45 protein-coding genes (1 of these 45 running past the window's edge) are annotated in these 49,187 nt (G+C 45.0%); all 45 read left to right on the top strand.

Features of this window, described 5'->3' with window-relative positions:
* Positions 1 to 1,067, top strand: partial view of a transcription termination factor NusA gene (nusA, locus tag CU633_RS09695; protein ID WP_101659843.1) — the 3' portion only. Its footprint begins 43 nt before the window's first position; the window shows 1,067 of its 1,110 coding nt (coding positions 44–1,110); its start codon lies beyond the left edge, outside the window; its stop codon occupies positions 1,065 to 1,067.
* A 33-nt stretch (positions 1,068 to 1,100) separates the two neighbouring features.
* Positions 1,101 to 1,358 (top strand): RNase P modulator RnpM, encoded by a 258-nt coding sequence (rnpM, locus tag CU633_RS09700; RefSeq protein WP_101659944.1) that lies wholly within the window; start codon positions 1,101 to 1,103, stop codon positions 1,356 to 1,358.
* Positions 1,358 to 1,660, top strand: a complete 303-nt coding sequence (locus CU633_RS09705) for a YlxQ family RNA-binding protein (protein ID WP_101659845.1) — start codon at positions 1,358 to 1,360, stop codon at positions 1,658 to 1,660. Before rnpM ends, CU633_RS09705 begins: the two co-directional genes overlap by 1 nt.
* 19 nt (positions 1,661 to 1,679) lie before the next feature.
* Positions 1,680 to 3,944, top strand: coding sequence for a translation initiation factor IF-2 (gene infB / locus CU633_RS09710; RefSeq protein WP_101659847.1), 2,265 nt, complete (start codon positions 1,680 to 1,682; stop codon positions 3,942 to 3,944).
* A complete protein-coding gene (locus CU633_RS09715) occupies positions 3,944 to 4,225 on the top strand; it encodes a DUF503 domain-containing protein (RefSeq protein WP_101659849.1) in 282 nt (93 codons plus the stop codon). The genes infB and CU633_RS09715 overlap by 1 nt, the downstream gene beginning before the upstream one ends.
* Positions 4,226 to 4,344: 119 nt before the next feature.
* Positions 4,345 to 4,695, top strand: coding sequence for a 30S ribosome-binding factor RbfA (gene rbfA, locus CU633_RS09720; protein WP_101659851.1), 351 nt, complete (start codon positions 4,345 to 4,347; stop codon positions 4,693 to 4,695).
* A 139-nt stretch (positions 4,696 to 4,834) separates the two neighbouring features.
* Complete coding sequence (truB, locus tag CU633_RS09725; RefSeq protein WP_101659853.1) at positions 4,835 to 5,749, top strand: tRNA pseudouridine(55) synthase TruB; 915 nt, start codon at positions 4,835 to 4,837, stop codon at positions 5,747 to 5,749.
* 15 nt (positions 5,750 to 5,764) lie between these two features.
* On the top strand, positions 5,765 to 6,715 hold the full coding sequence (ribF, locus tag CU633_RS09730) for a bifunctional riboflavin kinase/FAD synthetase (RefSeq protein ID WP_101659856.1): 951 nt from the start codon (positions 5,765 to 5,767) through the stop codon (positions 6,713 to 6,715).
* A 123-nt stretch (positions 6,716 to 6,838) separates the two neighbouring features.
* A complete protein-coding gene (gene rpsO / locus CU633_RS09735; protein WP_101576683.1) occupies positions 6,839 to 7,108 on the top strand; it encodes a 30S ribosomal protein S15 in 270 nt (89 codons plus the stop codon).
* Positions 7,109 to 7,400: 292 nt separating this feature from the next.
* Positions 7,401 to 9,512: a polyribonucleotide nucleotidyltransferase gene (pnp, locus tag CU633_RS09740; RefSeq protein WP_101659858.1), complete on the top strand. Its 2,112-nt coding sequence runs from the start codon at positions 7,401 to 7,403 to the stop codon at positions 9,510 to 9,512.
* Between the two features lie 116 nt (positions 9,513 to 9,628).
* Positions 9,629 to 10,588, top strand: coding sequence for a polysaccharide deacetylase family protein (locus tag CU633_RS09745; protein WP_101659870.1), 960 nt, complete (start codon positions 9,629 to 9,631; stop codon positions 10,586 to 10,588).
* Between the two features lie 93 nt (positions 10,589 to 10,681).
* Complete coding sequence (locus CU633_RS09750) at positions 10,682 to 11,920, top strand: M16 family metallopeptidase (protein ID WP_101659871.1); 1,239 nt, start codon at positions 10,682 to 10,684, stop codon at positions 11,918 to 11,920.
* A 129-nt stretch (positions 11,921 to 12,049) separates the two neighbouring features.
* Positions 12,050 to 12,301, top strand: coding sequence for a YlmC/YmxH family sporulation protein (locus CU633_RS09755; protein WP_101659873.1), 252 nt, complete (start codon positions 12,050 to 12,052; stop codon positions 12,299 to 12,301).
* Positions 12,302 to 12,575: 274 nt separating this feature from the next.
* Complete coding sequence (gene dpaA, locus CU633_RS09760; protein WP_101659875.1) at positions 12,576 to 13,478, top strand: dipicolinic acid synthetase subunit A; 903 nt, start codon at positions 12,576 to 12,578, stop codon at positions 13,476 to 13,478.
* On the top strand, positions 13,475 to 14,074 hold the full coding sequence (gene dpaB, locus CU633_RS09765; protein WP_101659877.1) for a dipicolinate synthase subunit B: 600 nt from the start codon (positions 13,475 to 13,477) through the stop codon (positions 14,072 to 14,074). Before dpaA ends, dpaB begins: the two co-directional genes overlap by 4 nt.
* 185 nt (positions 14,075 to 14,259) lie before the next feature.
* The gene (gene asd / locus CU633_RS09770) at positions 14,260 to 15,318 is read left to right on the top strand and encodes an aspartate-semialdehyde dehydrogenase (protein WP_101659879.1); all 1,059 of its coding nucleotides are present in this window, start codon (positions 14,260 to 14,262) and stop codon (positions 15,316 to 15,318) included.
* A gap of 54 nt (positions 15,319 to 15,372) precedes the next feature.
* On the top strand, positions 15,373 to 16,617 hold the full coding sequence (dapG, locus tag CU633_RS09775; protein ID WP_101659881.1) for an aspartate kinase: 1,245 nt from the start codon (positions 15,373 to 15,375) through the stop codon (positions 16,615 to 16,617).
* 21 nt (positions 16,618 to 16,638) lie between these two features.
* On the top strand, positions 16,639 to 17,511 hold the full coding sequence (gene dapA / locus CU633_RS09780; RefSeq protein ID WP_101659883.1) for a 4-hydroxy-tetrahydrodipicolinate synthase: 873 nt from the start codon (positions 16,639 to 16,641) through the stop codon (positions 17,509 to 17,511).
* 313 nt (positions 17,512 to 17,824) lie between these two features.
* On the top strand, positions 17,825 to 19,486 hold the full coding sequence (locus tag CU633_RS09785) for a ribonuclease J (protein ID WP_219620953.1): 1,662 nt from the start codon (positions 17,825 to 17,827) through the stop codon (positions 19,484 to 19,486).
* Positions 19,487 to 19,622: 136 nt separating this feature from the next.
* Positions 19,623 to 20,375: a ClpP family protease gene (locus CU633_RS09790; protein WP_101659887.1), complete on the top strand. Its 753-nt coding sequence runs from the start codon at positions 19,623 to 19,625 to the stop codon at positions 20,373 to 20,375.
* A complete protein-coding gene (locus CU633_RS09795) occupies positions 20,372 to 20,584 on the top strand; it encodes a YlzJ-like family protein (protein WP_101659888.1) in 213 nt (70 codons plus the stop codon). The genes CU633_RS09790 and CU633_RS09795 overlap by 4 nt, the downstream gene beginning before the upstream one ends.
* 140 nt (positions 20,585 to 20,724) lie before the next feature.
* Positions 20,725 to 23,061 carry a DNA translocase FtsK gene (locus CU633_RS09800; protein ID WP_101659889.1) on the top strand — a complete coding sequence of 779 codons (2,337 nt, stop codon included), beginning with the start codon at positions 20,725 to 20,727 and terminating at the stop codon, positions 23,059 to 23,061.
* Positions 23,062 to 23,502: 441 nt separating this feature from the next.
* Positions 23,503 to 24,228: a GntR family transcriptional regulator gene (locus CU633_RS09805; protein WP_101659890.1), complete on the top strand. Its 726-nt coding sequence runs from the start codon at positions 23,503 to 23,505 to the stop codon at positions 24,226 to 24,228.
* A gap of 77 nt (positions 24,229 to 24,305) precedes the next feature.
* The gene (locus tag CU633_RS09810; protein WP_101659891.1) at positions 24,306 to 25,412 is read left to right on the top strand and encodes a BMP family lipoprotein; all 1,107 of its coding nucleotides are present in this window, start codon (positions 24,306 to 24,308) and stop codon (positions 25,410 to 25,412) included.
* A gap of 201 nt (positions 25,413 to 25,613) precedes the next feature.
* A complete protein-coding gene (locus tag CU633_RS09815; protein ID WP_101659892.1) occupies positions 25,614 to 27,149 on the top strand; it encodes an ABC transporter ATP-binding protein in 1,536 nt (511 codons plus the stop codon).
* Positions 27,142 to 28,188 (top strand): ABC transporter permease, encoded by a 1,047-nt coding sequence (locus tag CU633_RS09820; RefSeq protein WP_101659893.1) that lies wholly within the window; start codon positions 27,142 to 27,144, stop codon positions 28,186 to 28,188. Before CU633_RS09815 ends, CU633_RS09820 begins: the two co-directional genes overlap by 8 nt.
* Complete coding sequence (locus CU633_RS09825) at positions 28,189 to 29,148, top strand: ABC transporter permease (protein WP_101659894.1); 960 nt, start codon at positions 28,189 to 28,191, stop codon at positions 29,146 to 29,148.
* A gap of 166 nt (positions 29,149 to 29,314) precedes the next feature.
* A complete protein-coding gene (locus CU633_RS09830; RefSeq protein WP_101659895.1) occupies positions 29,315 to 30,400 on the top strand; it encodes a GGDEF domain-containing protein in 1,086 nt (361 codons plus the stop codon).
* 215 nt (positions 30,401 to 30,615) lie between these two features.
* Positions 30,616 to 31,908 carry an EF-P 5-aminopentanol modification-associated protein YfmF gene (gene yfmF, locus CU633_RS09835; RefSeq protein WP_101659896.1) on the top strand — a complete coding sequence of 431 codons (1,293 nt, stop codon included), beginning with the start codon at positions 30,616 to 30,618 and terminating at the stop codon, positions 31,906 to 31,908.
* Positions 31,895 to 33,187 carry an EF-P 5-aminopentanol modification-associated protein YfmH gene (gene yfmH / locus CU633_RS09840; RefSeq protein ID WP_101659898.1) on the top strand — a complete coding sequence of 431 codons (1,293 nt, stop codon included), beginning with the start codon at positions 31,895 to 31,897 and terminating at the stop codon, positions 33,185 to 33,187. Before yfmF ends, yfmH begins: the two co-directional genes overlap by 14 nt.
* A gap of 96 nt (positions 33,188 to 33,283) precedes the next feature.
* A complete protein-coding gene (gene ymfI / locus CU633_RS09845; RefSeq protein ID WP_101659900.1) occupies positions 33,284 to 34,006 on the top strand; it encodes an elongation factor P 5-aminopentanone reductase in 723 nt (240 codons plus the stop codon).
* A gap of 70 nt (positions 34,007 to 34,076) precedes the next feature.
* Positions 34,077 to 34,340, top strand: coding sequence for a DUF3243 domain-containing protein (locus CU633_RS09850; protein ID WP_101659902.1), 264 nt, complete (start codon positions 34,077 to 34,079; stop codon positions 34,338 to 34,340).
* Between the two features lie 204 nt (positions 34,341 to 34,544).
* Positions 34,545 to 35,336 (top strand): DUF3388 domain-containing protein, encoded by a 792-nt coding sequence (locus CU633_RS09855; protein WP_101659904.1) that lies wholly within the window; start codon positions 34,545 to 34,547, stop codon positions 35,334 to 35,336.
* Positions 35,337 to 35,355: 19 nt separating this feature from the next.
* Entirely contained in the window at positions 35,356 to 36,291 is a 936-nt protein-coding gene (locus tag CU633_RS09860; protein WP_101659946.1) for a helix-turn-helix domain-containing protein, read from the top strand.
* A 98-nt stretch (positions 36,292 to 36,389) separates the two neighbouring features.
* Positions 36,390 to 36,968, top strand: coding sequence for a CDP-diacylglycerol--glycerol-3-phosphate 3-phosphatidyltransferase (gene pgsA / locus CU633_RS09865; RefSeq protein WP_101659906.1), 579 nt, complete (start codon positions 36,390 to 36,392; stop codon positions 36,966 to 36,968).
* Positions 36,969 to 36,995: 27 nt separating this feature from the next.
* The gene (locus CU633_RS09870; RefSeq protein ID WP_101659908.1) at positions 36,996 to 38,246 is read left to right on the top strand and encodes a competence/damage-inducible protein A; all 1,251 of its coding nucleotides are present in this window, start codon (positions 36,996 to 36,998) and stop codon (positions 38,244 to 38,246) included.
* Between the two features lie 251 nt (positions 38,247 to 38,497).
* Positions 38,498 to 39,541: a recombinase RecA gene (gene recA / locus CU633_RS09875; protein ID WP_101659910.1), complete on the top strand. Its 1,044-nt coding sequence runs from the start codon at positions 38,498 to 38,500 to the stop codon at positions 39,539 to 39,541.
* Between the two features lie 318 nt (positions 39,542 to 39,859).
* Positions 39,860 to 41,422 carry a ribonuclease Y gene (rny, locus tag CU633_RS09880; RefSeq protein ID WP_374703360.1) on the top strand — a complete coding sequence of 521 codons (1,563 nt, stop codon included), beginning with the start codon at positions 39,860 to 39,862 and terminating at the stop codon, positions 41,420 to 41,422.
* A 101-nt stretch (positions 41,423 to 41,523) separates the two neighbouring features.
* Positions 41,524 to 42,321: a TIGR00282 family metallophosphoesterase gene (locus CU633_RS09885; protein WP_101659914.1), complete on the top strand. Its 798-nt coding sequence runs from the start codon at positions 41,524 to 41,526 to the stop codon at positions 42,319 to 42,321.
* 308 nt (positions 42,322 to 42,629) lie between these two features.
* Positions 42,630 to 42,890 carry a stage V sporulation protein SpoVS gene (gene spoVS / locus CU633_RS09890; RefSeq protein WP_029281188.1) on the top strand — a complete coding sequence of 87 codons (261 nt, stop codon included), beginning with the start codon at positions 42,630 to 42,632 and terminating at the stop codon, positions 42,888 to 42,890.
* A gap of 122 nt (positions 42,891 to 43,012) precedes the next feature.
* Positions 43,013 to 43,936, top strand: a complete 924-nt coding sequence (locus tag CU633_RS09895) for a dipeptidase (protein WP_101659924.1) — start codon at positions 43,013 to 43,015, stop codon at positions 43,934 to 43,936.
* Between the two features lie 308 nt (positions 43,937 to 44,244).
* The gene (locus CU633_RS09900; RefSeq protein WP_101659926.1) at positions 44,245 to 45,981 is read left to right on the top strand and encodes a 2-oxoacid:acceptor oxidoreductase subunit alpha; all 1,737 of its coding nucleotides are present in this window, start codon (positions 44,245 to 44,247) and stop codon (positions 45,979 to 45,981) included.
* Entirely contained in the window at positions 45,982 to 46,848 is an 867-nt protein-coding gene (locus tag CU633_RS09905) for a 2-oxoacid:ferredoxin oxidoreductase subunit beta (protein WP_101659928.1), read from the top strand.
* Between the two features lie 229 nt (positions 46,849 to 47,077).
* Positions 47,078 to 48,622 carry a tRNA (N6-isopentenyl adenosine(37)-C2)-methylthiotransferase MiaB gene (gene miaB / locus CU633_RS09910; RefSeq protein ID WP_101659929.1) on the top strand — a complete coding sequence of 515 codons (1,545 nt, stop codon included), beginning with the start codon at positions 47,078 to 47,080 and terminating at the stop codon, positions 48,620 to 48,622.
* Between the two features lies 1 nt (position 48,623).
* A complete protein-coding gene (locus CU633_RS09915; protein ID WP_101659931.1) occupies positions 48,624 to 49,055 on the top strand; it encodes a RicAFT regulatory complex protein RicA family protein in 432 nt (143 codons plus the stop codon).
* The last annotated feature ends 132 nt before the right edge of the window (positions 49,056 to 49,187 follow it).

Below are 49,187 nucleotides of genomic sequence, written 5' to 3' on the forward strand. Positions count from 1 at the left end.
AAAAAGGCATTTCCCGGGATGTGTTAATTGAAGCGATTGAGGCTGCGCTCGTTTCAGCATACCGCCGCAATTTTAACCAGGCGCAAAATGTGCGGACGGATTTGAATTTGGAGAACGGTTCAATGCGTGTATTTGCACGAAAGGAAGTGGTCGAGGAGGTTTTTGATCCACGGCTTGAGATTTCACTCGAGGAAGCGAAGCAGCTGAACCCTAATTACCAGGTTGAAGATATTGTTGAAATGGAAGTTACGCCGAAGGATTTTGGCAGAATTGCGGCGCAAACAGCAAAGCAGGTTGTAACCCAGCGCGTCCGTGAAGCGGAACGAGGCATCATTTATTCGGAATTTATTGACCGTGAAGAAGATATTATGACCGGGATCGTCCAACGGCAGGATCCTAAATTCATTTATGTCAGCCTTGGTAAAATTGAAGCGATTTTGCCGGCAAACGAACAAATGCCGACGGAGCATTATAAACCGCACGACCGGATTAAAGTTTACATTACAAAAGTGGAAAAAACGACAAAAGGACCGCAGATTTTTGTATCGAGAACACATCCCGGCTTATTGAAGCGCCTTTTTGAAATTGAAGTGCCTGAAATCTTTGATGGAACGGTTGAGATTAAATCAGTAGCCCGCGAAGCAGGCGATCGTTCGAAAATTTCCGTTCACTCAGATAACCCTGAGGTTGACCCGGTCGGCTCTTGTGTTGGTCCGAAAGGAAGCCGCGTCCAGGCTGTCGTAAATGAATTAAAAGGCGAAAAAATTGACATTGTGAAATGGTCGGATGACCCGGTTGTTTTTGTCGCCAATGCGTTAAGCCCTTCCAAAGTGCTTGATGTCATTGTCAATGAAGATGAAAAAGCGACGACGGTTGTAGTCCCGGATTACCAGCTGTCGCTGGCGATTGGCAAGCGCGGACAAAATGCCCGGCTTGCGGCAAAGCTTACTGGATGGAAAATCGACATTAAACCGGAATCGGAAGCAAGGGAAGCGGGAATTTACCCGAGAGACGAAAAACTGTTAACTTTCGATGATGACATTGAAGACGACGCTGATATCGATTAAGGAGCGAGGTGAGGGATCGTGAAAAAAGTTCCTATGCGAAAATGTGTGGCAACCGGCGAAATGAAGCCGAAAAAAGAACTCATTCGCATCGTTCGCTCAAAAGAAGGAGAAGTATCGATTGACTTAACAGGCAAAAAGTCTGGAAGAGGTGCTTATCTTTCCAAGGATAAGGATGCAGTAATGCTGGCGAGGAAAAAAAACACCCTCTCCAACCATTTGCAGGTTAACATCGATGATCATTTATACGAAGAGCTAATCGAACTCATTGAGAAGGAGAAACGACTATCCTGATGAATTCAACTCAATGGATGTCATTGCTTGGCTTAGCCAATCGAGCACGAAAAATCATTTCGGGTGAAGAGCTTTCCGTAAGGGAAATCAGAAGCGGAAAAGCGAAACTGATCTTGTTGGCGGCAGATGCGTCGGCCAACACGACAAAGAAAATAACAGATAAATGTAAATCCTATCATGTCCCGCTTAAAATCGTTGAGAACCGATATTTGCTTGGTCAGTCAATAGGGAAGGAAGCCCGTGTCGTTGTGGCTTTATTAGATGAAGGATTTGCAAAGAAGCTGTTGACGTTGCTCGATTAATTTTAGCGGGGGTGAAAATATGAGTAAGACACGAGTCTACGAATATGCAAAAAAATATAATATTTCCAGCAAAGATGTCATTGCGAAATTAAACGGAATGAATATTGAGGTCAAAAACCATATGGCAACATTAGAGGACGAAACCATTAAAAAGCTCGACAGCTTTTATCAGAAAAAAGAAGAGAAAAAGCCGCAGAATCAAGGGAGCAAAGAGCCTCAGAAAAGACCGCAAAACCAAACACAGTCAAGACCAAAACCAGCTGCAGCCATGAATAGCGGGAAAAATACAGAGCCAAAAGTAGGACAGGCGAGAACGGCTCAAAAGAGCAACGAAGGCAAAAAACAGGATACTCAATTTAGATCCAATAATAAACCGTTCAACAATAGCAATAAAAATAATACGAATAGAAACAACAATAACAATCGAAATCATAACAACAAAAATCACAACAGCAACAACAACAAAAAAAATAATCGCGGCAAGCAGCAACAGCATCAGCAAGTGCCGCCACAGCCGAAAAAGGTGAAAGAGCTTCCGGAAAAAATCACTTTCACTGAGTCATTAACAGTAGCAGAGCTTGCCAAAAAGCTGCACAGAGAGCCTTCGGAGATCATTAAAAAGCTCTTTATGCTTGGCGTAATGGCGACGATTAATCAGGAACTCGACCGCGATGCCATTGAACTTGTCGCAACTGATTACGGAGTAGAAGTAGAAGAAGAAATCAAGATTGATACAACAGATCTTGAGGTTTATTTTACAGAGGATGATGAAGAGAACCTCGTTGAAAGACCATCTGTTGTAACAATCATGGGCCATGTTGACCACGGAAAAACGACTTTGCTTGATTCGATCCGCAATACAAAGGTTACTGCCGGTGAAGCTGGCGGCATCACCCAGCATATTGGAGCATACCAGGTTGAAGAGAACGGCAAAAAGATTACGTTCCTTGATACTCCGGGCCATGCTGCATTCACGACGATGCGGGCCCGCGGTGCCAAAATCACCGATATTACGATTCTTGTTGTTGCTGCCGACGATGGCGTAATGCCGCAGACAGTCGAGGCGATCAACCATGCCAAGGCTGCAGAGGTACCGATCATCGTCGCCGTCAATAAGATGGACAAAGAGGCTGCCAATGCGGACCGGGTTATGCAGGAATTGACCGAGTATAATCTGGTGCCGGAGGCATGGGGCGGCGATACCATTTTTGTTCCGCTTTCAGCGTTAACAGGGGAAGGCATCGATAACCTTCTTGAAATGATTCTCCTTGTCAGCGAAGTGGAAGAATATAAAGCAAATCCAAATCGCAATGCAATTGGAACGGTTATTGAAGCCCGCCTGGACAAAGGCCGCGGTTCTGTTGCCACATTGCTTGTGCAAAATGGAACGCTTAAAATCGGTGACCCGATTGTGGTTGGCTCTACCTATGGCCGGGTCCGCGCCATGGTCAATGACGTAGGACGCCGCGTAAAAGAAGCAGGTCCATCAACACCTGTTGAAATTACAGGCCTTAATGATGTGCCCCAGGCCGGCGACCGTTTTGTCGTTTTTAATGACGAGAAAACAGCACGCCACATCGGTGAAGCACGAGCCCAGCAGGCAGTGCAGGCACAGCGCGGCGAAAAATCGCGCGTAAGTCTTGAATCCTTGTTTGAACAGATGAAACAAGGGGAAATGAAAGATTTAAACGTAATTATTAAAGCAGATGTTCAAGGTTCTGCGGAAGCTCTGGCAGCCTCCCTGGAAAAAATTGATGTCGAAGGTGTTAACATCCGCATCATCCATACAGCCGTCGGAGCCATCAACGAGTCGGATATCACGCTTGCGGCTGCATCCAATGCGATTGTGATCGGATTTAACGTCCGCCCTGATGTCAATGCAAAACGCGCTGCTGAAGCAGAAAAGGTTGAGATTCGCCTGCACCGGATTATTTACAAAGTAATCGAAGAAATCGAAGCGGCGATGAAAGGGATGCTCGATCCTGAGTTTGAAGAGAAAATTATCGGCCAGGCGGAAGTGCGCCAAACGTTCAAAGTTTCTAAAATTGGTACGATTGCCGGTTCCTATGTCACGGATGGTAAAATTACCCGTGACAGCGGCGTCCGCTTAATCCGTGATGGCGTCGTTATTTTCGAAGGCACGATTGATGCCCTTAAGCGTTTTAAAGATGATGCAAAAGAAGTCAGCCAGGGATATGAATGCGGAATTACGATTAAAAACTTCAATGACGTCAAAGAGGGCGATGTGATTGAAGCATATATCATGGAAGAAGTGGAACGTTAATGATAATCGGCATGGCTGCATGTGAATGCATCATTTATGATGCCCATTCGTTAAAAGAAAAGCGTGCCGTTTTGCAGCGAATCCTCGCCCGCATGAAACAGAAATATAATATTTCTGTTTCGGAGGTCGGGTATCAGGATGTTTGGCAGCGGACGAAGATTGCGATAGTCGCAGTCTCATCCGCTAAAGTTCCGGTCGAAAAAGAATTACAGAATGCGTTAAAATTAATCGACTCTTTTCCGGAAATAGAACGGACGATTACCGAAATCGAATGGCTTTAGTGTTGGCTCAGGGTTGCTTTTTATCTCACAAAACATGCTGCACGAGCCGCCTTCCGGATCGATTTCCGCGATTTAAGAGTTTGCATTGCCCGCTATTTCGGGTGAAGAGGTGAATCAAAATGAGTCATAGAGCGAACCGTGTTGGGGAGCAAATGAAAAAAGAATTGGGCGATATCATCGGCCGTAAAATTAAAGACCCGAGAATCGGCTTTGTAACGGTAACCGACGTTGAAGTTACCGGCGATCTCCAGCAGGCAAAAGTGTTTATATCCGTGCTGGGTGATGAAGAACAAAGGGAAAATACGTTAAAGGGCCTTGCAAAGGCAAAAGGTTTTATCCGCTCCGAAATCGGCCAGCGCATCCGCTTGCGGAAAACACCGGAAATTCTCTTTGAATTTGATGAATCAATTGATTACGGGAACCGGATTGAATCGCTTCTTCATCAAATCAAGGATGAAGATAAAAGCTAAAATGGCAACGGCTTATTTAACAAACAGATAACACTTAATTAGAGCATAGAACTGAACTTGACTGTAAAAAGGGGTAGACTGCTGTCTATCCTTTTTTTATAAATAGGCTTCTATAAAGATGTGGCAGGAGGGCGAAACATTGGAAGGGATATTGCCGCTTTTAAAGCCAAAAGGGATGACTTCCCATGATTGTGTTTTTCGCTTAAGGAAAATTTTAAAAACAAAAAAAATCGGCCATACCGGTACACTCGACCCGGATGTGACCGGCGTTTTACCTATCTGTATCGGCAGGGCAACCAAGGTGGCCGAATATATAACCGATGCCGGCAAAGCCTATGAAGGAGAAGTGACGCTCGGTTTTTCCACTTCAACTGAAGATGCCGCAGGCGAGGTCATTGACAAGCAGGCCGTTGACAGAGAGATATCGCGTGATGAGATTCTGGACGTTCTGGGGTCCCTGACCGGGGAAATTGTACAGACGCCGCCGATGTATTCCGCGGTGAAAGTGAATGGAAAACGCCTTTATGAGTATGCCCGCCAAGGTATAGAGGTCGAGCGGCCGACGAGAAAAGTAACGATTTATTCAATTGAATTATTGGATGACCGCATAATTTTTCAAGGCGGGACGATTACCTTCCGTTTTCGGGTATCGTGCAGCAAAGGTACATATATTCGAACGCTTGCGGTCATGATTGGCGAAAAATTGGGTTACCTTGCGCACATGTCCTGCTTGACGAGAATTCGATCAGCACAATTCAGCATCGCCGACTGCTTAACCCTCGAAGAGGTCGAGGCTGTGATGTCAGAGGGGAAAATAGAGACGGTTTTAGCTCCGCTTGAAGCAGGCGTTTCCCATTTGCCGAAATTTACAATAAGTGATACATTAGCAGAGAAAGTAAAAAACGGCGCTTTACTTCAGATTCCCCGTCACTTAAGCAGTGAATCTGGACCGATATTGGTTGAAACGGAGGCAGGGCGTGCCCTTGCCATTTATCGCCATCATCCCCGTAAACCCGGATTAATGAAACCGGATAAAGTGCTCAGAAACGAATAAAAGGTGAGGAACTGCGTGGAAGTTATTACAATTGATCATCCGCATCATTTTAAAACGAATGAATTGCCTGCTGTCGCGATGGCCCTTGGCTTTTTTGACGGAGTCCACCTCGGCCACCAAAAGGTGATCCAAACGGCAAAGGACTTTGCTGACCAGAATGGCCTGCAAAGCGCGGTGATGACGTTTGATCCGCACCCATCTGCCGTTCTCGGCAGAAGCGGCCAGCAGATTGAATACATATCCCCCCTGCCCGAAAAAATCGATTTGATTTCAAGGCTGGAAATCGACTATTTATATGTTGTCCGGTTTACAAAAGAATTTGCGAATTTGCTGCCACAGGAATTTGTTGACCAGTATATTATCGGCTTACACGTAGTACACGCGGTCGCTGGATTTGATTTTTCGTACGGAAGAATGGGAAAAGGGACGATGGAAACGATCACTTTCCACTCACGCGGGAAATTCACTTTTACGACCGTGCCGAAGCTTTCCAAAGGTTCGGAGAAGATCAGCTCGTCGTTAATCCGCACCCGGATCAGGGAAGGAAAAACGGAGGACCTTCCCCCATTGCTTGGCAGGTTCTACCAAACTGCAGGAATCGTCATTCATGGCGATAAACGGGGCAGGAAGATTGGGTTTCCTACTGCAAATGTCGACATTCCGGAGGATTGGCTTATACCGCCTTCCGGTGTCTATGCCGTCCGCGTAAAGGTGAGCGGGTGCTGGCACTATGGAGTATGCAATATTGGCTACAAACCAACGTTTAATCAGGAGAAAGCCGCGAGGCCAAGCGTTGAAGTACATATCTTTGAATTCAGTGACGATATTTACGGGGAGCCGCTTGTGATCGAGTGGCATCTTCATATTAGAAAAGAGCAGAAATTCGCCGGTATTGAAGAGCTCGTTGCACAAATTGAAAGGGACAAGCTGGAAGCACTCGCATACTTTAAGAAGAGCTATATTTAAACTTGCTTTTTGTCTAAAAAAGTTGTATTCTTATTAACGTATCAAAAGAGAACCTTTGCTTGGCAAGACGAGTCACCGACGCTTGCTCGGTAACAGGGGATTATAAAATAGGAGGTGAACAGGATGGCAATCACGCAAGAACGCAAAAATGAACTTATTGGTGAATTCAAGACACACGAAAGTGATACTGGTTCTCCAGAGGTTCAAATCGCTGTCCTTACTGAACAGATCAACAACTTGAACGAGCATTTACGTACTCATAAGAAAGATCACCACTCTCGTCGCGGTCTTTTGAAAATGGTCGGTAAACGCCGTAACCTTTTAACTTATTTGCGTAATAAAGATGTTCAACGTTATCGTGAACTGATCAACAAGCTTGGTTTACGTCGATAGTCTGCCGAAGCGGGATTTTTTTCCCGCTTTTTTTCTATGTCCGGCTTGCGCAGGCGGAGTCTGTCGCTCCAGTACGCTTGATTAAACGAATACATATGATTGGACATGCTTTCAGAAAAAGTTTGAAAATGAGCTTCACATTATATAAGTTACGGCTATTTTGTACATACTATTATTAATTTGTCATAAGAGCATTTATATGCTTTCCTAATAGAAGATCAGAAGTTAACAGAAAATTGTTTTTTCTCGCTTAACTCTGAGTGTGATTGATGCAGAGAGGAGTTTTATACGAATGGAACAAAATAAACAAGTCTATTCGATAGATTGGGCTGGCCGGGAATTAAAGGTTGAAATCGGCCAACTGGCAAAGCAGGCAAACGGGGCAGTGTTGGTACGCTACGGAGATACGGTTGTGCTCAGCACGGCCACGGCTTCAAAAGAACCGAAAAATTTGGATTTCTTTCCACTGACAGTGAACTATGAGGAACGTTTATATGCGGTAGGGAAAATTCCCGGCGGATTCATTAAAAGGGAAGGCCGACCAAGTGAAAAGGCGATTCTTGCCAGCCGCTTGATCGACCGGCCGATTAGGCCCCTGTTTGCTGATGGTTTCCGTAATGAAGTCCAGGTCGTCAGCATGGTGATGAGTGTGGATCAAGACTGTTCATCTGAAATGGCAGCGATGTTTGGCTCTTCGCTGGCATTATCCATTTCTGATATTCCGTTCGGCGGACCGATTGCCGGAGTCAGCGTCGGCCGTGTCGACGGCGAATTTTTGATTAATCCGACAGTCGGGCAGTCCGAAAAAAGCGATATACATTTGGTCGTAGCCGGTACGAAAGATGCCATTAACATGGTTGAAGCAGGTGCCGATGAGGTCCCTGAAGAAACAATGCTCGAAGCGATCATGTTCGGCCATGAGGAGATTAAGCGCTTAGTCGCTTTCCAGGAAAAAGTTGCGGCCGAAATTGGCAAAGAAAAAATGGAAGTCGTCCTTTATGAAATTGATCAAGATATCGAAGCCGAAGTCCGTCGATTATGTGAGCAGGATATGATCAAAGCGATCCGGGTTCAGGAAAAGCATGCCCGCGAAGATGCGATAAAAGCAGTGAAAAATGATGTTCTGGCAAAATTTGAAGAGCGGGAAACAGAAGATGATACGATTAAGCAGGTCAAACAGGTATTGGATAAGCTTGTTAAAGGTGAAGTCCGCCGCCTGATTACAGAGGAGAAAGTGCGCCCGGACGGCCGCGGCGTTGATGAGATCCGCCCACTTTCGTCCGAGGTAGGCATTTTGCCGCGGACGCATGGCTCAGGTCTGTTTACACGCGGGCAAACTCAAGCGTTAAGCATCTGCACACTCGGTGCTTTAGGAGACGTGCAAATTCTTGACGGACTCGGAATCGAAGAAGAAAAACGTTTTATGCACCATTATAACTTTCCTAACTTCAGCGTCGGGGAAACAGGTCCAATGAGAGGCCCGGGCCGCCGTGAGATCGGCCATGGTGCTTTGGGTGAGCGTGCATTGGAACCGGTTATCCCGCCTGAAAAGGACTTCCCGTATACAGTCCGCCTTGTATCAGAAGTTCTTGAATCGAACGGTTCAACTTCACAGGCGAGCATTTGTGCAAGCACACTCGCGATGATGGATGCGGGTGTACCGATCAAGGCACCTGTTGCCGGTATTGCGATGGGTCTTGTGAAAGCAGGCGAACATTACACGATTTTAACAGATATTCAAGGAATGGAAGACCATTTGGGAGATATGGACTTCAAAGTGGCCGGTACGGCCAGTGGAGTAACGGCTTTGCAAATGGATATTAAGATCGAAGGTTTATCGCGCGAGATTTTGGAAGAAGCCCTGCAGCAGGCGAAAAAAGGCCGGATGCAGATCCTCGACTCAATGCTGGCAACGATTTCAAAGCCTCGGGAAGAGCTGTCAACATATGCACCAAAAATCTTGGTGTTGAGGATTAACCCGGATAAAATTCGTGATGTGATCGGGCCAAGCGGCAAGCAGATCAACAAAATTATTGAAGAAACCGGTGTAAAAATCGACATTGAGCAAGACGGCACGGTGTTTATTTCATCTGTTAACGAAGAAATGAACCAGAAAGCCAGGAAAATCATTGAAGATATTGTCCGTGAAGTAGAAGTCGGGCAAATATATCTCGGAAAAGTAAAGCGTATTGAGAAATTTGGAGCATTTGTGGAGATTTTTGCTGGAAAAGACGGGCTTGTCCATATTTCCGAGCTTGCCGAGGAGCGGGTTGGAAAAGTGGAAGATGTGGTGGCAATTGGCGATGAACTTCTTGTCAAAGTCACCGAGATTGATAAGCAGGGCCGTGTCAACTTGTCCCGAAAAGCAGTTTTAAAAGAACAAAAAGAAAAAGCGCAGCAATAATAGCGAAATCCCCGCGCCCGGGGACAGGGAAGAAGCCAGGGACAACCCTGGCTTTTCTTATAGATGTTCTACCTTGTCCTGCCTTCACATATTTTTTATGGAAGGAGGCGTATCGGATGAAAAAAATAGCTTTAATCGCATTATTTATTGTGTTTGCTTTTATATTTATTAATAACCAGAGGATAGACCATTATGTTGCGGTATTGAAAACGGAAACCCTTTCGGCCGGGAAGCAGAAAAGCCTGTTACAAGAAGAGATTGAACGGAGAGCCAAAGAGTACGAAATCCCCCCTGTCGACGCTAAAATAGACCGGGTTTGGAAAGCGATCCCGGGCTATAACGGACTGAAGGTGGATGTGGAAGCCTCATATAAAAAAATGAAGGAAACCGGGAAATTCGCCGAAGAAGACCTTGTTTTCGAGCAAACAAGCCCGGCCGTCCACTTGAGTGATCTTGCGGCAGCTCCGATCTATAAAGGCAATCCCGACAAGCCGATGGCCGCGTTTATCATCAATGTTGCCTGGGGAAATGAATACATACCGGATATGCTTGCCACCTTAAAGAATCATCACGTTTCAGCGAGTTTTTTTCTGGAAGGAAGATGGGCAAAGCAAAATCCGGAGCTGGTGAAAATGATTGCTGCCGCCGGCCATGAAATCGGGAATCATTCGTATTCCCACCCGAATATGAAGACGCTCGGTACGGCAAAAATTCACGAAGAATTAAAGAAAACGAATGAAGTGATAGAAGCGACAACCGGTATAAATCCGGTCTGGTTTGCACCTCCAAGCGGAAGCTACCGGGATGAGGTCGTCCAGATTGCTGCGGCGATGAAATTAGGAACAGTTATGTGGAGCGTTGATACAATTGATTGGCAAAAGCCTGCGCCTCACGTTTTAATCCAGAGGGTTGTTACGAAGGTGCATAACGGGGCGTTAATCCTTATGCACCCGACCGATCCCACTGCAAAAGCGCTTGATCAATTGATTGTGCAAATTCACGAGAAGGATATTGAGCTTGGAACGGTTTCTGACGTCTTAAGCGAAAAAAGATTAATGAAGAAGGACAAGAAATAAAAACTTCTTTTTGGAAAAAATAACAACAATAAGCTATACTTACTAAATGCAGTAATACTTGCAGCCGGTCGTTCCAGAACAGGAGGAATTAATTTGATTAAGAAATATACTTGCAAGAACGGTGTTCGAGTTGTCCTTGAAAATATACCAACCGTTCGCTCCGTCGCAATCGGCGTATGGATCGGAACAGGATCACGCAATGAGGTCCCTGAAATTAACGGAGTTTCGCATTTTTTGGAGCATATGTTTTTTAAAGGAACAAAAACGCGGACAGCCCGGGAAATCGCTGAATCTTTTGATAGCATCGGCGGCCAGGTAAATGCCTTCACCTCGAAGGAATATACATGTTATTATGCAAAGGTTTTAGATACCCACTCGCAATTTGCTCTTGAAGTACTTGCGGACATGTTTTTTAATTCAACGTTTGTCGAAGACGAATTGGATAAGGAAAAAAACGTCGTGTTTGAAGAAATTAAAATGTATGAAGATACGCCGGATGATATCGTCCACGATCTGTTGAGCAAAGCGATTTTTGAAAAGCATTCACTTGGCTATCCGATCCTTGGCACTGAAGAAACGCTCCAGTCGTTTACTGGAAATACACTTCGAGAATATATGCACAACACCTATACGCCGGAAAATGTTGTCGTTTCTATTGCCGGAAACATTTCTGACTCCTTTATAAAAGAGGTGGAGAAATATTTCGGCAGCTATGAAGGCGGGAAACAACCGGGAGCGGAAGAAACTCCCGTTTTTCATACAAACCAGGTTACCCGCAAGAAAGAGACCGAGCAGGCCCATCTATGTGTAGGCTTTGAAGGCTTAAAGGTCGGCCATGACGACATGTACAGCTTGATTGTATTAAATAATATCCTTGGGGGCAGCATGAGCAGCCGCTTGTTTCAGGAAGTGCGTGAACAGCGGGGCCTCGCTTACTCAGTCTTCTCTTATCACTCGGCATATCAGGACAGCGGGATTGTCACGATTTACGCCGGGACCGGAGCGAAACAGCTTGATGTGTTATTTGCGACAATCCAGGAGACATTAAACAAACTTAAGGCTGAGGGTATTACCGATAAAGAATTGAATAACAGCAAAGAGCAGTTAAAAGGAAGCTTGATGCTCAGCCTCGAAAGTACGAACAGCCGGATGAGCAGAAACGGGAAGAATGAGTTGCTGCTTGGCCGCCACCGCTCCCTCGATGAAATTGTTGAACAAATTGATCAAGTCACCAAGCATGGCGTGAATGAAATGGCGAAAAAGATTTTTAAGGATGATTATTCAATTGCGTTAATCAGCCCTGATGGAGAGCTGCCAAAGATTTCTGCATAATGATTGTTCAAACAGCCTGCCAATGATGGTATGGCTGTTTTTTGATTTAATTTAAGGACATTCCCCTATTCTAAATTGGCGGTTGGGTCGATACATATGTAAAAAATACTTTTTTGTGGGGGATTATAAATGAAGCTGAGTGAATTGAGCGGAAAAGAAATCGTTGACGCAAAGCGTGCTGAAAGGCTCGGTGTCCTCGGGCAAACCGATCTGGAAATCAATGAAGCGACCGGACAAATAGAAGCATTGATTATTCCGACCGGGAAATGGTTTGGATTGCGGAAGCAGGGCGGGGAAGTCCGTGTTTCCTGGCGCCACATAAAAAAAATCGGAAACGACATGATTATTATCGATGTTCCTGACGAGGAGCACAAACTGTAAAACCGGCATTCTCAGGCCGGTTTTTTTCTTTGTATTTTACCACGATTTATAAAGTGAAGTCCTCCTTTTTGCAGGAAAACTCACCGATTTCCCGTTTCTATCATAATATGTGGGAGCAGTGTTTAAAACGAAATACTTTGTGATAACACAGAACGGGATAACCAGCAGGTTGACGGTCGTTCTGGTCGGAAACGATCGGCGATTTTAAAAGCTTTGCTGATGATCCCGGTAACAAGAGATAAGTTTCATTCCATATAAGAAGGTGATTGTATTCATGCTAACAGGAATGCAGATCGCAGTTATTGGCGGTGATGCCAGGCAGCTTGAGATTATCCGCAGGCTAACAGAACTGGATGCGAGGCTTTCATTAATCGGATTTGAACAATTGGACCATGCCTTTACCGGAGCTGTTAAGGAAAAAATCGAGGAAGTCGATTTTTCAACAATCGACGCGATTATTTTGCCCGTTCCCGGAACGAGCCTAGACGGCCAAATTGAGACGATTTTTTCCAATGAGAAAGTCTTTTTAACAGAAAAAATACTCGCAGCGACCCCAGCTTATTGTACGATTTATTCGGGAATTACGAATTCGTATTTAAACGAAATAACGAAGCAGGCAAACCGGCGCCTTGTCCAGCTTTTTCAGCGGGATGATGTCGCGATTTACAATTCGATTCCGACCGTCGAAGGAACAATTATGATGGCGATCCAGCACACCGATTTTACCATTCATGGCTCAAAAGTTGTTATTTTGGGATTGGGAAGAGTCGGGATGAGCGCCGCAAGAACCTTTCATGCCATGGGCGCCAAGGTGGCCGTTGGAGCGAGAAAGAGTGAACATATCGCGCGGATCACCGAAATGGGCTTAACCGCTTTCCACCTTGATGACATCAGCAAAGTCGTCGCTGATGTTGATATTTGCATTAACACCATTCCATATTTAGTTGTCACTGCATCGGTTATATCGAAAATGCCTGTCCATACGCTGATTATTGATCTCGCCTCAAAACCGGGAGGAACAGATTTCCGCTACGCGGAAAAACGGGGAATTAAAGCTCTCTTGGCACCGAGTCTTCCCGGCATTGTCGCCCCAAAAACGGCAGGGCAAATTTTAGCCAACGTTCTTTCTCAGCTGCTTGGTGAGGATTTACTAAATCGAAAGGAGAAAGAAGCATGAGTGTAAAAGGGAAAAGAATCGGTTTTGGGTTAACAGGTTCACATTGCACATACGATGCCGTGTTTCCGGAAATAGAGAAACTTGTCAATCTGGGTGCTGAAGTGATTCCGGTCGTCACCTTTACCGTGAAAAATACGGAAACCCGGTTTGGAAGCGGGGAAGACTGGGTGCAAAGAATTGAAAATGTGACAGGCCAGGCAATGATCGATTCGATTGTGAAGGCTGAGCCGCTCGGCCCGAAGCTTCCGCTTGATTGTATGGTGATTGCCCCGTTAACCGGCAATTCAATGAGCAAGCTCGCCAATGCGATGACAGATTCCCCCGTCCTGATGGCTGCAAAAGCGACATTAAGAAATGGAAATCCAGTCGTACTGGGTATTTCAACGAATGACGCCCTTGGATTAAACGGAGTCAACCTGATGAAATTGATGGCAACGAAAAATATTTATTTTATTCCATTTGGCCAGGATGATCCTGTGAAAAAGCCCAATTCGATGGTGGCGCGAATGACGATGCTTGAAGAAACGATTGTTGCGGCAATGAACGGCACCCAGCTTCAGCCTGTTATAGTAGAAAGATATAAAGATGCCAATTAACAACACCCTTTTCCGGAGCTTAAGGCAAAAAGTTTATTCCTTTAATGAGCGAATATGTTAAAATAAATGATATTACGGGGATGAAGCATCGGTGACGCACATAAAGCTGCTTACATTCCCGAAACTCCAATATTTTTTTAAAATAAGATAAACATGCTGATTTTATACCGGAAGGGGAATTATAGATGGGACAGACTCATGGATTGCATATTGCTGTAGTCGGAGCAACAGGCGCTGTCGGCCAGCAAATGATTAAAACATTGGAAAACCGCAAATTTCCAATTTCAAAAATAAGCTTGCTATCTTCACAGCGATCTGCCGGCTCGAAGGTTGTATTTAACGGTGAGGAAGTGACCGTTCAGGAAGCGAAGCCTGAAAGCTTTGAAGGGGTCGACATTGCCTTGTTCAGCGCAGGCGGCAGTGTTTCGAAACAGCTCGCTCCTGAAGCAGTCAAACGGGGCGCGATTGTGGTCGATAATACGAGTGCGTTTCGCATGGATCAAAACGTTCCACTCGTCGTTCCGGAGGTAAATGAAAATGACCTGCATCAACATAACGGAATTATTGCAAATCCAAATTGCTCAACGATTCAGATGGTCGTTGCGCTCGAACCGATCCGCCAAAAATACGGTTTAAAGAAAGTGATTGTCTCCACATACCAGGCCGTATCAGGTTCCGGAGCTGCTGCCGTCGAGGAACTGTATGAACAAACCCGGGCAATTATTGATAATGAACCGTTTGAACCGAAAATTTTACCGGTAAAATCCGATAAAAAGCATTACCAGATTGCTTTTAACGCAATTCCGCAAATCGATACGTTCCAGGACAATGGCTTTACTTACGAAGAAATGAAAATGATCAACGAGACAAAGAAAATCATGCATTTGCCCGAGCTCCAGGTTGCCGCAACTTGTGTGCGCCTGCCCGTTGCAACCGGCCATTCCGAGTCGGTCTATATCGAGGTGGAAAACAGCGGTTTAACTGTCGAAGCATTCAAGGCCATACTTAAAGACGCACCCGGCATCACGCTTCAGGATGATCCGGCCAATCAAATTTATCCAATGCCTGCTGACTGCGTCGGCAAAAATGATGTGTTTGTCGGGCGGATTCGCAAGGATCTTGACGAACCAAACGGTTTCCACCTTTGGGTTGTTTCCGATAACCTGTTAAAAGGTGCGGCATGGAATTCCGTCCAGATTGCCGAAAGCTTAATGAAGCTGGGACTTGTCAAAGAGGGCAATTAATCTCTCATTCTCCAAAAAAGAGAAACGAGTCAGATAAATTTTAGAGGTGTTACGATGAAGATAATCGTTCAAAAATTTGGAGGCACTTCTGTCAGGGATAAACAAAGCCGGGAAAGCGCAATCCGTCATATTAAGAAAGCTATTTCAGATGGATATAAGGCGGTTGTGGTCGTGTCTGCGATGGGCAGGAGCGGGGACCCTTATGCAACCGATACGCTTTTGTCACTAATTGGCGGGAATGCGAGCAAAGTCAGCAAGCGGGAACAAGACCTGTTATTATCCGTTGGTGAAACGATTTCAAGTGTCGTGTTTACCAATATGCTGCTCGAACACGGCGTTAAAGCAGTTGCTTTAACCGGGGCGCAGGCAGGCTTTAGAACAAACAATGACCATACAAGCGCAAAAATTGTTGATATGAAATGCGAGAGGCTGATAAAAGAGCTTGAACTGCATGATGCCGTTGTTGTCGCAGGGTTCCAGGGCGCTGCGAAAAATGGTGACACCACAACGATCGGCCGCGGCGGAAGCGACACATCCGCAGCGGCTTTGGGGGCTGCTCTTGAGGCTGAGTGGATTGATATTTTTACCGATGTGGAAGGGATTATGACGGCAGATCCGCGGATCGCCGCAAATGCGCGGCCGTTATCTGTCGTAACATACAATGAAGTCTGCAATATGGCCTACCAGGGGGCAAAGGTGATTCATCCGCGCGCGGTTGAGATTGCGATGCAGGCGAAAGTGCCGATCCGGATCCGCTCAACCTACACGGATAATCCCGGGACGCTTGTGACGTCGATTAACAAACAGAACAGGGGCAGCGATATTAAAGAACGCCCTGTCACCGGCATTGCCCATGTTTCAAATGTTTCACAAATTAAAGTGTATGCCAAAAAAAATCAATACAATTTACAGGCTGAAGTTTTCAAAGCGATGGCAAATGAAAAGATCAGCGTCGATTTAATCAATATATCACCAAATGGTGTCGTGTACACTGTTACAGATGAAGTGACCGACCATGCGATCAATGTGCTGGAAAATCTCGGCCATGAGCCTGTTGTCGAACGGAACTGTGCAAAGGTATCCGTTGTTGGCGCAGGAATGGCCGGAGTTCCCGGGGTTGCCGCGAAAATTGTTACGGCCCTATCAGAAAAGGGGATCAGAATTTTACAATCTGCTGACAGCCATACAACCATCTGGGTCCTGGTTAAGCAAGATGACCTTGTAAATGCGGTAAACGCTCTTCACGATGCTTTTCAGCTTGAATCGGAAGCAATGGAGTTTGAAAGAACAGATATATAAGAGGTATGAAGGAGTGGAATTATGGTTCTTTTCGGCAGAGTTTCGACGGCTATGGTAACACCTTTCGATAAAAAAGGGCATGTTGATTTTGCAAAAACGACCCAGCTCGTCAATTATTTAATAGATCACGGGACCGAATCTCTTGTTGTTGCAGGGACAACCGGTGAATCGCCGACCCTTTCCAAAGAGGAAAAGCTCGCCCTTTTCCAGCATGTTGTTAAAGCCGTCAACAAAAGAATTCCGGTGATTGCCGGAACTGGCAGCAACGATACTTATGCATCAATTGAATTAACGAAAAAAGCGGAGCAGCTTGGTGTCGACGCCATTATGGCCGTTGCCCCATATTACAATAAACCGAATCAGGAAGGGCTCTACCAGCATTTCAAAGCGATTGCGGAAAGCACAAAGCTTCCGGTCATGGTTTATAACATTCCCGGCAGAGCCTCAGTTAATATCGCACCGGAAACGGTCGTTCGCCTGTCTCAAATCGCGAATATCGTTGCCGTGAAGGAAGCAAGCGGGGATCTGAATGCGATGACCGATATCATTGCGAATACGGATGATGACTTTTTGCTCTACAGCGGTGATGATGGCTTGACTCTTCCTGTCCTGGCTATTGGCGGTACAGGTGTTGTCTCTGTTGCTTCACATGTTATCGGTAATGAAATGCAGGAGATGGTCCGTGCACACTTTGCCGGGAATTTTGCGCAAGCCGCAAAGCTTCACCAAAAGATCCTGCCTGTTATGCAAGGATTATTTGCAGCGCCTAGCCCTGTTCCGGTAAAAACGGCGCTCCAGCTGCGAGGGCTTGACGTCGGTTCTGTCCGCTTGCCGCTCGTCCCGCTTTCCGAGCAAGAACGGACGGCATTGGCACACCTTTTAAAGACAATATAAAACAACATAACACGTAAAAACAGCCTTGCCAGAGGAATTGGCATGGCTGTTTTTTTGCAATTATCATCCACTATGTATGCGTATCGTCAACTTCCACTATCTTATCGTCAACTTATAAATAAATCCGTCAACTTCGCAATTTTATCATCAACTTTCTCGAAATATCGATTATTTTGCATAATTCGACGATGTTCGCAATCACAGGGAGAAACCGGGCCAACAATATAGTTGTAAACAATTTCTGTCATCAAGTATAATTGTTTTAACTGATTTTTTGATCGGCGAAAACAACATAGGAGGAACTTACGTGAGTATGACAAGAAATGAAAGTATTAAGCTGATTGCCCTGGGGGGCGTAGGCGAAACGGGCAAAAATATGTACGTCGCAGAGGTGGATGACGATATATTTGTGATCGATGCAGGCTTGATGTTCCCGGAGAATGAAATGCTTGGAATCGATATCGTGATTCCCGACTTTTCATATTTGCTCGAAAACAAATCAAGAGTGAAGGCGATTTTCCTTAGCCATGGCCATGAGGACCATATTGGCGCCCTAACATATGTGCTGCGGGATCTCGATGTACCCGTGTACGGAACAAAGCTCACCATTGCCCTGGCACAGGCAAAATTAAAAGAGCAAGAGTTTAAAGGAACAGCTGACTTTAGAGAAATCAATTCCGATTCCCGTTTAACGTTTGACAGTGCGGAAGTGACCTTTTTCAGGACAAACCACAGCATTCCCGACTCAGTCGGAATTTGTATCGACACTTCCGGAGGAGCCATTGTTTATACTGGCGATTTTAAATTTGATCAGGCCGCAACCGATTTATACAAGCCGGAAATCGGGAAAATGGCCGCCATTGGTGATAAAGGTGTTTTATGCTTGCTGTCAGACAGTACCGAAGCGGAAAGGCCCGGATACACCATCTCTGAGTCCGTTGTCGCCAAAGAAATGTCAACGGCATTTTACAATGCCCACGGCCGGATTATTGCCGCCTGCTTTGCCTCCGACTTGAACCGCATTCAACATATCTTTAATGCGGCAGCAGAAAACGGGCGAAAAGTGGCAGTTGTCGGCAAAAGCCTGCAGCGTATCTATGACATTGCCCTGCACCTTGGCTATATTGAGGTTGATGAAGGTTTAATGATTCCAATCAGCGACATCGATCAATATGCGGATAAAGAAATCGTTGTTCTAACAACAGGAGAGCAGGGAGAACCGATTGAGGCATTGCAAAAAATGGCCAAGCAAGACCATAAGCAAGTAAATATCCAGGATGGCGATACCGTCATTTTTGCCGCTTCTCCTTTGACAGGAAGCGAACTGTTTGTGTATAAAACGATTGATATGCTGTGCCGCGCCGGTGCGAACGTCGTATCAGGAAAATCGATCACCCAGGTGCCGAGCCACGGCAGCCAGGAAGAACTTAAATTTATGATTAATCTAATGAAACCAAAGTACTTTATTCCGGTTCATGGCGAATACCGGATGCTAAAAGCCCATGCCCGGGTTGCCAAAGAGTGCGGTATTCTCGATGAGCAAATCTTTATCGCTGACAAAGGGGATGTATTCGAGATTAAGCAAGGCCAGATGAAACCGGGCGGCCGCGTGACAGCCGGAAACGTATTAATCGATGGCAGCGGTGTCGGCGATGTCGGCAATATTGTCCTTCGTGACCGGAGGCTTTTATCTCAGGATGGCATCCTGCTTGTTGTCGTGACATTAAGCAAAGGCACCCGGAAAATTGTCGCAGGGCCGGAAATCATTTCACGAGGGTTTGTCTACGTGCGCGAATCAGAAAAGTTGATGGAAGACTCAACAGAGTTGGTCCGCCAGATTGTTGAAAAAAGTATCTCGAAGCCTTCCTTTGATTGGACAAGTTTAAAACAGGATATGAGAGATTCACTAAATCAATATTTATATGAAAAAACTAAACGGAGACCGATGATCCTGCCGATCATCATGGAGGTTTAGAGCTGAAAACAGGTATTGGCTGTCCGGGCCGTACCTGTTTTTTGCTTCTTGAACCCGGAATATTTCTTCAACGATAGAATGAAATCTCTGCCAGAGATCATACTAACATTATTATTGCTTGAAGGGAGAACATGATATGGATCAAGAACGGTTTCAGACAGGCTTTAACAACCAGGATGAGGCGGAACAGCAACATGACGAAAAAGGTTCGACTTTAATCGACAAAATACAGCAGCTTGGACAAACAAATGTACCTCAGCTGTCACAGGATTCAACGATCCATTGCTTGACGATTGTCGGCCAGATTGAAGGGCATATGCAGCTGCCTCCGCAGAATAAAACAACAAAATACGAGCACATTATTCCGCAAATCGTTGCCATTGAGCAAAACCCGAAAATAGAAGGACTTCTTGTCATCCTTAATACGGTGGGCGGGGATGTCGAGGCCGGCCTTGCGATCTCCGAAATGCTTGCATCACTCTCAAAGCCAACCGTTTCGATTGTCCTGGGTGGCGGACATTCTATTGGTGTGCCAATAGCCGTGTCAACCAATTATTCGTTTATTGCCGAAACTGCGACAATGACGATTCACCCGATTCGCCTGACAGGTCTTGTTATCGGGGTTCCGCAAACGTTTGAATACCTGGATAAAATGCAGGACAGGGTGATAAAATTTGTTACAAGACATTCGAAAGTAAGTGAACAAACCTTTAAAGACTTAATGTTTGAAAAAGGGAATTTAACAAGGGACATTGGAACAAATGTTGTCGGGAGCGAGGCAGTGGCTCACGGCTTGATTGATGAAGTAGGCGGAGTTGGGCAGGCGATGACAAAGCTTAACGAATTGATTGAATTAAATAGGGCAAAAAATGGGGCGGTCATTCAATGATCCTGTACACTATGATCCCTGAAGAGATGATATTTCCTCCTGAGAGAGATGTGCACAGCAAGCAAAAATTGATTAACTTCGACGGAATTCCGCTTATGGTGGAATTGGTTGACGACCAGTCTTACCGGGTAATCCGTGTTTTAAGCAGCGATCCCCAACACTTTTTGGATGCGCGCTGCTCACCGGGCGCAAAAATTTCTTTTTCATAATTCCCGCCTGCCTTATGTTTGGACTGGCAATATGGTATAATAATGACAACTCATAAAGAAGCAGCCAGCTTTGGGCTGCTTTCTTAATTGTCCTGGAAACATATATTTACTACGACCAGATTAAGATATAAGGTGATAAAATGGCTAAAAGAAAAAGAAGACAGTCAAGAAAAAAAGATCATTTGAAAAGGACGCTGAAATTTGAGCTGGCTGCTCTGATTATGATTACGCTGGCCGCAATTTCGCTTGCCAAGCTTGGGGCAGTCGGGAAGGGGATTGTTCTGTTCTTTCGTTTCTTTATGGGAGAATGGTACATATTGAGTTTAATTGGCCTGATCATTTTTGGCGGATATTTAATGTGTAAACGTGAATTCCCGTTTTTATTTTACAGAAGGCTTGTTGGGATATACATCATTATTGGATCCTTGCTGCTCCTAAGCCATGTTACACTCTTTGAGCTGATGTCAAGCGGGGGAAGCTTCACCAATCCGAGTGTCATTTCAAATACATGGGACCTTTTTCGTATGGAAATCAACGGGCAAACAAGCACTACCGACCTGGGCGGCGGCATGATTGGTGCTGTCCTGTTTGCGCTTTTCTACTATTTATTTGATGAAGCCGGCACCAAGTTAATTGCCACTTTGTTTATTATCATTGGCTTTATTTTGTTGACCGGGAAGACATTCGGGGGTACTGCAGCAAAAATAGGCGGATTTCTATGGAATTTCGGCAAAAAGAATTGGCTCGCTTTTGTTGACGATATTAAAGAATCAACCACCCGTCGAAGGGAACGAAGAGCAGCCAGAAGGCTGCAGAGGCTAAAGCAGCGCACCCGTGCACAAGCTGAACAGGATAATCCGGCGGGTCCTGCCCAAGACGAAACGGACACGAGAGAAGAACGGCCTTCTGAACCAATCATTTCAAGCTTTGCGGAAAGAGCCTATCCTTCTCCGGCGGCCGGCGAAGCGGAAAGCGGCAACGCGCAACAACGGAATGGATCTGCGGAGGACGATTCTGCACCGCCAATGACGTTTACTGAAGTAGAAAATACCGCATACGAGCTTCCGCCGGTAAGCCTGCTCAAGCATCCGCGCCAAACGGACCAAAGCGGTGAATACGAGCTCATCCACGCGAATGCTGCCAAGCTGGAACGAACCTTCCAAAGCTTCGGGGTAAAAGCGAGGGTCACACAGGTACACCTTGGACCGGCTGTCACGAAATATGAGGTCCACCCGGATGTTGGTGTAAAGGTAAGCAAAATTGTCAGCCTCAGTGATGATCTTGCGCTTGCCCTTGCTGCTAAAGATATCCGAATTGAGGCGCCGATACCAGGTAAATCGGCAATCGGCATTGAAGTTCCGAACTCAGAGATCGCAATGGTTTCGTTGAGGGAGGTTCTTGAAGCAAGGGAAAATGACAGGCCGGAAGCAAAACTGATGATCGGCCTTGGCCGGGATATTACCGGCGAAGCCGTTTTGGCGGAGCTTAATAAAATGCCCCACCTGCTTGTCGCGGGGGCAACCGGCAGTGGAAAAAGTGTCTGTATCAATGGAATCATTACAAGCATATTAATGCGGGCAAAACCGCATGAGGTCAAGCTAATGATGATCGACCCGAAAATGGTCGAGCTGAATGTCTATAATGGAATTCCGCATTTACTTGCTCCCGTTGTAACCGATGCAAAAAAGGCTTCCCAGGCCCTAAAAAAAGTTGTCAGTGAGATGGAAAGGCGCTACGAGCTCTTTTCGCATACGGGAACAAGAAACATTGAAGGATATAATGACTATGTAAAAAGGCAAAACGCGGAAGAAGAAGCGAGCCAGCCCCTCTTGCCTTATATTGTCGTCATCGTCGACGAGCTCGCCGATTTAATGATGGTGGCTTCTTCAGATGTTGAGGACGCGATTACAAGGCTGGCACAGATGGCTCGGGCCGCAGGCATCCATTTAATTATTGCAACGCAGCGTCCGTCTGTTGATGTCATTACCGGGGTCATCAAAGCAAACATTCCTTCGAGAATTGCTTTCGCCGTATCATCGCAAACCGATTCGCGGACAATCCTTGATATGGGAGGAGCTGAGAAGCTGCTCGGCAGGGGGGACATGCTGTTTTTGCCGGTCGGAGCTTCGAAGCCGGTTCGGGTCCAGGGCGCGTTTTTGTCGGATGAAGAGGTTGAAGATATTGTCGATTTTGTGATTGCCCAGCAAAAAGCCCAATATCAGGAAGAAATGATTCCCGATGATATTCCGGAAAATACGACAGAGGTCGATGATGATCTTTATGACGAAGCAGTTGAACTGATTGTAGAAATGCAAACAGCCTCTGTATCGATGCTGCAAAGGCGGTTTAGAATCGGCTACACCAGGGCAGCCCGCTTAATTGATGAAATGGAAGCAAGAGGGGTTGTCGGTCCGTATGAAGGAAGCAAGCCACGGGCCGTGCTCGTCTCAAAACCGAAAGAAGAAGCAAGTTCTTAAACAAAAGCCGGCAAGTCCGGCTTTTTGTTATGGGTAAAACACAATTATGAGATTATGAAAGCTAAAAACTGTTTCCGGCCGTTTTTAAATACTTCTATACAACGGATATTGTGACATACTATTAAAAGCGCTTACAAAAAAGTCAAGAGAAAAATTCATGTCAATTTTTTACCGGGAAAAGTGAAGCAAAAATACTTGGGTAAACAAAAGAAAATAGTTGACAAGACAAGGATTCTGAACTGTTTTTCTCTATGAATAGACCAGCTATTAAGAGAGCTGATTTTGTATATATTTTCGACTTTTGTAAACTATAAGCTTTTTTCGACAAAATCCTGAAACTCTATTTATTTATACCGGAAAAAGTGTTATAGTATTTTCGATTAGTAGGAATGATTGAACATCAGAGGTCTGATGTCTGTAGAAAAGTGGTTGGAGGAGCACATGTCTATCAAATCAGATAATCGGCATTTGTATTTACAAGTCATCGATCGAATTAAGCAGGATATTGACGAAGGCAGGTATAAAGAAAGAGAGAAGTTGCCTTCAGAATTTGATCTTGCGAAGCAGCTCGGAGTCAGCAGGGCTACTCTTCGTGAAGCGTTAAGAATTCTTGAAGAGGAAAATGTCATCATTCGCCGCCATGGCGTTGGGACATTTGTAAATGCCAAGCCGCTGTTTACTTCGGGGATCGAGCAGCTTAACAGTGTAACGAGCATGATTGAACAAGCAGGCATGACTCCCGGGACAATTTTCCTAAGCTCATCAACGCTGAGCCCAACCGAAGAGGATCTTCGCCGCTTCTCATGTACCAAGGATGACGAAATTGTCGTGAGTGAACGTGTTCGAACCGCTAATGGGGAACCTGTCGTGTATTGCATCGATAAAGTTCCAAAAAAAATCATGCCGGAATCCTTTTCCCATGAGCAGGAATCGCTCCTCAGCATCCTGGAGGAGAAGGCAGGGCGGAAAATCACTTATGCGGTTGCCCAAATCGAACCGATCGGCTATCACGAAAGAATTTCACCGATCCTGGAATGTGACCCGGAAACAGCTTTGCTTGTCCTAAAGCAAATGCATTTCGATGAAACGGACGAACCTGTTCTCTATTCAGTCAATTATTTTAAAGCCGACAAGTTCAGTTTTCACGTTCTGAGAAAAAGAATTTAATTTTCTCACACAGTGCAAACGCCTGGGCGATTCAGACCATTTCTACTATATCTACAACACTTTAGGGGGTACAAACCTTGAAAAAGCGTAAATTTGGATTAGCGCTGTCACTTGTGCTTGCTGCTGGAACGATTTTGGGAGCTTGCGGCAATGCAGACGAAAAAGACAATAACGGAGCTGGCGGAGGAGAAACAAAAGAAGAAAAATTCTCTGTAGCAATGGTAACGGATGTCGGTGGTGTAGATGACAAATCCTTCAACCAATCTGCATGGGAAGGCCTCCAGAAGTTTGGTGAAGAAAATGGCCTTGAAAAAGGAAAAGGCTATGATTATTTGCAATCCCAATCTGACGCTGACTATGCTACGAACTTAAATAATCTTGTTCGCAAAAATTACAGTCTTATCTTTGGAATCGGTTTTATGATGCAGGAAGCTATCGATGAGATTGCCAAACAGCAAAAAGACGCCCACTTTGCGATTGTTGATGCTGAAGTTAACCAGCCTAATGTTGCAAGCATTTTGTTCAAAGAACAGGAAGCTTCATTCCTTGCTGGTGTCACAGCAGGACTTGCGACAAAGACGGGTAAAATCGGTTTTATCGGCGGTGTTGAAGGTGCGGTAATTGAGCGCTTTGAATCTGGTTTCCGGGCTGGTGTCCAAGCGGTTAATCCTGAAGCCACTGTTGACGTGAAGTATTCAGGTGCGTTTGACAAAGCTGAGCTTGGCCAAACGATTGCAGCGACAATGTACTCTTCCGGTGCGGATGTAATTTTCCATGCTGCCGGCGGAACAGGTAACGGCCTATTTAAAGAAGCACGCGACCTTAAGAAAAAGGATCCTTCTAAAGATTTTTGGGCAATCGGCGTTGACTCTGATCAATCAGCCGAGGGTGTAGTAGAAATTGAAGGCGAAGAGCACAATGTTATCATCACATCAGCTCTAAAGCGCGTTGATAATGCCGTAATCGATATTTCAAAACAGGCTAAAGAAGGAAACTTCCCTGGCGGAGAAATTACGACTTACGGATTAAGTGAAGACGGCGTCGGCCTTGCTCCAATCAATGACGAGCTTGCCAACAAAGCGGATATTGAAGCTGCTGTCGACGAGTGGAAACAAAAAATCGTTAGCGGGGAAATCAAAGTTCCAGGAACTCGTGATGAATTAAAAACTTTCTCTGTTAAGTAAGATCAAAAAGGAATAAGCGGTCACGGCTTTTTGGCCTCTTATTCCTTTTTTAATCATAAAATGTTAATTGAAGCGCAGAACCATTTCTGCTTTTCACTTAAGATTTTAGGGGGGAACCCCCGTTTTTTAACGGAAGTAAAAGTCTGACCTCTTACTACTAAACTTTAATTTCCTTTTTTTAAGAGCAAGGAGTGAAAAATGATGGAATATGTAATTGAAATGCTCAATATCCGCAAGGAGTTTCCCGGAATTGTTGCCAACGATAATATAACCCTTCAACTGCGAAAGGGAGAAATACACGCTTTGCTTGGGGAAAACGGGGCGGGCAAATCCACTTTAATGAATGTGCTCTTCGGCCTTTACCAGCCGGAGGAAGGGGAAATCCGTGTTCATGGAAAAGCTGTGAACATTACCAATCCGAACATCGCCAACGATTTAGGAATTGGCATGGTGCATCAGCACTTCATGCTTGTTGATAAATTCACAGTCACCGAAAATATTATTCTCGGAAAAGAAACAACATCCCGTGGGAAAATTGATATTAAAAAGGCTGAACAAGAGGTAAGGGAAATTTCCGAACGCTACGGGCTCGCTGTCGATCCAAAAGCGAAAATTTCCGACATCTCTGTTGGGATGCAGCAAAGGGTAGAAATATTAAAGACTCTTTATCGCGGCGCCGAAATTCTTATTTTCGATGAGCCAACTGCCGTTTTGACTCCACAGGAAATTAAAGAGCTTATCCAAATTATGAAAACCCTTATTGCAGAAGGCAAATCGATTATCCTGATCACTCATAAACTGAAAGAAATCATGGAAGTTTGCGACCGGGTCACCGTTATCCGTAAAGGGCGGGGGATTGGCACCCTCAATGTAAAGGATACGAATCCGAACGAGTTGGCGAGCCTGATGGTTGGCCGGGAAGTTATTTTTAAAACGGATAAAAAGCCTGCCAATCCGAAGCAGCCCGTTTTGGAAATTAATCAGCTCATTGTGAAGGACTCCCGTGGTATTCCTGCTGTCAATGGCCTTGACCTTGTTGTACATGCGGGAGAAATCCTTGGAATTGCCGGGGTTGACGGGAATGGCCAGACCGAATTAATTGAAGCAATTACCGGACTGAGAAAGTCGGAAAGCGGCTCAATCAAATTGAACAACAAAGAAGTCCGCAATCTGTCACCGCGGAAGATAAGCGAGTCCGGAGTCGGCCATATTCCGCAGGACCGCCATAAGCACGGTCTTGTCCTCGATTTTCCGGTCGCTGAAAATATGGTTCTGCAAACCTATTATAAACGGCCATTCTCAAAAAATGGCATCTTGAATTTTAAAGAGATATACAAAAAAGCGAAAACGCTGATTGCGGAATTTGACGTCAGGACACCAAGTGAATACACACTTGCCCGCTCTTTGTCAGGAGGAAACCAGCAAAAAGCGATTATCGGCCGTGAGGTGGACCGTGACCCTGATTTATTGATTGCCGCACAGCCGACACGCGGCCTTGATGTCGGGGCAATTGAGTTTATCCATAAACGGCTTATCGAACAGCGCGACCATGGAAAGGCTGTCCTGCTTCTTTCATTTGAATTGGATGAAATCATGAATGTCAGCGATCGCATCGCTGTTATTTATGAAGGCAAGATTGTCGCAATAGTCGATCCAAAGAAGACGACTGAGCAGGAGCTTGGATTGTTGATGGCCGGGTCGAAACGAAAGGAAGCAGGTGAAGAAAGCCATGTCTAATCGCCTAAAAAATATCTTAATTCCGGTAATAGCTGTACTTCTCGGCGTCATTGTCGGAACGGTTATTATGATTATCAGCGGCTATGATGCTGTTGCAGGTTACACCGCGCTATGGAATGGTGCTTTCGGACAAGCATATTATACCGGTGAAGTGATTCGCCAGGTCACTCCGTATATTTTAGCCGGACTGGCGGTCGCATTCGCGTTCAGAACCGGTTTATTCAATATTGGTGTTGAAGGCCAGCTGATCGTTGGCTGGCTGGCTTCTGTTTGGGTTGGCGTGGCCTTTGAGCTTCCGAAAATCATTCATCTGCCGCTTGCGATATTGGCTGCTGCACTGGCGGGAGCATTATGGGGCTTTGTTCCAGGCCTCTTAAAAGCCCGGTTCCGCGTTCACGAAGTGATTGTCACCATTATGATGAACTATATCGCTCTGCATGTAACAAACTATTTGATCCGGACTGTCATTTCCGAAAGAGCCGACAGGACAGCCAATATTCATGAATCAGCTACGCTGCGATCACCCTTCCTTGAAGGGCTGACCGATTATTCCCGCCTGCACTGGGGAATTATCATTGCTATTATAAGTGTATTCGTTATGTGGTTTTTGCTTGAAAAAACTACAAAGGGATTCGAATTAAGATCGGTTGGCTTCAATCAGCATGCATCACAATATGCGGGGATGAACGTCAACGCAAATATCATCCAGTCAATGGTGATCTCCGGTATTTTTGCCGGGCTCGCCGGTGCGATGGAAGGACTCGGAACATTCGGCTATGCAGCGATAAAGGGCGGCTTTACAGGTGTAGGCTTTGACGGAATCGCCGTTGCCCTTTTGGGAGGAAACGGCCCGATCGGGATCGTCTTTGCAGCGATTCTGTTTGGAAGCTTAAAGGTCGGCGCCTTGAACATGCCGCTTGAGGCCGGAATACCGAATGAACTCGTTGATATTATTATTGCGTTAATCGTCTTCTTTGTCGCCGCAAGCTATATGATTCGCTTACTTATTGATCGATTAGGCAAAAAGGGGGTGAAGTAAGTGGGCTTAATGGATGTTTTATTAATTATCATTCCAGCTACTTTACTGTGGGCAGCACCACTTATTTTCACTGCGTTAGGCGGAAACTTTTCCGAGCGTTCCGGCGTTGTAAACATCGGCCTGGAAGGATTAATGGTGATCGGGGCGTTCTCTGCGATCGTTTTTAATTTAACGTTCGTTGACAGCCTGGGAAATTTGACGCCGTGGATTGCTCTTTTAGTCGCCATGATCGTTGGAGCCTTGCTTTCTGTTCTCCATGCTGTTGCGTCGATTACATTCCGTGCTGACCAGACGGTTTCCGGTGTCGCGATTAATCTGCTTGCAATAGGGGCGGCCTTATTTTTAGTCAAGCTTATCTATGGAAAAGGACAGACTGATATTATCCAGAAGGGATTCGGTAAAGTCGATATTCCTTTGCTAAGCGATATTCCGCTGCTTGGAGATCTGTTTTTCTCAAATACGTATTACACTTCATATGTTGCGATCGCTTTCGCTTTTATTTCCTGGTATGTGATGTTCAAGACACCATTCGGCCTCCGTCTGCGCGCCGTCGGTGAACATCCAATGGCGGCGGACACAATGGGAATTAACGTCACAAAAATGCGTTACATCGGCGTTATCATTTCGGGAGCGCTTGCCGGAATTGGCGGTGGTGTATACGCCCAGGCGATTTCCTCCGACTTCAGCCATGCAACAATCAGCGGCCAGGGCTTTATGGCTCTTGCAGCCCTAATCTTTGGCAAATGGCATCCGCTTGGAGCAATGGGAGCAGCGTTGTTCTTCGGATTTGCGCAAAGCTTGAGCATTATCGGGTCAAGCTTGCCTTTCTTGGAGAATGTTCCAAACGTATATTTGCTGATTACACCATATGTATTAACGATTCTGGCCCTGGCAGGTTTTATTGGCCGGGCTGAAGCCCCTAAGGCTTCCGGAACACACTATATAAAAGGAAGCAGATAATATACTTACACCCCTGATTTCAGAGTGAATCAGGGGTGTTTTTTTATCAAATTTAATAGCATAAAATTAAGAAAATTGACGAAGATTGTCTAAATATTTATTTTTTTGAAATGCTTTATTGTGCTAAAATGGAATTAGTTGTTAATACTTTAAGAGGGTAATAGTTATGGGTTTTTCTCTGTATGTGAACGATTATAAAACCGAAAGAATCTTTTCCTGTCTAAGATGGATTTTCTTTGTGATGGCAGTCACGATGTTTTATTTTCCTCCCCTGGCTGAGATTCTCCAATTTGAAACAGGCTCATTTCCGTTCCTCGTCGCAGTCGGGGCCATATATATGTTAACAACACAAATAGCACTGGCAAAAATGAGCCCTGATCATAAGTACTTCCCTTTCATTACAAAAACAGGGATTGTGTTTGATTTTATTGCGCTCTTTTGGCTTTTGGGCTTGACTGGCGGCGTCATGAGTTATCTTTTTCCGATCGCTTACCTGTTTGTTATGCATGCGACTATTTATTGGCGTACAAAAGGTTTTTTCATCTCCAGTGCCTCGGCAACTGCCGGTTATTCGGGAATACTATTAATGGAAATGCCCGTATCGGAGCAAGTGTGGTTTGTCTTTTTATTAAATACGGCTTTTGTTTGGATTGTCGGGATCTTCGGCGCCATCCTCGTGCTGCGGGAAAGGAAGCATATCAAGCAAAAGAAGATATATCAGCAGCTTGTTGTGACCGATTATTTAACAGGGCTGTATAATCATCGCCACTTCCAGGAGCATATACGCCATTTAAAGGAGCAGTCCATTCCCTTTGCACTTATAATGGGCGATATTGACCATTTCAAGCCGGTAAATGACCGATATGGCCATTTAGTCGGAGACGAAGTACTCCGGGAAATGGGGAAAATGATGAATGAAATCGCCGTAAAATATGACGGACAAGCTTTTCGCTATGGAGGCGAGGAATTCGCCCTTGTAATCCGCAATCACGACAAAGAATACCTGCTCCAATTTTTTACCGAGTTTTATGAATACTTAAACAATAACACCTTCACAGAAAATGGTTTGAAAATTACGATGAGTTTTGGCATTGCTTGCAGCAAACAGGATCAGTCAAGCGAAGAGATGATTTCCGAAGCAGATAAGCTTTTATATATGGCGAAGGGAAATGGAAAAAACCAGGCCCGTTTTGATTGCGGTCATACCTTCTGTAACTCCGGACCGGTGCCGACAGAAGCCATTTCAAGTTAACAGCCTCCTCCTATCACGGGGGCTTTTTTATTTCATCATAATAATATTATGTAAATTAAATTCGAAAAAGAAATGAAATGATCTGCCCGGATGCTAAGTATAATGTAAAAAGTCTAATTTCTGGTACTATAAGAAAGAATAGCCTTCAAATTAAAGGATATGATAGAAAATAACCGCTCGACTGAAAAAAAGCGTTTTGTAAGGGAGGAAATGTGATGGCGATAATATCTGAAGCCGTGAAGAAAATGAAAGGCTACAATCTGCATATTGTGAAAACGGGAAAATATAAAACGAACACAATCGTTTGGAAAATGAAGGCACCTTTAAATGAAGATGATGCAACCTTCAGAGCGATCCTGCCTTACGTCCTGCAAAGCAGTTCAGCCCGCTATCCTTCGACGACCGCTCTCCGTGCATATTTGGATGAGCTTTATGGGGCAACCCTTTTTGTTGATCTTGCCAAAAAAGGCGAGTACCATATTATCAGCTTCTCAATCGAAGTCGCCAACGAAAAGTTTTTAAGCGACCCGGCTCCATTATTGAAAAAAGCATTTGAGTTTCTCGCAGAAATCCTCCGTAACCCGCATACTAACGGGCAGGCATTCGATGCGGAGACAGTTGAGAAAGAAAAACGGACGTTAAAGCAGCGGATTCAATCTGTTTACGATGACAAAATGAGATATTCAAACTTCAGGCTTGTTGAGGAAATGTGTAAAGGAGAGCCGTACGCGATTCCTGTAAATGGCGAGCTTGAAAAAGTCGGTGATATTAACGCGGAAAATTTATATCATTATTATGAAAGAGCTTTTTCCGAAGATGAACTTGATCTTTACGTAATCGGCGATATTGTCGAGGATGAAGTCATCGAAATTGCCGATAGCCTCTTGCAATTTAATGAGCGCGAGCCCCGTGTCTCAGCGGGTCACGCACCGGAAAAAAAGCCGGAGGTTCATGAAGTGATCGAGGAGCAGGATGTCAAACAAGGCAAATTAAATATTGGTTACCGGACCAACATCACTTATGGGGATGCTGATTATTATGCCCTGCAATTGTTTAACGGCATCTTTGGCGGTTTTTCACATTCGAAGCTGTTTATTAATGTACGTGAAAAAGCGAGCCTCGCCTACTATGCGGCAAGCCGGCTTGAGAGCCATAAAGGACTTTTGATGGTGATGTCGGGAATCGACAGGAAAAATTATCAGCAGGCCGTCACGATTATTAAGGAACAAATGGAAGCCATGAAAAACGGTGATTTTACAGAGAATGAAATTGAACAGACGAAGGCGGTCACGATCAACCAGATGCTTGAAACGATCGACACAGCCCGGGGACTTGTTGAGGTGCTGTATCACAGTGTTGTTGCCGGCACCATGGTGGACCTTGACGAGTGGCTCGAAAAAACAAGGCAAGTGCCGAAGGAAGATATTGTGGCTGCTGCAAAAAAAGCCGATCTCGATACGATCTATTTTTTGACGGGAATGGAGGGCGGAAAAAGTGAAGAAAATTAAATTTGACCAGCTCCAGGAAGAGCTTTTTCACGAAAAGCTTGAGAATGGGCTTAATGTATATATTCTCCCCAAGCCGGGATTTAATAAAACGTATGCAACGTTCACAACGAATTACGGGTCGATCGATAATCATTTTCAGCCACTCGATAAAAATGAAATGGTCAAGGTTCCGGATGGCATTGCCCACTTTTTGGAGCATAAGCTTTTTGAGAAGGCAGACGGGGATGTGTTCCAGCAATTCAGCCGCCAGGGTGCATCAGCAAATGCGTTTACATCTTTTACAAGAACAGCTTATTTATTTTCGAGCACGTCGAACGTGGAGGAAAACCTGGAAACGTTAATCGATTTTGTCCAGGATCCTTATTTTACTGAAAAAACAGTTGAGAAAGAAAAGGGCATTATCGGCCAGGAAATCACAATGTATGATGACAATCCCGATTGGCGATTATACTTTGGCCTTATTCAAAATTTGTATAAAAACCACCCTGTGAAAATTGATATCGCAGGAACAATCGAATCGATTTCGGAAATCACGAAGGATATGCTCTATGAATGCTACGAAACCTTTTATCACCCGAGCAACATGCTGCTGTTCGTAACAGGGCCCGTCGATCCGGAGCGGATCATGAACCAGGTGAAGGAGAATCAGGCTAAAAAGCAGTATGATGACCAGCCGGAAATCAAGCGCCAGTTTGCCGAAGAACCCGCCGAAGCTGCGGTCAAAAAGCAAGTCCTGAAAATGAACGTGCAAACATCGAAATGCTTATTCGGCATTAAAGCACCGGACCCAAACGAAAGCGGTGCTGAACTGCTGAAAAATGAATTAACCGTAAATGTCATTCTTGATATTTTGTTCAGTAAAAGCTCTGAACATTACAGCGAGCTATACAATGAAGGACTGATTGATGAAACATTTTCCTATGATTATACACAGGAACAGGGTTTTGGCTTTGCGATGGTCGGCGGGGATACGAATGATCCCGACCGTCTTGCTGAGCGAATCGCGGACATATTGGCCGAAGGAAAAAGAGGAGCGTTCTTTAAGGAAGATAACCTCGGCAGAGCGAAAAAGAAGAAAATCGGCTCTTTTCTCCGCGCGGTTAACTCCCCGGAGTATATCGCCAATCAATTTACGCGTTATGCGTTTAACGATATGAATTTATTTGATGTCGTGCCGACGCTTGAGAGCATTTCACTGGAAGATGTCAAAGCTGCAGCCAACCGTTTTATTTCTGATGACCGATTCAGTGTCTGCCAGGTGGTCCCGAAAAATAAATAATTCATTCTGAAAAAAGTACCCTTGCGGTGCTTTTTTTCATAGAAGAATCATTGTATGATATAGGGCGTATACACTGAATTGTACGGAGTGGAGTTCATGGGAAAATTTGCATTAATCACCGGGGCAAGCGGAGGTATCGGCACGGCAATCGCAAAAAAATTAGCAAAGAACGGTTATTCACTATATTTGCATTACAATCGCAACAAACCGGGCATTGAACAGTTGATGAGCGAACTGAATGAACTCGAAGGGGAGTATATTCCGATTCAAGCCGACCTTTCGTCTCCGTCCGGCTATAAAAAAATAGCTTCTTCGGTCTTTTCAATTGATGCGATCATTCATAACAGCGGCAACAGCCATTCCGGCATGCTTGTTGATCTTGATGAACAAACCGCCGAGGAGCTTGTCCGTATTCACGTAACCTCGCCGCTGCTGCTCACAAAGGAGCTGCTTCCGAAGCTGCAAAATAAACGGGGCGGCAATATCGTCGTCATTTCTTCCATATGGGGGCAAACCGGTTCCGCGTTTGAAGTGGCATACTCTGCGGTGAAAGGGGCGCAAATCAGCTTTGTCAAAGCATTGAGCAAGGAACTGGCCCGGACCGGCATCAGGGTGAACGGGGTCGCGCCAGGCGCGATCGATACAAACATGCTTGACAGCCTCACTGAAGGAGAACTGGGTGAACTGGCAAATGAAATTCCCGTCGGCCGGCTCGGAAACCCGGAGGAGGTCGCGGATTCAGTTGCTTTTTTTCTGTCAGATCAGGCAACTTACATAACCGGTCAAATCCTCGGTGTCAATGGCGGTTGGTACACATAAAAATTTCATGCATATTTTCATCCTTCTAAATCCAAAATAACCATGTATTTATCAAAAGGAGGATGAAAAAATGTCTATATTAGAAAGCTGGGACCAGTGGAAGAATTTCTTAGGTGATCGCCTCCATCATGCCCAAAATGAGGGAATGGACAATGAATCCATCAATAATCTTGCCTATGAAATCGGCGGTTACCTTTCTCAGAACGTCGACCCTAAAAATGAGCAGGAACGAGTTCTTGCTGATCTTTGGTCGGTTGCAAGTCCTGAAGAACAGCATGCGATTGCCAATATGATGGTCAAGCTCGTTCAAAATAACGGATCTCAACAAAAATGATTGATGGAACAGCCCTTGTCATAACCGGCAAGGGCTGTTTTCTTTTACCGCTGCTTCAGACCTTGGCCGAAAGCCTTCTTTGTGATTTTAAAGGAAAAGTTATGCTTGTTTTTCCTTTCATCTTCTGGAAAAATAAATTATGATAGAATCGGGATAAAAAAATTGCAGGAATTTGTCACATGCATACTCGTTAGGGAGGTTTTTATGGATAAAACGGAATGGTATTTAGAATATGAAATACAAAAAAACCGTCCTGGTTTGCTTGGTGACATCTCGTCTTTGCTCGGTATGCTGTCGATCAATATTGTTACGATTAATGGCGTAGATGAAGGCAGGCGCGGATTACTGATTCTTGCAAAGGACCATGAACAAATTGTGCGGCTTGAGTCTATTTTAAATACAATGGATACAATAAAAGTAATTAAGCTTAGGGAGCCAAAGCTCCGGGATCGCCTCGCGGTCCGGCACGGCCGTTACATCCAGCGCGATGCCGATGATAAAAAAACATTCCGCTTTATCAGGAATGAACTTGGCATTCTTGTTGATTTTATGGCAGAATTGTTTAAGCAGGAAGGTCATAAGCTGATCGGCATCCGGGGAATGCCGCGTGTCGGCAAAACAGAATCAATTGTGGCTTCCAGTGTGTGTGCCAATAAACGCTGGCTGTTTGTTTCCTCAACTTTGCTGAAGCAGACGATTCGAAATCAACTGATTGAAGATGAATATAGCGAAAACAATTTATTTATAATTGATGGCATAGTTTCAACGAGAAGAGCGAACGAACGGCATTGGCAGCTTGTCAGGGAAATCATGCGCCTGAACGCTGTAAAAGTGGTTGAGCACCCGGACGTATTTGTGCAGAATTCTGAATATACTCTCGAAGATTTTGATTATATTATTGAATTGCGCAATGATCCTGACGAAGAGATTACATACGAACTTGAGCACAAAAACAATATGTTCTCCGACTCTGAATTTGGAGGCTTTGATTTTTAAATGTATGGAAGGTGTTATTGTGACTGAACTGGGCAATCGATTAAAAGAAGCACGTGAAGCAAAAGGCATGAGCCTTGACGAGCTGCAAACGGCGACTAAAATTCAAAAACGATATTTAAAAGGCATTGAAGAAGGAAATTATGAAATGATGCCAGGCCAATTTTACGTACGGGCTTTTATCAGGCAGTACGCAGAAGCAGTCGGCATTGAACCGGAAGAGCTCTATGAGCAATACAAAAACGATATTCCTTCTGCCCATAATGAAGATATTACCGAAAAGATTTCAAGGGTGCAAACGCGGAAAAACATCTCAGACAATAGCTCAAAGATTCTTGATTTTCTCCCAAAAATACTGATAGGCATTTTTGTAATTGGGGCAATTGTCCTTATCTGGTACCTTGTGCTCGAAAACAAGGATCAGGGATCAGATGCGCCTGTGAATGAAGAGGATACGACGATTAATTATGAACAGCCGGACAGCGTCGATAAAGATGCAGAGAAAAATAAAGACAATGAAGAAAATGGCAGTGCAGAGGATAACCAAAAAGAAGAAGATACAGATAAAGCTGACGACTCCGAAAGCAACAATGGAGAAGGTCAGGTTGAGGAAGCTCCTGCCCAGCAGATCTCTGTTGTTGAAGCCAGTGGAAGAAATACGACTTACGAGTTGACAAACGCTGCAACGTTCAATTTGAGAGTGGCGGCGACCGGTGGGAATACTTGGGTCAACATCACAAACGGCAAAGGGCATTCTTTCTATCAAGGCACACTTTCTCCAACAGGGACGAACAGCCAAACAGTTGATCTTTCACAAGAAACGGAAGCGGTGATTGTAATTGGAAATTCGGCGAATACTGAAATCTTCGTGAATGACCAAAAAGTAGAGTTTGCTGTCCCGCCATCAGAGTCGGTGCGCCAGGATATTACAATTCGCAAGGTACCGGCAAACCAATAGTCATCAGCAAGATGGCTATTTTTCCTTTACATATTTTTTCATTGCCCGGCTTATCTGAGCCATTGGCGCTTGTTTAGATACTATTTTGGAGGTCTATGATGAATCTGCCTAATAAAATTACCATTTCAAGAATATTGCTTATTCCGGTGTTTCTTATTGTGATGCTGGTTCCTTTTGATTGGGGAAATATGTCGTTTATCGGGGCAGACCTGCCTGTGACCCACTTTATCGGGGCGCTCATTTTTATTATTGCGTCGACAACCGATTGGATCGACGGCTACTATGCCCGGAAATACAACCTTGTCACCAATCTGGGCAAGTTCCTCGATCCGCTTGCCGATAAATTGCTCGTTTCGGCTGCGTTAATCGTGCTGGTCGATCTTGGGTTTGCAGCCTCCTGGATTGTGATCGTGATCATTAGCCGTGAATTTGCGGTTACCGGCCTGCGGCTTGTCCTTGCTGGTGAAGGAGAGGTGGTAGCTGCCAATAGGCTTGGGAAAATCAAAACATGGACGCAAATTATTGCGATTTCTGCCTTGCTTCTCCATAACACGATATTTGAATTGGTCTCTATACCGTTTGACCAACTCGCCCTGTGGGTTGCCATGTTTTTTACGATTTGGTCCGGATGGGATTATTTCGCCAAAAACAAGCATGCTTTTATTGATTCAAAATAATCGGCGCGGTGTAGGAGGCAGATTTGAATGAATGCAGAAATTATTGCAGTCGGATCCGAACTGCTGCTTGGCCAAATTGTGAATACAAACGCGCGCTTTATTTCAAGGCAGCTTGCCGACATGGGCATCAATGTTTTTTACCATACCGTTGTCGGCGATAATCCAGCCCGTCTTGAAGCTGCTATCAAGATTGCTGAAAGCCGCGCGCAGTTAATTATTTTTACTGGTGGTCTCGGCCCGACGAAAGACGATTTAACAAAAGAAACGATTGCCAGGCATTTACAGAAAAAGCTCGTCATTGATGAAGAAGCTCTTCGTTCAATTGAGCAGTATTTTGAACGCACAAAGCGAGCCATGACCGACAATAACCGAAAACAGGCTCTTATTCTTGAAGACTCTCAGGTGTTGAAAAATGATCATGGAATGGCACCTGGAATGGTCCTTTCAACGGAAAATCATACATATATGCTACTGCCGGGACCGCCGAAGGAAATGGAACCGATGTTTCTGAAATACGGGAATGCGGTACTGCTTGGCAAACTGGCTTCACAAAAAGTAATTGCTTCAAGGGTATTGCGTTTTTTCGGAATTGGCGAATCGCTTCTTGAAACACAACTCGAAGACTTAATTGAAGCGCAAACGAATCCGACGATTGCTCCCCTTGCCTCCGACGGGGAATGCAGCATCAGGCTGACAGCAAGTGCCGCCACTTTTGATTCTGCCCAGTTGCTTCTTGATGAAATGGAGGAAAAAGTGCTCGCCCGTGCCGGCGAATTTTTTTACGGCTATGATGAAACCTCGCTGATGAAGGAATTGACGAAAGCTTTGAAGGACCAGGGCTTAACCATTGCCTGCGCTGAAAGCTTAACGGGCGGGATGTTCCAGCAGGAGCTCACCTCTTATCCGGGTGCCGGGAGCCTTTTAAAGGGCGGTGTCGTCTGTTATACAAACGAGGCCAAAACGGATGTACTCCAAGTCAATAAGGAAACGATTGACAAGCACGGAGCGGTCAGCCGGGCCTGCGCCGCGGAGCTTGCCGAAAATGCGGCGAATATTTTTAAGTCTGACATCGGGATCAGCTTTACTGGAGTGGCAGGTCCTGAGGAGCTGGAAGGAAATCCGGTCGGAACGGTCTATATCGGCGTTTCCATCAAAGGAAAACCGGCAGTTGTTGAAAAAATGCAATTTGGCGGCGGCAGAGAAGCGAATCGCATTCGCGCTGTCAAATATGGCTGCCATTTTCTATTAAAGCTTCTGGCGAATTCACAGAGTGCCTGACGAGGCGCTCTGCTTTTTATTTTCAGAATTTGAATGAAAAAGTACGTTTTTTAGTTTTTCAAACTCGAAAAAGGGGAAGTCTCCCGATATAATAACTATTTTTCGCTATTTTTAATGATAGAAAAAAACCGAATAAATGTTCGACTTTTTTCTAGACAAAATGCAAAAAAACATTTATAGTAGAGATAGGTTCTGTGAGATGAGACAGAAAACGAATCCGATTCGTTTACTTATAAAGGAGGAAATACTTAGTGAGTGATCGTAAAGCTGCCTTGGAAATGGCCTTGAAACAAATAGAAAAGCAGTTTGGTAAAGGTTCTATTATGAAATTGGGAGAACAGACGGACCGAAGGATTTCCACGATCCCGAGCGGTTCTCTTGCCCTTGATGCGGCTCTTGGAGTAGGCGGTTATCCGCGCGGGCGTATTATTGAAATCTATGGGCCTGAAAGCTCCGGTAAAACAACCGTCGCGCTTCACGCCATCGCTGAAGTACAGGCTGCCGGCGGACAAGCAGCATTTATTGACGCCGAACATGCGCTTGATCCGGTATACGCCCAAAAACTTGGGGTAAATATTGATGAGCTATTGCTTTCCCAGCCTGATACAGGCGAACAAGCACTTGAAATTGCCGAAGCTCTTGTACGAAGCGGTGCTGTTGATATTTTAGTTATTGACTCTGTTGCAGCACTTGTGCCGAAGGCCGAGATTGAAGGCGAAATGGGTGACAGCCACGTTGGTTTACAGGCGCGTTTAATGTCCCAGGCATTGCGTAAATTATCCGGTGCCATTAACAAATCAAAAACGATTGCAGTTTTTATTAACCAGATCCGTGAAAAAGTCGGAGTTATGTTCGGAAATCCGGAAACGACTCCAGGCGGACGCGCATTAAAGTTCTATTCGACAGTGCGCCTTGAAGTCCGGCGTGCGGAGACTTTAAAGCAAGGAACGGATATGGTCGGAAATAAAACAAAAATTAAGGTTGTAAAAAATAAAGTAGCTCCTCCGTTCCGCACAGCTGAAGTGGACATTATGTACGGCGAAGGAATTTCCAAAGAAGGCGAAATTATTGACTTGGGCTCAGAACTGGATATCATCCAAAAAAGCGGTTCATGGTATTCGTATAATGAAGAGCGCTTGGGCCAGGGCCGTGAAAATGCGAAGCTGTTTTTAAAAGAAAACAAAGAGCTGCGCCTTGAAATCCAGCAAAAAATCCGCGACCATTACGGTCTTGACGACGAAAAAACTGTGATTGACTCCGAAGAAGAGCCGGAACAGTTTGAGTTAATAGACTAAGAAAACAAAGCCTCCGGGCTTTGTTTTTTTTTTATGGTTTCTATATGTTCTGGTTAAGATTGCTATAGAAAAGACCGGCAAGCTGGCATTCTATTCTTAATTCGTGAATTTGTCTCTTCTTCTTTGCTGATACATAAAAGCAGGCTCAAGGACTGGGCCCTTGACAATAAAATTTTACAGCTATACAATTAAACATGTATATTTTACACATTTTTCAGTATTAACACGTTTAAAAGTCCTAGAGCTGTATATTGATGAACAATGTACATGCCGACAGTTTAAAAAACGTAACAAAAGTTCATAGCAAGAGGAGGTGAAATGATGGAACCCATTACGATCATCTCCATTTTGCTTGGCCTATTCGTCGGTGCAGTTGTTGGCTATTTTATTCGTAAATCCTTTGCGGAAGCGAAGATAGCTGGAGCAAAAAACGCAGCGCAGCAGATTTTGGAAGATGCAAAGCGCGATGCAGAAGCCTCAAAGAAAGAAGCCTTGCTCGAGGCAAAGGATGAAATCCACAAGCTTCGTACTGAAGCTGAACGTGAGGTTCGTGAACGAAGAAATGAACTGCAAAAACATGAAAACCGTTTACTGCAAAGAGAGGAGAATCTTGATCGCAAAGATGAGTCGTTGAATAAACGAGAAAGTCTTTTAGAGAGAAAAGATGATTCCCTTAACCAAAGACAACAGCATATTGAAGAGATGGAAAGCAAAGTGGACGAGATGGTACGAGCACAGCAGGCTGAACTGGAACGCATCTCGAGCATGACGCGTGAAGAAGCGAAAGCAATCATTTTGGATCGCATCGAACAGGAAATGTCCCACGATATCGCCATCATGTTGAAGGAGAGCGAAAATCGTGCAAAAGAGGAAGCAGACAAGAAAGCGAAAGAGGTCTTGTCACTTGCTATCCAAAGATGCGCAGCAGACCATGTTGCGGAGACCACTGTATCAGTTGTGAACTTGCCGAATGATGAAATGAAAGGCCGGATTATCGGCCGGGAAGGCCGTAACATACGGACTCTCGAAACGCTGACGGGAATTGACCTGATCATTGACGATACACCTGAAGCAGTCATTTTATCCGGCTTTGATCCGATTCGACGTGAAACAGCTCGCTTGGCGCTGGACAAGCTTGTACAAGATGGAAGGATCCATCCGGCACGCATCGAGGAAATGGTCGATAAAGCTCGGCGCGAGGTGGATGAACACATCCGTGAGATAGGTGAACAAACTACTTTTGAAGTGGGTGTTCACGGGCTCCATCCGGATTTAATCAAAATTCTTGGCCGCTTAAAATTCCGAACGAGTTATGGCCAAAACGTATTAAAGCACTCGATGGAGGTTGCCCACCTTTCCGGGCTGCTCGCAGCTGAACTTGGGGAAGACACAACCCTGGCCCGCCGAGCGGGACTTCTTCACGATATCGGTAAAGCGATTGACCATGAAGTTGAAGGAAGCCATGTTGAAATCGGGATTGAACTTGCCACGAAGTACAAGGAACATCCTGTCGTTATCAACAGTATTGCTTCCCACCACGGGGATACGGAACCAACATCGATCATTTCGGTGCTTGTGGCAGCAGCAGATGCTCTTTCTGCGGCAAGGCCGGGAGCGCGCAGTGAAACGCTTGAAAACTACATTCGCCGTCTTGAAAAGCTTGAAGAGATTTCAGAATCCTATGACGGTGTTGAAAAATCATTTGCGATTCAAGCAGGCCGTGAAGTTCGAATCATGGTAAAACCTGAACAAATTGATGACCTTGAAGCTCATCGCCTGGCACGGGATATTCGCAAAAGAATCGAAGAGGAACTCGATTACCCGGGTCATATAAAAGTGACGGTAATACGCGAAACAAGAGCGGTAGAATATGCAAAATAAAGCGGTGCACACAGCACCGCTTTTTTTTCATTGAATAGAATTGGGTCAGATTGTGGTAAGATTTACATAAGCAAAAAATTCAGGTAAAGAAAGGGCATAATATGAGGATTTTGTTTATAGGCGATGTTGTTGGCTCACCCGGGCGGGATATGGTGAGCAGCTATTTGCCCCGATTAAAGGAGAAATTCCGGCCGACGATTACGATTATTAACGGAGAGAATGCCGCAGGCGGGAAGGGAATAACCGAAAAAATCTACCGGCGCTTCCTTGAGGAAGGCGCTCAGGCTGTGACGCTCGGCAACCATGCGTGGGACAACCGGGAAATTTTTGAATTCATCGATGAAGCGAAATATATGGTGCGTCCTGCCAATCTTCCAGAGGGGACACCGGGGAAGGAAATCGTTTATTTAAAAGTCAATCAGGATGAAGTGGCGGTGATCAACCTGCAGGGGCGGGCTTTTATGACACCGGTTGATTGCCCGTTTAAAAAGGCAGATCAGCTTATCGAAGAAGCGCGAAAGCGAACACCAATCATTTTTGTTGATTTCCATGCCGAAGCAACGAGTGAAAAGCAGGGGATGGGCTGGTATTTGGACGGAAGGGTGTCAGCGGTCGTTGGCACTCACACGCATGTTCAAACGGCAGACGCGCGCATCCTGCCTGCTGGAACGGCCTTTTTAACAGACGTTGGCATGACCGGCCCCTATGATGGTATTCTCGGTGTCGAAAGAGACGCCGTGCTGAAAAGATTCCTGACAGCCCTGCCGGTCCGCTTTGAAGTGACGAAGGAAGGGCGGACGCAGCTGAGTGCGGTTGTAATTGATATCGATAAACAGGACGGCAAAGCAAAAAAAATTCAAACCATCCTGGTGAATGACGATCATCCCTTTTTCTCTTAAACAAACATTTCATCTCCTCCTTGAAAACCGATCCGGGAAGCTTCACAAGCAATCCTTTTTTTGTCCAAGCCGGAATATGTCTTTTAAGTGCTGAATATAGTAGCAATGGAAAGATTTATCCGTTCCCGCGAGGCTGGTCAGCTTTTATGTCACGGGCTCGAGGAAGGCTTGGGAATGGATTGGTTCAACCGAGTTTGTCAGCAGGTAAATAAACAGAGCTTGTCCAGCTGATGGACGGTTTCATGTACAACCTGATTTGTTCAGTTTTTGAACATACGGGATCGGGATTAAACAAGGAGGAGCTAGGAATGGAAATATTAAAAGTTTCAGCAAAATCTAATCCTAATTCTGTAGCTGGTGCACTTGCCGGTGTTCTGCGCGAAAGAGGTGCTGCGGAAATCCAGGCAATAGGTGCAGGTGCATTGAATCAAGCCGTTAAGGCAGTAGCGATTGCAAGAGGATTTGTCGCACCTAGCGGAGTCGATTTAATTTGCATCCCGGCATTTACAGATATCCTAATCGATGGAGAAGAACGGACGGCCATTAAGTTAATTATCGAACCCAGATAAAGGGGAAGCCACAGTAACCGGCGGTTCCTTCTGATCCGAATTTGCACACAAAAAACTCCTGTTTGCCACATGCAAACAGGTTCTCTTTTTTTACATTATATATGTAAGCGGGGTGGACGGATGTGAAGATATTTGATGCTCACTGCGATGTCCTCTATAAACTATTTATAAACAACGGCCTTGATTTTAACGATTCCCCGGAATTGCAGGTGACGTGGCAGCAATTATCGGGGCCAGGGCCGAAGATTCAATGCTTTGCGATCTATGTGCCGGAAAAAGTCCATCCAGATCTGAAATTTCACGCTGCACTTCGCATGGCCGAGCTTTTTTACGAACGGATTATCGAACCTTTTTCAAATATTAAACTGATCATGGCAAAGGATGGGATCAGCCGATTAAAAGAAAACCAAATCGGAGCCATTTTAACGCTGGAAGGCTGCGATGCGGTCGGAATGGATCTAAATAAGCTCCAGACGCTGCTGCGGCTCGGGGTATCGTCTGTAGGGCTTACCTGGAATTATGCGAACAGCGTTGCTGACGGAGCTTTGGAGGAAAGGGGCGCAGGGCTGTCCAGGTTTGGGAAACAGGTTGTCGATGTCCTGAACAACAAGGGAGCATGGTGTGATGTATCCCACCTATCGGAAAAAGGTTTTTGGGATGTGATCGAGATGGCTGATTATCCAATCGCATCCCATTCAAACTGTTACGCTCTTTGTCCGCATCCCCGGAATTTGCGGAATCAGCAAATCAAGGCGTTGATAGACAGGAACGGTGTAGTTGGCATCACGTTTGTAGCTCCATTTCTGTCGGGCAAACAATCGGCAACAATTGCAGATGTACTGCGGCATCTTGACCATGTATGTGCACTTGGCGGTGAAAACCACGTCGGTTTTGGTTCGGATTTTGATGGCACTGATGACACCGTGACGGGTTTGGAAAGAATGGCCGATTATGCGGTTCTCGTCAATGAACTTTATAAATATTATTCTAATATACAGGTGGACAAGTTTCTCTATCAAAATTTTGCAGGAAGATATCCGTGGTAAAAGCTGGGGAAGCTATTAAAATACAGGCTTTGCACAATACAAATATACGAACATGATACACGCCAAAATGTAAATAGCTATTATATTTCACAAAATAAAAAAATATTCACATTTTAGTCAATATTTAATCTGAAAGGGTTGCTTTTTTTAACACATAGGTCTAGAATTGAAAGCGTTTAGTACCCTCCTATTAAACCAGTAACATTTGTATAGAAATATAGACTTGGAATGGTGATGTAGAAAGGTACTATCGTTGACATGTAACGTTTTTGCATAATTCTTTTAACGTATCTAAAGGGGTGTAGGGAATGATCAATCAACTTTCTTGGAAAGTTGGCGGACAACAAGGGGAAGGTATTGAAAGTACCGGGGAGATATTTTCCATTGCGCTGAATCGTTTAGGCTACTACTTGTATGGTTACCGCCACTTTTCATCACGTATTAAAGGCGGCCATACCAACAACAAAATTCGTGTAAGCACAACTCAAGTTCGGGCCATTTCAGATGATTTAGACATACTCGTCGCGTTTGACCAGGAAACGATCGATGTCAACTACAAAGAACTTCATGATAAAGGTGTCATTATTGCCGATTCTAAATTTGATCCGAAACAGCCAGAAGATACTAAAGCTTCGATGTATGCGGTTCCATTTACGGAAATCGCCACGGAACTCGGCACATCCCTTATGAAAAATATGGTTGCGATCGGAGCAACTTCAGCAGTATTAGATCTTGATATTAAAGTTTTTGAAGAAGTAGTTCAAGAGATTTTCGGACGCAAGGGCCAGCAGGTCGTCGACAAAAACATGGAAGCGATTCAAGCAGGCTATAATTATATGAAAGAAAAGCTGGGTGAAAGCATCGAGACGATGCAGCTTGAAAAAGCAGACGGGAAAAAGCGGATGTTCATGATCGGAAATGATGCGATCGCCCTTGGAGCTTTAGCGGCAGGCTGCCGCTTTATGGCTGCATACCCGATTACGCCTGCTTCTGAAATTATGGAATACTTGATTAAAAAACTGCCTCCACTGGGCGGTACTGTTATTCAAACAGAGGACGAAATTGCGGCCGTTACGATGGCGATCGGTGCCAACTATGCCGGTGCCCGTGCGTTTACAGCGTCAGCCGGCCCGGGACTGTCTTTGAAGATGGAAGCAATCGGTTTATCCGGCATTACGGAAACACCGCTTGTCATCGTTGATACACAGCGCGGCGGTCCTTCGACCGGCTTGCCAACTAAACAGGAACAGTCTGACTTGATGGCAATGATTTACGGGACTCACGGTGAAATTCCAAAAATTGTCCTCGCTCCAAGTACGGTTCAAGAGGCTTTCTATGATACCGCCGAAGCTTTTAATCTTGCAGAAGAATACCAGTGTCCGGTTATTATTCTATCAGACCTGCAGCTGTCATTAGGAAAGCAGACGGTGGAACCGCTCGAATTTGATAAAGTGGAAATCCGCCGCGGCAAGCTTGCGGATGCTGAACTTCCTGAAATTGAAAACAAAGGCTATTTTAAACGTTATGAAGTGACAGAAGATGGTGTATCACCACGTGTCATTCCGGGCATGAAAAACGGGATTCACCACGTGACAGGTGTGGAGCATGATGAGACTGGAAAGCCGTCAGAATCGTCGGCAAACCGGAAAGCGCAAATGGATAAGCGCTTCAAGAAGGTCGAACATATTCATTTCGACACCCCTGTCTATAAAAACTCTCCGCATGAAGAAGCGGATTTATTAATTGTCGGTTTTAGCTCGACGCGCGGCACGATCGAAGAAGCAATCGTCCGCCTTGAAAAAGACGGATTAAAAGTAAATCATGCACAAGTACGGTTGATTCATCCGTTCCCAACAGATGAACTGCTGCCGCTTGTGAAATCGGCGAAAAAAATCGCAGTTGTTGAAAATAACGCAACCGGCCAGCTGGCAAACATTATGAAAATGAACGTCGGTCACGCTGACAAAGTTGTCAAGATCTTAAAGTATGATGGAAACCCATTCCTGCCGCATGAAATTCATACAAACTGCAAGGAGTTGTTTTAAATGGCAACATTTAAGGAATTTCGAAATAATGTAAAACCGAACTGGTGCCCCGGCTGTGGCGACTTCTCCGTACAGGCGGCGATCCAGCGGGCCGCGGCAAATGTCGGTCTTGAGCCTGAAAATTTGGCGATTGTTTCAGGGATCGGCTGTTCCGGCCGTATTTCCGGATATATTAATTCATACGGATTTCATGGTATCCACGGACGTTCATTGCCAATCGCCCAAGGTGTGAAAATGGCTAACCGGGATCTGACCGTGCTTGCTTCCGGCGGAGACGGCGACGGTTTCGCAATTGGAATGGGCCATACGATCCACGCGATTCGCCGCAACATTGATATTACTTATATTGTCATGGACAACCAAATCTATGGATTAACAAAAGGGCAGACATCACCACGTTCAGCGGCCGGTTTTAAAACAAAATCGACGCCGCAAGGATCGATTGAACAGGCTGTTTCTCCAATGGAAATGGCTTTGACAGCAGGTGCAACATTTGTAGCGCAAAGCTTTTCAACCGATTTAAAGGATTTAACAGCCCTGATTGAAGCGGGCATTAAGCATAAAGGATTTTCGTTAATCAATGTGTTTAGCCCATGTGTGACATACAATAAAGTAAACACGTATGATTGGTTTAAAGAGAACTTAACAAAGCTTAGCGACATCGAAGGCTATGATCCTTCCAGCCGGGAAGTCGCGATGCAAACGCTGATGAAGCACAATGGCTTAGTGACAGGTTTAATTTATCAAGATACAGTGCGCAAGTCTTATCAGGAACTGATCAACGGCTACTCGGAAACGCCGCTTGCCCATGCTGATTTGAATTTAAGTGAAGATCACTTCGACAAGCTGGTAGCAGAGTTTATGTAAATAAAAGCAGTGAAAAACCCCCGGGATTCAAAATTAATCCCGGGGGTTTTTCATGTATTTTTTACTAAAAAATTCAAATTTAGCAGGGCCCTCTTTTTATAGTAAAATAGAAGTGTCGCTCCAGCACATTATCATATGTTATTGTTTGTTTTCGTCCAATCGTTTAAAATGGTTAGTTGTACGTTAACAAATAAATCAATGTTTAGAAATACAAGAAAGGGGATTTTTCATGAACGAGAAACAACGTATTGAAGGCCAGCAAGTAGAAGCTGTTAATTCTCCGGACAAAAAATCCGTCAAGGACTACAGCAAATACTTCGAAGCTGTTTATATTCCCCCATCCTTAAAGGATGCAAAAAAACGCGGAAAAGAGGAAGTAAAGTATCACAAAGACTTTACGATTCCGGAAGAGTTTCGCGGGATGGGAGCTGGACGAAAGTTTTACATTCGTACGTACGGATGTCAAATGAACGAGCATGACACAGAAGTGATGGCAGGAATCTTTTTAGCGCTCGGCTATGAAGCAACCGACCGGACTGAAGATGCCAATGTCATTCTGTTGAATACTTGTGCGATCCGTGAGAATGCCGAGAACAAAGTGTTTGGTGAAATTGGCCATTTGAAAGCATTAAAAAGGGAAAAACCCGACTTGCTTATCGGCGTTTGCGGCTGTATGTCCCAGGAAGAATCTGTCGTAAACAAAATTCTTGAAAAACATCATCATATCGACATGATCTTCGGAACACATAATATTCACCGCCTCCCGAATATTTTACAAGAAGCGTACATGTCAAAAGAAATGGTCGTCGAAGTATGGTCCAAAGAAGGGGACGTCATTGAGAACCTTCCGAAAGTACGCCGCGGCAATATTAAAGCATGGGTCAACATTATGTATGGCTGCGACAAGTTCTGTACGTATTGTATCGTTCCGTATACACGCGGAAAAGAACGGAGCCGCCGGCCGGAGGATATCATCCAGGAGGTTCGCCATTTAGCTGCGCAGGGCTACCAGGAAATTACGCTGCTTGGCCAAAACGTTAATGCATACGGCAAAGACTTCGAGGATATCCAGTACGGACTTGGCGATTTAATGGATGAAATTCGCAAAATCGATATCCCGCGTGTCCGTTTCACAACAAGCCACCCGCGTGATTTTGATGATCACTTGATCGAAGTGCTCGCCAAAGGCGGCAACTTGATGGATCACATTCATTTGCCGGTTCAATCAGGTTCGACCGAAGTGCTGAAAATCATGGCCCGCAAATACACGAGAGAGCAGTATTTAGAACTCGTCAGAAAAATTAAAGCTGCGATTCCGAATGTTTCTTTGACTACTGACATCATTGTCGGCTACCCGAATGAAACAGAAGAGCAGTTTGAAGAAACATTGTCGCTTTACCGTGAAGTAGGCTATGAAACGGCTTATACATTTATTTACTCACCGAGGGAAGGTACCCCGGCTGCGAAAATGACCGATAATGTGCCGATGGCTGTGAAGAAGGAGCGCTTGCAGCGTTTAAACGCGGTTGTGAACGAATTATCGGCGGCAGCGATGAAAAAATACCAGGATCAGATTGTCGACGTGCTAGTCGAAGGGGAAAGTAAAAATAATCCTGATATGCTCGCCGGCTATACAACGAAAAACAAGCTTGTTAACATTAAAGGACCAAAAACGGCGATCGGCAAGATTGTCAAGGTAAAAATCACAGAAGCCAAAACATGGTCTTTAAACGGAGAAATGGTGGAAGAACTACAATCAGTTGAGGTGAATTAACGTGGCGAAATACACAAAAGACGATATCGTCGCCCGCGCGAAAGAGTTGGCAAAGATGATTTCTGAAACGGAAGAGGTAGACTTTTTCAAGCGTGCTGAGGCACAAATTCATGGGAATGAAAAAGTCCGTTCAATGATAACCGAGATTAAGGGACTGCAAAAGCAGGCCGTCAATCTCCAGCATTATGGCAAGCCGGAAGCATTAAAGAAAGTCGAAGAGAAAATTTCCGCGCTTGAGCAGGATCTGGATGAGATTCCTCTTGTCCAGGAGTTCAAACAGTCCCAAGTAGAAGTGAATGAGCTGTTGCAAATTATTGCTTCCACTATCTCCAACACGGTTACAGATGAAATTATCACTGCAACCGGGGGAGACCTGCTGCACGGCGAAACAGGAGCACAAGTTAACACGAAAACCAGCTGCCACCAGCATTAATCAGCATGGGCCCGGGATCACTCCCGGGCCTTTTTCAAAAGATAAGAAAGTATAAAATTTTGGGTCTATCACGGTCATCTAGGCTGTGGTATTTTTATTTTATGGAGACGAACATTCTTAGACAAATTTTTT

Origin of the sequence: Bacillus sp. V3-13, from assembly GCF_002860165.1 — a bacterium.
Taxonomy (GTDB): domain Bacteria; phylum Bacillota; class Bacilli; order Bacillales; family Cytobacillaceae; genus Bacillus_BJ.

Excerpts from the sequence above, each read along its gene's own strand:
- rnpM (WP_101659944.1), top strand. The coding sequence starts at position 1,101 with ATGCGAAAATGTGTGGCAACCGGCGAAATGAAGCCGAAAAAAGAACTC.
- CU633_RS09705 (WP_101659845.1), top strand. The coding sequence starts at position 1,358 with ATGAATTCAACTCAATGGATGTCATTGCTTGGCTTAGCCAATCGAGCA.
- infB (WP_101659847.1), top strand. The coding sequence starts at position 1,680 with ATGAGTAAGACACGAGTCTACGAATATGCAAAAAAATATAATATTTCC.
- CU633_RS09715 (WP_101659849.1), top strand. The coding sequence starts at position 3,944 with ATGATAATCGGCATGGCTGCATGTGAATGCATCATTTATGATGCCCAT.
- rbfA (WP_101659851.1), top strand. The coding sequence starts at position 4,345 with ATGAGTCATAGAGCGAACCGTGTTGGGGAGCAAATGAAAAAAGAATTG.
- rpsO (WP_101576683.1), top strand. The coding sequence starts at position 6,839 with ATGGCAATCACGCAAGAACGCAAAAATGAACTTATTGGTGAATTCAAG.
- pnp (WP_101659858.1), top strand. The coding sequence starts at position 7,401 with ATGGAACAAAATAAACAAGTCTATTCGATAGATTGGGCTGGCCGGGAA.
- CU633_RS09745 (WP_101659870.1), top strand. The coding sequence starts at position 9,629 with ATGAAAAAAATAGCTTTAATCGCATTATTTATTGTGTTTGCTTTTATA.
- CU633_RS09755 (WP_101659873.1), top strand. The coding sequence starts at position 12,050 with ATGAAGCTGAGTGAATTGAGCGGAAAAGAAATCGTTGACGCAAAGCGT.
- dpaA (WP_101659875.1), top strand. The coding sequence starts at position 12,576 with ATGCTAACAGGAATGCAGATCGCAGTTATTGGCGGTGATGCCAGGCAG.
- dpaB (WP_101659877.1), top strand. The coding sequence starts at position 13,475 with ATGAGTGTAAAAGGGAAAAGAATCGGTTTTGGGTTAACAGGTTCACAT.
- asd (WP_101659879.1), top strand. The coding sequence starts at position 14,260 with ATGGGACAGACTCATGGATTGCATATTGCTGTAGTCGGAGCAACAGGC.
- dapG (WP_101659881.1), top strand. The coding sequence starts at position 15,373 with ATGAAGATAATCGTTCAAAAATTTGGAGGCACTTCTGTCAGGGATAAA.
- dapA (WP_101659883.1), top strand. The coding sequence starts at position 16,639 with ATGGTTCTTTTCGGCAGAGTTTCGACGGCTATGGTAACACCTTTCGAT.
- CU633_RS09785 (WP_219620953.1), top strand. The coding sequence starts at position 17,825 with ATGACAAGAAATGAAAGTATTAAGCTGATTGCCCTGGGGGGCGTAGGC.
- CU633_RS09790 (WP_101659887.1), top strand. The coding sequence starts at position 19,623 with ATGGATCAAGAACGGTTTCAGACAGGCTTTAACAACCAGGATGAGGCG.
- CU633_RS09795 (WP_101659888.1), top strand. The coding sequence starts at position 20,372 with ATGATCCTGTACACTATGATCCCTGAAGAGATGATATTTCCTCCTGAG.
- CU633_RS09800 (WP_101659889.1), top strand. The coding sequence starts at position 20,725 with ATGGCTAAAAGAAAAAGAAGACAGTCAAGAAAAAAAGATCATTTGAAA.
- CU633_RS09805 (WP_101659890.1), top strand. The coding sequence starts at position 23,503 with ATGTCTATCAAATCAGATAATCGGCATTTGTATTTACAAGTCATCGAT.
- CU633_RS09815 (WP_101659892.1), top strand. The coding sequence starts at position 25,614 with ATGGAATATGTAATTGAAATGCTCAATATCCGCAAGGAGTTTCCCGGA.
- CU633_RS09820 (WP_101659893.1), top strand. The coding sequence starts at position 27,142 with ATGTCTAATCGCCTAAAAAATATCTTAATTCCGGTAATAGCTGTACTT.
- CU633_RS09830 (WP_101659895.1), top strand. The coding sequence starts at position 29,315 with ATGGGTTTTTCTCTGTATGTGAACGATTATAAAACCGAAAGAATCTTT.
- yfmF (WP_101659896.1), top strand. The coding sequence starts at position 30,616 with ATGGCGATAATATCTGAAGCCGTGAAGAAAATGAAAGGCTACAATCTG.
- ymfI (WP_101659900.1), top strand. The coding sequence starts at position 33,284 with ATGGGAAAATTTGCATTAATCACCGGGGCAAGCGGAGGTATCGGCACG.
- CU633_RS09850 (WP_101659902.1), top strand. The coding sequence starts at position 34,077 with ATGTCTATATTAGAAAGCTGGGACCAGTGGAAGAATTTCTTAGGTGAT.
- CU633_RS09855 (WP_101659904.1), top strand. The coding sequence starts at position 34,545 with ATGGATAAAACGGAATGGTATTTAGAATATGAAATACAAAAAAACCGT.
- pgsA (WP_101659906.1), top strand. The coding sequence starts at position 36,390 with ATGAATCTGCCTAATAAAATTACCATTTCAAGAATATTGCTTATTCCG.
- CU633_RS09870 (WP_101659908.1), top strand. The coding sequence starts at position 36,996 with ATGAATGCAGAAATTATTGCAGTCGGATCCGAACTGCTGCTTGGCCAA.
- rny (WP_374703360.1), top strand. The coding sequence starts at position 39,860 with ATGATGGAACCCATTACGATCATCTCCATTTTGCTTGGCCTATTCGTC.
- CU633_RS09885 (WP_101659914.1), top strand. The coding sequence starts at position 41,524 with ATGAGGATTTTGTTTATAGGCGATGTTGTTGGCTCACCCGGGCGGGAT.
- spoVS (WP_029281188.1), top strand. The coding sequence starts at position 42,630 with ATGGAAATATTAAAAGTTTCAGCAAAATCTAATCCTAATTCTGTAGCT.
- CU633_RS09900 (WP_101659926.1), top strand. The coding sequence starts at position 44,245 with ATGATCAATCAACTTTCTTGGAAAGTTGGCGGACAACAAGGGGAAGGT.
- CU633_RS09905 (WP_101659928.1), top strand. The coding sequence starts at position 45,982 with ATGGCAACATTTAAGGAATTTCGAAATAATGTAAAACCGAACTGGTGC.
- miaB (WP_101659929.1), top strand. The coding sequence starts at position 47,078 with ATGAACGAGAAACAACGTATTGAAGGCCAGCAAGTAGAAGCTGTTAAT.